This is a genomic window from Streptomyces sp. Q2 (genome assembly GCF_056820935.1).
Genome location: NZ_JBXEJE010000034.1, coordinates 1 through 56869 on the forward strand (window position 1 = coordinate 1; position 56869 = coordinate 56869).

The 56869-nt window shown below is 69.0% G+C and carries 49 protein-coding genes and 6 pseudogenes (1 of these 55 cut by a window edge); 22 read left to right on the forward strand and 33 right to left on the reverse strand.

Going from position 1 to position 56869, the window contains the following annotated elements; translation table 11 throughout:
* Positions 1-77 precede the first annotated feature (77 nt).
* From ACWBNA_RS32970 to ACWBNA_RS32980, 3 genes and pseudogenes are all read right to left on the reverse strand, one after another.
* A pseudogene (locus tag ACWBNA_RS32970) lies at positions 78-991 on the reverse strand (IS5 family transposase); the annotation flags it as partial.
* Positions 988-1572 carry a GtrA domain-containing protein gene (locus tag ACWBNA_RS32975; protein ID WP_482708171.1) on the reverse strand — a complete coding sequence of 195 codons (585 nt, stop codon included), beginning with the start codon at positions 1570-1572 and terminating at the stop codon, positions 988-990. The pseudogene ACWBNA_RS32970 and the gene ACWBNA_RS32975, both read right to left, overlap by 4 nt.
* A gap of 164 nt (positions 1573-1736) precedes the next feature.
* Positions 1737-2174: a hypothetical protein gene (locus ACWBNA_RS32980; protein ID WP_482708172.1), complete on the reverse strand. Its 438-nt coding sequence runs from the start codon at positions 2172-2174 to the stop codon at positions 1737-1739.
* A gap of 321 nt (positions 2175-2495) precedes the next feature.
* Between ACWBNA_RS32980 and ACWBNA_RS32985 the strand changes: the two genes are divergently transcribed.
* Positions 2496-3434, forward strand: coding sequence for a MerR family transcriptional regulator (locus ACWBNA_RS32985; protein WP_482708260.1), 939 nt, complete (start codon positions 2496-2498; stop codon positions 3432-3434).
* Between the two features lie 85 nt (positions 3435-3519).
* Positions 3520-4434, forward strand: a pseudogene (locus ACWBNA_RS32990) (IS982 family transposase).
* 45 nt (positions 4435-4479) lie between these two features.
* Here the strand turns inward: ACWBNA_RS32990 and ACWBNA_RS32995 are convergent.
* From ACWBNA_RS32995 to ACWBNA_RS33005, 3 genes and pseudogenes are all read right to left on the reverse strand, one after another.
* Positions 4480-5070 carry a TetR/AcrR family transcriptional regulator gene (locus ACWBNA_RS32995; protein WP_482708173.1) on the reverse strand — a complete coding sequence of 197 codons (591 nt, stop codon included), beginning with the start codon at positions 5068-5070 and terminating at the stop codon, positions 4480-4482.
* A 176-nt stretch (positions 5071-5246) separates the two neighbouring features.
* Positions 5247-5432: pseudogene (locus tag ACWBNA_RS33000) on the reverse strand (PaaI family thioesterase); the annotation flags it as partial.
* A gap of 940 nt (positions 5433-6372) precedes the next feature.
* Positions 6373-7188, reverse strand: a complete 816-nt coding sequence (locus ACWBNA_RS33005) for an oxidoreductase (RefSeq protein ID WP_482708261.1) — start codon at positions 7186-7188, stop codon at positions 6373-6375.
* 510 nt (positions 7189-7698) lie between these two features.
* On the opposite strand from ACWBNA_RS33005, the gene ACWBNA_RS33010 reads away from it, so the two are divergent.
* A complete protein-coding gene (locus tag ACWBNA_RS33010) occupies positions 7699-7923 on the forward strand; it encodes a hypothetical protein (RefSeq protein WP_482708174.1) in 225 nt (74 codons plus the stop codon).
* 272 nt (positions 7924-8195) lie between these two features.
* Here ACWBNA_RS33010 and ACWBNA_RS33015 read toward each other — a convergent pair whose 3' ends face one another.
* The 12 genes from ACWBNA_RS33015 to ACWBNA_RS33070 all read right to left on the reverse strand — a co-directional run bounded on the left by ACWBNA_RS33015 (position 8196) and on the right by ACWBNA_RS33070 (position 24476).
* Complete coding sequence (locus tag ACWBNA_RS33015) at positions 8196-9155, reverse strand: NADP-dependent oxidoreductase (RefSeq protein ID WP_482708262.1); 960 nt, start codon at positions 9153-9155, stop codon at positions 8196-8198.
* A gap of 560 nt (positions 9156-9715) precedes the next feature.
* Complete coding sequence (locus ACWBNA_RS33020; RefSeq protein WP_482708175.1) at positions 9716-11227, reverse strand: carboxylesterase/lipase family protein; 1512 nt, start codon at positions 11225-11227, stop codon at positions 9716-9718.
* 178 nt (positions 11228-11405) lie between these two features.
* Positions 11406-12842, reverse strand: a complete 1437-nt coding sequence (locus ACWBNA_RS33025) for an aldehyde dehydrogenase family protein (RefSeq protein ID WP_482708176.1) — start codon at positions 12840-12842, stop codon at positions 11406-11408.
* On the reverse strand, positions 12839-14371 hold the full coding sequence (locus tag ACWBNA_RS33030; RefSeq protein WP_482708177.1) for a GMC family oxidoreductase: 1533 nt from the start codon (positions 14369-14371) through the stop codon (positions 12839-12841). The genes ACWBNA_RS33025 and ACWBNA_RS33030 overlap by 4 nt, the downstream gene beginning before the upstream one ends.
* 272 nt (positions 14372-14643) lie before the next feature.
* Entirely contained in the window at positions 14644-15975 is a 1332-nt protein-coding gene (locus ACWBNA_RS33035; RefSeq protein ID WP_482708178.1) for an MFS transporter, read from the reverse strand.
* A gap of 461 nt (positions 15976-16436) precedes the next feature.
* The gene (locus ACWBNA_RS33040; protein WP_482708179.1) at positions 16437-17402 is read right to left on the reverse strand and encodes an AraC-like ligand-binding domain-containing protein; all 966 of its coding nucleotides are present in this window, start codon (positions 17400-17402) and stop codon (positions 16437-16439) included.
* 185 nt (positions 17403-17587) lie between these two features.
* Entirely contained in the window at positions 17588-18592 is a 1005-nt protein-coding gene (gene hpaD / locus ACWBNA_RS33045) for a 3,4-dihydroxyphenylacetate 2,3-dioxygenase (RefSeq protein ID WP_482708180.1), read from the reverse strand.
* The gene (hpaE, locus tag ACWBNA_RS33050) at positions 18589-20076 is read right to left on the reverse strand and encodes a 5-carboxymethyl-2-hydroxymuconate semialdehyde dehydrogenase (protein WP_482708181.1); all 1488 of its coding nucleotides are present in this window, start codon (positions 20074-20076) and stop codon (positions 18589-18591) included. Before hpaE ends, hpaD begins: the two co-directional genes overlap by 4 nt.
* On the reverse strand, positions 20073-21005 hold the full coding sequence (gene dapA / locus ACWBNA_RS33055) for a 4-hydroxy-tetrahydrodipicolinate synthase (protein WP_482708182.1): 933 nt from the start codon (positions 21003-21005) through the stop codon (positions 20073-20075). The genes hpaE and dapA overlap by 4 nt, the downstream gene beginning before the upstream one ends.
* Complete coding sequence (locus ACWBNA_RS33060) at positions 21002-22447, reverse strand: fumarylacetoacetate hydrolase family protein (protein WP_482708183.1); 1446 nt, start codon at positions 22445-22447, stop codon at positions 21002-21004. Before ACWBNA_RS33060 ends, dapA begins: the two co-directional genes overlap by 4 nt.
* Positions 22444-23913 (reverse strand): 4-hydroxyphenylacetate 3-monooxygenase, oxygenase component, encoded by a 1470-nt coding sequence (gene hpaB / locus ACWBNA_RS33065; RefSeq protein WP_482708184.1) that lies wholly within the window; start codon positions 23911-23913, stop codon positions 22444-22446. Before hpaB ends, ACWBNA_RS33060 begins: the two co-directional genes overlap by 4 nt.
* A 59-nt stretch (positions 23914-23972) precedes the next feature.
* The gene (locus ACWBNA_RS33070) at positions 23973-24476 is read right to left on the reverse strand and encodes a flavin reductase family protein (RefSeq protein WP_482708185.1); all 504 of its coding nucleotides are present in this window, start codon (positions 24474-24476) and stop codon (positions 23973-23975) included.
* A 322-nt stretch (positions 24477-24798) separates the two neighbouring features.
* Between ACWBNA_RS33070 and ACWBNA_RS33075 the strand changes: the two genes are divergently transcribed.
* Entirely contained in the window at positions 24799-25344 is a 546-nt protein-coding gene (locus ACWBNA_RS33075) for a MarR family winged helix-turn-helix transcriptional regulator (protein ID WP_482708186.1), read from the forward strand.
* Positions 25345-25479: 135 nt separating this feature from the next.
* Here the strand turns inward: ACWBNA_RS33075 and ACWBNA_RS33080 are convergent, their stop codons facing one another.
* Positions 25480-28251, reverse strand: coding sequence for a helix-turn-helix transcriptional regulator (locus ACWBNA_RS33080; protein WP_482708187.1), 2772 nt, complete (start codon positions 28249-28251; stop codon positions 25480-25482).
* Positions 28252-28777: 526 nt separating this feature from the next.
* On the opposite strand from ACWBNA_RS33080, the gene ACWBNA_RS33085 reads away from it, so the two are divergent.
* The 3 genes from ACWBNA_RS33085 to ACWBNA_RS33095 all read left to right on the forward strand — a co-directional run bounded on the left by ACWBNA_RS33085 (position 28778) and on the right by ACWBNA_RS33095 (position 31763).
* Positions 28778-29587: an enoyl-CoA hydratase/isomerase family protein gene (locus tag ACWBNA_RS33085; protein ID WP_482708188.1), complete on the forward strand. Its 810-nt coding sequence runs from the start codon at positions 28778-28780 to the stop codon at positions 29585-29587.
* Positions 29588-30265: 678 nt separating this feature from the next.
* Positions 30266-30646 carry a hypothetical protein gene (locus ACWBNA_RS33090; protein WP_482708189.1) on the forward strand — a complete coding sequence of 127 codons (381 nt, stop codon included), beginning with the start codon at positions 30266-30268 and terminating at the stop codon, positions 30644-30646.
* A 142-nt stretch (positions 30647-30788) separates the two neighbouring features.
* Complete coding sequence (locus ACWBNA_RS33095; RefSeq protein ID WP_482708190.1) at positions 30789-31763, forward strand: enoyl-CoA hydratase/isomerase family protein; 975 nt, start codon at positions 30789-30791, stop codon at positions 31761-31763.
* A 540-nt stretch (positions 31764-32303) separates the two neighbouring features.
* Here the strand turns inward: ACWBNA_RS33095 and ACWBNA_RS33100 are convergent.
* Positions 32304-32543 (reverse strand): hypothetical protein, encoded by a 240-nt coding sequence (locus ACWBNA_RS33100; protein WP_482708191.1) that lies wholly within the window; start codon positions 32541-32543, stop codon positions 32304-32306.
* A gap of 290 nt (positions 32544-32833) precedes the next feature.
* Between ACWBNA_RS33100 and ACWBNA_RS33105 the strand changes: the two genes are divergently transcribed.
* The 4 genes from ACWBNA_RS33105 (at position 32834) to ACWBNA_RS33120 (ending at position 36173) form a co-directional block, all read left to right on the forward strand.
* Positions 32834-33649, forward strand: a complete 816-nt coding sequence (locus tag ACWBNA_RS33105) for an oxidoreductase (RefSeq protein WP_482708192.1) — start codon at positions 32834-32836, stop codon at positions 33647-33649.
* 159 nt (positions 33650-33808) lie between these two features.
* Positions 33809-34891, forward strand: coding sequence for an SMP-30/gluconolactonase/LRE family protein (locus ACWBNA_RS33110; protein WP_482708193.1), 1083 nt, complete (start codon positions 33809-33811; stop codon positions 34889-34891).
* 52 nt (positions 34892-34943) lie between these two features.
* A complete protein-coding gene (locus tag ACWBNA_RS33115; RefSeq protein WP_482708263.1) occupies positions 34944-35534 on the forward strand; it encodes a TetR/AcrR family transcriptional regulator in 591 nt (196 codons plus the stop codon).
* 288 nt (positions 35535-35822) lie between these two features.
* Positions 35823-36173 carry a DoxX family protein gene (locus ACWBNA_RS33120; protein WP_482708194.1) on the forward strand — a complete coding sequence of 117 codons (351 nt, stop codon included), beginning with the start codon at positions 35823-35825 and terminating at the stop codon, positions 36171-36173.
* 507 nt (positions 36174-36680) lie between these two features.
* Here the strand turns inward: ACWBNA_RS33120 and ACWBNA_RS33125 are convergent.
* The 5 genes from ACWBNA_RS33125 to ACWBNA_RS33145 all read right to left on the reverse strand — a co-directional run bounded on the left by ACWBNA_RS33125 (position 36681) and on the right by ACWBNA_RS33145 (position 42259).
* The gene (locus ACWBNA_RS33125) at positions 36681-36890 is read right to left on the reverse strand and encodes a hypothetical protein (RefSeq protein ID WP_482708195.1); all 210 of its coding nucleotides are present in this window, start codon (positions 36888-36890) and stop codon (positions 36681-36683) included.
* 7 nt (positions 36891-36897) lie between these two features.
* Positions 36898-38463, reverse strand: a complete 1566-nt coding sequence (locus ACWBNA_RS33130; protein WP_482708196.1) for a long-chain-fatty-acid--CoA ligase — start codon at positions 38461-38463, stop codon at positions 36898-36900.
* Positions 38464-39104: 641 nt separating this feature from the next.
* Entirely contained in the window at positions 39105-40022 is a 918-nt protein-coding gene (locus ACWBNA_RS33135) for an alpha/beta hydrolase (RefSeq protein ID WP_482708197.1), read from the reverse strand.
* A 61-nt stretch (positions 40023-40083) separates the two neighbouring features.
* Positions 40084-41145 (reverse strand): alkene reductase, encoded by a 1062-nt coding sequence (locus tag ACWBNA_RS33140; protein WP_482708198.1) that lies wholly within the window; start codon positions 41143-41145, stop codon positions 40084-40086.
* Positions 41146-41467: 322 nt separating this feature from the next.
* Positions 41468-42259: an SDR family NAD(P)-dependent oxidoreductase gene (locus tag ACWBNA_RS33145; RefSeq protein ID WP_482708199.1), complete on the reverse strand. Its 792-nt coding sequence runs from the start codon at positions 42257-42259 to the stop codon at positions 41468-41470.
* A 626-nt stretch (positions 42260-42885) separates the two neighbouring features.
* Between ACWBNA_RS33145 and ACWBNA_RS33150 the strand changes: the two genes are divergently transcribed.
* Positions 42886-43464, forward strand: coding sequence for a TetR/AcrR family transcriptional regulator (locus tag ACWBNA_RS33150; RefSeq protein WP_482708200.1), 579 nt, complete (start codon positions 42886-42888; stop codon positions 43462-43464).
* A 40-nt stretch (positions 43465-43504) separates the two neighbouring features.
* Entirely contained in the window at positions 43505-43660 is a 156-nt protein-coding gene (locus ACWBNA_RS33155) for a CGNR zinc finger domain-containing protein (RefSeq protein ID WP_482708201.1), read from the forward strand.
* 35 nt (positions 43661-43695) lie between these two features.
* Here the strand turns inward: ACWBNA_RS33155 and ACWBNA_RS33160 are convergent, their stop codons facing one another.
* Complete coding sequence (locus ACWBNA_RS33160; protein ID WP_482708202.1) at positions 43696-43962, reverse strand: hypothetical protein; 267 nt, start codon at positions 43960-43962, stop codon at positions 43696-43698.
* A 170-nt stretch (positions 43963-44132) separates the two neighbouring features.
* Between ACWBNA_RS33160 and ACWBNA_RS33165 the strand changes: the two are divergent.
* A pseudogene (locus ACWBNA_RS33165) lies at positions 44133-44342 on the forward strand (ATP-binding protein); the annotation flags it as partial.
* 889 nt (positions 44343-45231) lie between these two features.
* Here the strand turns inward: ACWBNA_RS33165 and ACWBNA_RS33170 are convergent.
* Entirely contained in the window at positions 45232-46815 is a 1584-nt protein-coding gene (locus ACWBNA_RS33170; RefSeq protein WP_482708203.1) for an MFS transporter, read from the reverse strand.
* Between the two features lie 286 nt (positions 46816-47101).
* Here ACWBNA_RS33170 and ACWBNA_RS33175 point away from each other — a divergent pair, with 286 nt between their 5' ends.
* Positions 47102-47284, forward strand: coding sequence for a hypothetical protein (locus ACWBNA_RS33175; RefSeq protein ID WP_482708266.1), 183 nt, complete (start codon positions 47102-47104; stop codon positions 47282-47284).
* Between the two features lie 43 nt (positions 47285-47327).
* Here ACWBNA_RS33175 and ACWBNA_RS33180 read toward each other — a convergent pair.
* Positions 47328-47468, reverse strand: a pseudogene (locus ACWBNA_RS33180) (helix-turn-helix domain-containing protein); the annotation flags it as partial.
* Between the two features lie 548 nt (positions 47469-48016).
* Between ACWBNA_RS33180 and ACWBNA_RS33185 the strand changes: the two are divergent.
* The 3 genes and pseudogenes from ACWBNA_RS33185 (at position 48017) to ACWBNA_RS33195 (ending at position 48901) form a co-directional block, all read left to right on the forward strand.
* A complete protein-coding gene (locus tag ACWBNA_RS33185) occupies positions 48017-48502 on the forward strand; it encodes an integrase core domain-containing protein (protein ID WP_482708264.1) in 486 nt (161 codons plus the stop codon).
* A pseudogene (locus tag ACWBNA_RS33190) lies at positions 48499-48636 on the forward strand (undecaprenyl-diphosphatase); the annotation flags it as partial. The gene ACWBNA_RS33185 and the pseudogene ACWBNA_RS33190, both read left to right, overlap by 4 nt.
* Before the next feature lie 85 nt (positions 48637-48721).
* A complete protein-coding gene (locus tag ACWBNA_RS33195; RefSeq protein WP_482708204.1) occupies positions 48722-48901 on the forward strand; it encodes a hypothetical protein in 180 nt (59 codons plus the stop codon).
* 73 nt (positions 48902-48974) lie between these two features.
* Here ACWBNA_RS33195 and ACWBNA_RS33200 read toward each other — a convergent pair whose 3' ends face one another.
* Entirely contained in the window at positions 48975-50090 is a 1116-nt protein-coding gene (locus tag ACWBNA_RS33200; protein ID WP_482708205.1) for an AI-2E family transporter, read from the reverse strand.
* Positions 50091-50176: 86 nt separating this feature from the next.
* Between ACWBNA_RS33200 and ACWBNA_RS33205 the strand changes: the two genes are divergently transcribed.
* Positions 50177-50662, forward strand: coding sequence for a nuclear transport factor 2 family protein (locus tag ACWBNA_RS33205; RefSeq protein WP_482708206.1), 486 nt, complete (start codon positions 50177-50179; stop codon positions 50660-50662).
* Positions 50663-50733: 71 nt separating this feature from the next.
* Positions 50734-52299, forward strand: a complete 1566-nt coding sequence (lnt, locus tag ACWBNA_RS33210; RefSeq protein WP_482708207.1) for an apolipoprotein N-acyltransferase — start codon at positions 50734-50736, stop codon at positions 52297-52299.
* On the opposite strand, the gene ACWBNA_RS33215 is transcribed toward lnt, so the two are convergent.
* Complete coding sequence (locus tag ACWBNA_RS33215) at positions 52223-53128, reverse strand: Gfo/Idh/MocA family protein (RefSeq protein WP_482708208.1); 906 nt, start codon at positions 53126-53128, stop codon at positions 52223-52225. The two genes, lnt and ACWBNA_RS33215, sit on opposite strands and share 77 nt — an antisense overlap.
* 130 nt (positions 53129-53258) lie before the next feature.
* On the opposite strand from ACWBNA_RS33215, the gene ACWBNA_RS33220 reads away from it, so the two are divergent.
* Both ACWBNA_RS33220 and ACWBNA_RS33225 read left to right on the forward strand, forming a co-directional pair.
* Positions 53259-53771: a DinB family protein gene (locus tag ACWBNA_RS33220; protein WP_482708209.1), complete on the forward strand. Its 513-nt coding sequence runs from the start codon at positions 53259-53261 to the stop codon at positions 53769-53771.
* A 121-nt stretch (positions 53772-53892) separates the two neighbouring features.
* Complete coding sequence (locus ACWBNA_RS33225) at positions 53893-54369, forward strand: hypothetical protein (RefSeq protein ID WP_482708210.1); 477 nt, start codon at positions 53893-53895, stop codon at positions 54367-54369.
* Between the two features lie 31 nt (positions 54370-54400).
* Here ACWBNA_RS33225 and ACWBNA_RS33230 read toward each other — a convergent pair whose 3' ends face one another.
* From ACWBNA_RS33230 to ACWBNA_RS33240, 3 genes are all read right to left on the reverse strand, one after another.
* On the reverse strand, positions 54401-54892 hold the full coding sequence (locus tag ACWBNA_RS33230; RefSeq protein WP_482708211.1) for a hypothetical protein: 492 nt from the start codon (positions 54890-54892) through the stop codon (positions 54401-54403).
* A gap of 110 nt (positions 54893-55002) precedes the next feature.
* Complete coding sequence (gene ung / locus ACWBNA_RS33235; protein WP_482708212.1) at positions 55003-55686, reverse strand: uracil-DNA glycosylase; 684 nt, start codon at positions 55684-55686, stop codon at positions 55003-55005.
* 129 nt (positions 55687-55815) lie between these two features.
* Positions 55816-56869 carry the 3' portion of an ABC transporter substrate-binding protein gene (locus tag ACWBNA_RS33240; protein ID WP_482708213.1) on the reverse strand. Its footprint extends 527 nt past the window's final position, so only the last 1054 of its 1581 coding nucleotides appear in the window; the start codon falls outside the window, past its right edge — the gene reads right to left on this strand; the stop codon is at positions 55816-55818.

Below are 56869 nucleotides of genomic sequence, written 5' to 3' on the forward strand. Positions count from 1 at the left end.
GCGGGAGACCGACGTGGCCTAACGAGTGGTGCACATAACTTCGTACTCGGTGGTGCACTCACACGAGTACCTGGACAGTAGGTCTCGCGGTCGAAGGCGGGCGGCCTGCCGCCCCGGCTGCCCCGTCGAAGGCGGTGTGCCTGCTGATCGGCCGGAACAGGGATGACCGCACGAATTCCGCGCTTGCGCAGGTGCTTGCGGATGGCACGGGAGGAGTACGCCTTGTCGGCCAGGACGACGTCGGGGGTGGTGCGAGGCCGAGCACGCTGCCGGGGCACTCGCAGGCGGGCCATGACCTGCTCGAAGGCAGGCGCGTCACCGGCCTGCCCTGCGGTCAGGACGAACGCCAGAGGCCGGCAACGGCCGTCGGCCACCAGGTGGATCTTCGTGGTCAGTCCGCCGCGGGACCGGCCGATGGCGTGATCGTCCGGTTCGCCGAGCGGGGCCCCCTTTTACGAGCCCCGGCCGCGTGCTGGTGAGCGCGCACGATGGTGGAGTCCACCGAGACGGCCCAGTTGAGGTCTTCGTCGGCGTCGGCCTGAGCCATCAGCGCGGTGAACACTCGCTCCCAGGTGCCGTCGACTGCCCACATTCGCAGCCGGTTGTAGATGCCGCGCCAGTTGCCGTATTTCTCCGGCAGGTGGACCCATTGGGTTCCGGTCTGGAACTTGAAGGCGATCGCGTCGATCACCTCACGGTGGTCACGCCACCGACCACCCCGCCTCGGCGTTCGGTCCGGGAGCAACGGCTCGATCCGCGCCCACTGCGCGTCAGTCAACGGCACACCCGGACCAACGATCAGATGATCCAAACGAAACGGCCTAGCCGTCGCGCCCGACCGCCGCCTCAGTGCACAGGTGATGGACGCCCTGGTTTTCCGACTCGGTACCCACCTCGCCCTACGGCTGAGGACGTTCGGCTGCGGGACCTCCAGAGCTCCCACGGGAGTCGACCGCCACCGGCAAGGCAGACTGTCGGACGGTTTGCTCACAGTGCCGGTACCGGGAAGGGCAGGGACACCTTGGCACCCGTTTCCCGTGCCGGCGCCGGACTCGCGACCCGCACCACGGTCCGGGTCCGGCCACGGGCGAAGACGAAGACACGCAGCACCAGGAATCGCCCGATACCGGCGAGCCCGGCGGCGGTGAGGTAGACGACCTGCTCGTAGAGCGCTCCGGCCGACGGCTGCACGAGGTGCAGGACGAGCACCGCGGTGGAGGTCACCACATAGGCGGCTGTGGCCGACCCCGCGGACTGCCAGTGCTGGCGCCATCCGGCATGCCCCGCGCCGAAGGTGAAGCGTGCGTGGAGCTCTGTACTGAGGAGAGTCGAGGCGACGGTGATCAGAACATTCGCCACAGCCCAGGGCATCAGTCCGGCGAGCCCGGCCACGGCGGCGCTGGACGCGACCCCGACACCACCGCCGAACAGGACGAACCGGGCGAACGAGGCGAGGGGGCCAGAGGCGCCCGGGTTCCGTCGTGCCGCCGCCGTTTCGGCGTCCGCCCGTTCTGCATCCCACGCCTCGTCCGCTGCCCCTGGCGTCGCCTTTGGCAAGACCAGCGCCTTCATGGCGGTCCCTTTCGACTGAGAGTGCTGCTGGGCCTCTTGGCCAGCGGCTTCGCAGGCCGCTACGCTCGCACGCTCGTTGAACTTTGACATTACGACCGTACGACAATAAGCAGGGCGTGGGCGTGCGGACAAGGGTCTGACCAAACTTGGGATTATGACCGTACTCACATGTTTGGGTGAGTGAACAACCGCATGTCGACCAGCGACTCTGACACCTGCCGCTCGACCAGCACCCATACGGCACTCATGGCGGCGGCACCGGCGAAGCAGCCGATCGTGCAGTCAGGACCAGCCCCATCGGTGTCGGTGGCGATCGGCAGCAGAAGCAGCGCGAGAGTCGCGACGAGGATGAGGGTGCCAAGGATGTCGATTCGGCCACCGTTGGTGTGACGGGTGGCCAGCACAAGGGTCAGGACAGCGATGACGACGATGAGGGCGAGCCCGATGGCCAACCGGAACACGCTGCGGTAGTCGAGGGGAGCCCACTGTGAGCAGACCGGCGGCGACCAGGGGATGCCACTGCCGAAGGCGAACGCTCCACTGGCCATCGCCAGCGCCGCCGGAAGCCTCTGCGAGCGGGCCTCTTCGCTCAGGATGAACAAGGTGAGGGAGAAGATCGCGGGGCGGTGCCTTGCAACACCCGGCCGGTGATCAGCCACAGCAGGAAGCGCTTGGTGGCTGCCAGTACGGTGCCGACGATCAGCACTATGAGTCCAAGGGCTCGTAGCGGTAGGCCGCCAGCGAGTGGTGTCGCATGTCGTTGCCATCGCCCGCCCAGCACGTGCAAGGCGTGCCCGTTTCATTTTGGAGGTCAGCGGAGAGCACGCGACGCATGATTCAGCGACTCGGTGAACGTCTGGGTCGGGGCCCGGCTGGGGAATGGCCTTGAGTCTCCAGTGAGTGGAGACAGCAGAGTGGGGGACATGGACGTTACGACCCTCTACTCGATCGGGGAGCTTTCCCGGCGGACCGGCTTGTCTGTGAGGACCATCCGGTTCTACTCCGATTCGGGGGTGGTAGCGCCGACCACCCGTAGTCCCGCCGGTTATCGGCTCTACGACCTCGACGCACTGCTTCGTCTGGAGCTCCTGCGCACACTGCGCGAGCTGGGCATGGACCTGGCCACGATTCAACGGGTACTGGACCGCGAGCTGTCGGTTGCGGAGGTCGCCGCGGCGCACGCCGACGCCATGGACGTCCAGATCCGGGTGCTGCAATTGCGTCGGAGCGTTCTGCGAGTCGTGGCCAGACGCGGGTCCAGTCCCGAGGAGACCAAGCTCATGCACCGGCTCACGCAGTTGTCCGGCGAGGAACGCCGACGTTTGATCGACGATTTCGTGGACGGCACCTTCGGCACAGTGGATGCCGACCCGACCGCGGTGGCCATGGTTCGCGCTGCCACTCCCGACCTCCCCGATGATCCGACCAGCGAGCAGGTCGCCGCGTGGGTGGAGCTCGCCGAGCTGGTCGGCGACGAGGATTTCCGTGCCCGGATGCGCCGGACGGCCGTACGACAGGCCGCCGGGCGCCCGCTCGACATCGAATGCGATGCCGGCGAGGAACTGATGGAATTCACCCGTCAGAAGGTGGCCGAGGCCATGGAGTCGGGCATCGACCCGCTCAGCGACAGGGGCGCACCCGTCATCGATGACCTCGTGCACCGCTTCGCCGAGGTGCTCGCGCGCACCCCTGACACGGAATTCCGGGACTGGATGGCGCAACAGTTCGAAGAGGCGCACGATCCCAGGGTGGACCGGTACTGGCGGCTGGTGTGGATCGTCAACGGCTGGCAGGTAGTACCGAACCTGATCCCGGTGTACCCCTGGCTCATCCAGGCCCTGCGAAATGACCGTGACGCATAGTCACCGCAGTGGGCACGCCCCGGATCCCTGAATGAGTCCAGAGGATCGCCTGCGGACATGAGACGAGGGCGTCCAACGTCGATGTGTGACTAACGACCTGGACACCCTCGCAACGGCACTCCAGGCCCGGATTGACGACGAGTTGAAGGCTTTCACCGTGGCTGGCGCCGTGGCGGCCTGCCGTCGGAATCACGCCCACGCTCAGTGACGCCGAGCTGATCACGCTCGCGATCATGTCGGCGCTGCTCGGATACACCTCTGAGCGGCGCCGGCTTCGCCGCGTCGGGCGGGACTTCGGCCACCTGTTTCCCTACCTGCCCCAGCAGTCCGGCTACAACAAGCGGCTGCGCGCCGCGTTCTCACTGCTCACCAGCATGATCCGGATCGTGGCCCGCGAGACCTCACTGTGGAGCGACGATGTGTGGCTGGTCGACTCCACACCGGTCGGCTGCGTTGCTCCCGTGAGACGGCCAAACGCTCGGACCTGGCAGGCTGGGCCCAGTACGGCTACTGCGCATCACACTCGCGATACTTCTGGGGGCTGCGGCTGCACCTGGTGTGCACACTCGGCGGACTGCCGGTCCTGTTCGCACTCACCGGGGCCAAGGCGGACGAGCGCGAAACGCTGCGCGACATGCTCGATACCGCGCCAGACGTCCTCGCCGCTCACCCCGCGCAGACGATCATCGGGGACAAGAACTACTTCGGCCGCGAGTTCGAGCACGGCCTTGCCGAGCGTCACCTGAAGCTGCTGCGGCCAGCCCGCAAGGGGGAAGCCGAGCCGGCCGGGTCACACCTGTTCAAACCGCTGCGGCAGGTCATCGAGTCGATCAATCAGACCTTCAAGGGGCAGCTCAACCTGGAACGATACGGCGGCAAGAGCCCTGCAGGGGTGTCAGCCCGGGTCTTGTGCCGGATCCTCGCCCTCACAGCGGCGATCTGGCACAACGACCAAACTGGACAGCCCATCAAGCGATCACTCACGGCCTACGATCACTGACCGCAACAACACCTCTTGGACTCATTCATCTAGGGATGCGGTGCGTCAGACACACTGCCAGGTGTCCAGCAGGGCGAGAGCGTTGTTTATCCCCTGATCAAGCAGTTCATGGGCGAGTTGACTGTCGGTCAAGGCGCGCGAGAGCTGTAGTGTCCCGGCCATCAGGCCGAGGAGGCTGAGCGCCTTCACACGCGCTGAGGACGGGGCCTCGGGCGCCATGCGGGCGGCAATGCCGTCGATGAGGACCAGCACGCCGTCGGTGTACGCCTGCCTGGTTGTGTCGGTGCAGCGCCCGATCTCGTCGAGCAGAGCGGCGTTGGGGCAGCCGTCGCCAAGGCTGTCCCGGTGCAGGGGCGACAGGTATCCCCGCACAATCTGCTCGAGTCCGGCACGGCCAGGCGCGGCCCGCGCGACGACGCTCTCGGCCTGCGCCTTCAGCTGATCGGCGATTGCCGTGGTGACGAGGTCATCCTTGGATTCGAAGTGAGCGTAGAAGGCCCCATTGGTCAGCCCCGCGTCCTTCATGAGCGTCGAGACCCCCGAGCCGTCGATACCGTCTCGCTTGAACCGGCGGCCCGCCGTCTCGATGATCCGCCGCCTCGTCTCCGACTTGTGCTCTTTTCCGTACCGCACCACAGAACGCCCTCCATCGCCGATCGAAAGGACCGGTTGGCCTTCACTTACTTCACCATTCTATGGTATTGCGAACGTAATTCAAAGGGTCGACGGGGACGACGGCCGGCCACCTCGTCGCCAGTTGCCCCCTGCGGCAAGGGCGACGGGCGAGCGACGGGCCTTCATCGTGTGGGCAGTCGCAGGAACCTCACGGTCAGATGGAGCGAGGTGTACGCCATACCCTGCGGAAGGGTGGATTTGGACGGCGCAGCCCGCCGCCGAGTCGGACAGGGGGCGAGGATGCCGCCGTGGACGCTGCCGATCGGGTCGCAGTGCTCCTCGCCCGGTGTCAGCGAGAAAACCGCCCTGCCGGGCTCCACCTCCGAGGACAGCCCGGAGAAGGCTGTCCCCCGGGAAAGAGCATCGCGTTCGACAGACCGTGGGCGACGTGAAAGGAGCGCCGATCGGACGGCTCATGCCGTGCACGAGCACCAGCTGGAGTTGGAGAAGGCGATGCCGGCCCGGGTCGCGGCGAGCATCATCGCCTCGCGAGCCACGAGGTCTCCTGGCGGACGCGACTGACAACGAGAGTCGACAAGTCCTCTGACCTGCTCGTCGAAGCAGCTTGAGTTCACGGAGTTGAAAATGAGAGCGGGCCTGACCTGCTCTTGTCGAGTGACAGCGCGTTCGGCGCGACGGTTGGCACCCTGATCGCCCCTGCTGTTGGAGCTGACGGCGCTTCACGTCGATACAGGTGTAGGCGATGTGGAGGGCGCCCTCCGGTGTCTGCGCCATCGAGGGATTGGATTTGGTCCTCGCCGCACGAGAATGCGGTGCACGGTGGCTGGCGCGACCTTGACGCCATGCAGCCGCTTGAGGCCGACAGCGGAGCGAGCGGGTCCGTGCATGGTCTGCCGCCGCAACGCTTCTACCAGGTTCGCGATGTTCTCTCGGCTCCGGCCGGGGTTGCCGGCGGCCGGGAGGAGCGATCCAGCAGACTCTCTTCGCCGCGGGCTTGCCGGCGGGCTCACCACTCCGCCAGACAGCGGCCGGATATCCCGGCCTCAGCGGCGACGTGCGACGCGATCGGACGCCCAACGCCCACACGTTCGCATAATCGACGACGCCCTTGTGGTGTCAGCGAGGAATGGGGATGCCCGCGATATCGGCCCGCCGTAATCCCAGACGTAAGCACTCACCCGTTTCAGTCTGCACCTGGCCACGGACAATGACCCCGCGCCGAGGGCGCGCGACGTCAACGTGCAGCGTGATCGTTCCCAGGCGCGAGCCGATCGACCCAGACACTGGCACCCGGCCCGTGGCTCAGGCGGTCATCCGATTGAATTTGCGCACTTGCTTGTCGAAGGTCCCGGCGGGGACGATACGGCGCAGCACCTTGAGACGTGGGGCAAGCGAGCCGGCGGGATAGCTCAGCTTCGGCTTCTGGGCGGTAGCCGCCCGGACGACCACCTTGGCGATGGCGGCGGGATCGTCGCCGCCCCTGAGCTGCTCCTGCGTCACCTCGTCATAGATGGCCCGTTGGCGGGCGTATACCGGTACAGGAGTGTCAGCCTCCACCGAATTCGTGTCGAACGGGGTGTTGAGAGGGCCGGGCTGGACGCGCAGGACCCGAACGCCGTACTCGCGGACCTCGTGGTCCAGGGATTCGGAGTAGCCCTCGACCGCATGCTTGGTCGCGACGTAGACGGACATGAAGGGGTTGCCGACGAACCCACCCAAGGAGGAGATGTTGATGACGCGTCCGTGGCCTCGGCCGCGCATGTGCGGCAGGACGGCCTTGGTCATGCGCATGAGGCCGAAGACGTTCACATCGAACACGCGCTGCGCCTGAGCGACGGAGACTTCCTCGGCGGCGCCGTTGATGCCAAGCCCGGCATTGTTGACCAGAACATCGATCCGCCCGAACCGCTCGATCACCTGCTGGACGACGCTGTTCACCGAGTCGTCGCTGGTCACGTCGAGGGCGAGGAACGTCACACCGTTGCCAGGAGTACTCCCCGACGTCTTCCGGCTCGTCCCGACCACCTCGAACCCCGCCTTGGCGAGTGCTTGCGCTGTCGCCTTGCCGAGACCCGAGGACGCGCCCGTCACGAGTGCCACCGGCCGATTTGATGTCATCACTGCCTCCTGAAGCTGACTATCTTTGTAGTACGACCATACTGCCATGGGTTTCTGCTCAGCGCAATCCTGATCACGCTCTCCGGCATTCCGCACCTGCTCGGCCATGCACGTCCCTGGCCGCCGCGGACTCGAGCCCACGGCCGTCGGCCCCGCACTCGTCACCCACCGCACCTCTGCCGTCTACGAGGACACGCGAGAGAGGTGATCCGGACACCGTGCGAAATCGGTCGTCGCTGAACCTGCGCCCACAGTCCGCACAAACAGGGCGCCGGGCTTCGAGTGCCGCGGCTTCCTGTTCTTCGCGGCGCCGTACCCTTCCCCGGCGGCCTGTCGACGGTGGGCGAGAGGGGCGTCCCGGCGGGGTTGCCGATCGCGTCGGGCAGCCGCTTGCGGTGGTCGTGGCCGACGCCAGAACGAAGGCCCGGCCGGGCCCTGCTCCCCCAGCAACTCCGGCTCGGATAGCACCTCGCCGACAAGGCCCGCCGGGCCGGGGTGCCGTTCCTGGAAGTGGATCCGGCTTACACCTCGCAGCGCTGCCCGCGACGCGGGCACACCGAGCGGCCAACCGGCCCACCCGGGATCACTTCTGTTGTTGCCGGTGCGGCCTCGCTGGGCCCGCCGATGCCGTCGCCGGGGTCAACGTGCGCAACCGTGCACGCTCGGCGTGGGTGTTCGTCACCACACCGGTCCCCGCACCGGCCAGGCCGGACCGTGGGGAGATACGACCCGTGACCGTCAGGTCGCAGGGGGGAGTCGGGAGCGCGACAAGCGGTGAACGGCCGAATCCACAAACTCGGCCGTTCACCGCTGAGAAGGTGACAGGTGGCTCACCTGGGGAACGCAATCAGTGACACTGCTTACGAAGCGTCAACCGAGGTAGTCGGCCGAGTCGCCCCGGGCTCCGGCCGGGTGGAGGCCCCAGGACCGCACCTGTCCGCCGAGCAGGTCGACGCCCGCCAGAGGCGGGCGGAACATGGTCGTGTGTGGGACATGGCCGACCCCCTCTACGCCTTCCCAGCTCCCTCCACAGTCAGCACGATCTTGCCGGTGGTACGGCCGGTCTCCCCCAGGGCGTGGGCCCTGGCGGCCTCGGCGAGCGGGAAGGTGGCCTCGATGTGGACGCGCAGGGCGCCGGTCTCGACGAGGTCGGCGATGGCTTGCATGCCCGCGCGGTCCGCCTCGACGAGGAGACTCTCGAAGCGGACGCCCCGCTCGCCGAAGTCGGCCGTCTCGTCGGGGCCGACGGGTGCCACCGGAAGGATCGAGACGAGGGTGCCGCCCGGGCGCAGGACGGCGAGGGAGCGGGCGCGGCCGGCGGCGTCCAAGGAGACCGAGTCGAGGACCACGTCGACGTCCTTGACGGCCTCGGTGAAGTCGACCGTGTGGTAGTCGATGGCCTCGTCCACTCCCAGGGAACGCAGGAAGTCGTGCTTGGCGGCACTGGCGGTGCCGATGACGTAGGCGCCACGCGACTTGGCGATCTGGACGGCGAGATGGCCGACACCGCCGGCCGCCGCGTGGATGAAGACGCGCTGCCCGGGCTGGACATCGGCGGTGTCGACGAGTGCCTGGTAGGCGGTCAGGGCCGCGAGCGGCAGAGCGCCGGCCTGAACGTGGTCGATACCGGCGGGCTTGTGGACGAAGGCGCGGGCCGGGCCGGTCACGTACTCGGCGTGGGAGCCGACCCCGTGGGGGTAGGGCAGCATCCCGAAGACCTCGTCGCCCGGCTTGAACAGGGTGACACCGACGCCGACGGCCTCGACGACGCCGGAGACGTCCCAGCCCAGGATGAGGGGCAGGCCGTTGGCGGTCATGGGCTGGGCGCGGTTCCACCAGTCGGTCGGGTTGACGCCGGCCGCGCGAACGGCGATAAGGATCTCACTCAACCCCGGCTCGGGAAGGGGAAGTTCGACTTCCTTGAGTACCTCGGGGGAACCGTGGGTGTCCTGGCGGATGGCGCGCATGGTGGCGGTATCGGGATTCGTCATGCGTCCAGCGTCGCGGCCCGTCACTCCTCGACGCCATGGCATGAATGCCAACTTTCGACGGGATCACGCCATGGCGCCAGGGCGGAGGCAGGCGAAGGCGATCTACGAGTCACCGCCTGACGAGGCGGCGGCGCCTCAGGTGTGCTGCTCAGCGCCCGGCATGGCCTTCGCCGCTCAACGCGGACACGGCCCAGCCGGTCATGGTCGGCGGCGCCCCAGCTGCTGCCGGGTTGCCAGGCACCGGTGACCACGAGGCAGGCAGAGTGTCCACGTGCCGTGGCTCAGCTCTACAACGCCTGTGGTGCGGCCCGCTCCTGGCCGTAGCCGGACCTGTCGTCCGGCAAGTCTGCTCGTGCGAACCCGCCTCGTGAGACGACACGACATTCGGGTGCCGCCCGGGTCCCGGCGAGCCCCCATCCAGGCACTCGGCCACGGTCGGTCGGGGGCACACCTGGATCCGGAGACACGCAGGTTCCCGGCCATCCACGGTCGCCGCCACCCCTCGACCGACGGCAGGGAGGAGTCAGTCAGGCTTATCAGGTGATCAGCGGAAGCGCGTTGAACACGTGGTCTTGCCAGAGGCGGCGGGAGGCTTCCTCCGGGTAGGTGGTGGTCACCGGCTTCGTGTCGAGGATGCGCGTCGGGCGGTGCTCGGTGTCGTAGGCGGGCCAGCCCGGATCGCCGGTGGCCGCGAAGGAGGTCCAGGCGGCGCGGACCAGACCCGAAAGGGCGTCTGCCTCGTCGAGGTGCGCGGGGCCGATCAGTTCTCCGCCGAGGCCGCCGAACGTACCGAACACGAGCGGGATGCACAGCGCGTGACAGGCGCCCAGGGCACCGCCGTTCGCCGGTGCGGCCCAGGTGAGTTCGTAGAGGTGTGCCCGGCCGCCACCCGCCACCTGGGCTTCCGCGAGGTGCAGCGAGGGCATGCGGAAGAGCCAGTCGGACTGGACGAGCTCGAAGAGGCGCTCCGCCGGAGCATCGGGGAAGGCGGTGCGGTAGGCGTGCCCGGGGTCCGCGCCCGGCCCGAACGTGTGCAGCGCTGCGGCCGCCAGTTCCTCGCCGACCTGGCCGAGGAGCCCGCCCAGTGCCATGAAGAGGCGGTACTCGTCGCGGGTGTGCCCGATGATCAGCTCGACCTCGCGTGCGGCGCCGTCGGCGAGTGCCTGCCACGGTGCGGTCGGCAGGACTTCTCCGTCGACCACGGGCGAGTAGGCCGTCAGCGTGTGCGCGACCGGTCCCCAGCGGTCCGCGTACTGACTCATCCGGGCGCCGAGGGCAGCCCCCACCCCAGGGAGTTTGTGCGGATCCACCGCCGAGAGGTCGCTCACCGTGGGCCGCAGTCCGAGTTCGCCCGCCAGAGCGGTGGTGATGTCGGTGGCCAGCTCGTCGGAGAAGAAGGTGCCGGGCACGCTCTGTGCGATGGCCCGCCGGAACAGGCCTCGCGCACTCGGCATCGCCAGCAGCGCGGCGACGGACCCGGCGCCGGCTGATTCGCCGAACACGGTGACCTGACCGGGGTCGCCACCGAAGGCGGTGATGTTCTCCCGCACCCATGTCAGGGCCGCGACCTGGTCGAGCAGTCCGCGGTTCGCCGGCGCCCCCTCGATGCGGGCGAATCCCTCCATGCCGACTCGGTGGTTGAAGGTCACCACGACGAGATTCCCGTCACGGGCGAGCCGGCTGGGATCGTAGGCGGGGTCGTCGACGGAACCGAACTTGTAGGCCCCGCCGTAGATCCACACCATCACGGGGAGCTTCGCCGCCGGGTCCGGATCCGGTGTCCAGACATTGACGGTGAGCCAGTCCTCTCCTCCGGGCGTGGGAGTGGGTATGGCAGGGCTCAACGGCTCCTGCGGTGGCGGGGGACCGAACGCGAACGTCTCGCGCGTGCCCTCCCATCGCCGCACCGGGCGCGGCGCGGCGAAACGCAAGCTCCCCACGGGGGGTTCGGCGAACGGGATGCCCCGGAAGACCGCGAGACCGTCCTCGTGGCGGCCGCGCACGACGCCCCCCACGGTGGCGACGTCGGGAATCGGTTCTCTGGTCACGACACTCCTCACTGAGCTCTACCGACCGCCATGCGGTCGCGGTACGAGAACCAGGCGTCGGCTGCTGGTTCTGCGGGGTCGCGGACGACTGGACGGACAGGCGGAAAGGCCGCGCATCATCCTCCGGACCGTGCGGTCCGAAACCGCGGAAGCCGCCTGTCCGCGACGGGCGGGCACCTCAGGCGAGCGAGGTCCACACGCTCTTGACCTCCGTGTACGCGTCGATGGCTCCCGTGCCCATCTCCCGGCCCCAGCCGCTCGCCTTGAACCCACCCCAGGGGGCGGAGGCGTCCACGGGGTTGGGCATGTTGATGAACACCGTGCCCGCGCGGATGGAGCCCGCCACGCGGTGCGCCGCGCCCACGTCGCGGGTCCATACGGCCGCCGCCAAGCCGTACTCGGTGTCGTTGGCGCGGGCGACGGCCTCGTCCTCGTCGTCGTACGGCAGGACGGACAGCACCGGGCCGAAGATCTCCTCGCGGGCGATGCGCATGTCGTCCCGTACACCCGTGAACACGGTCGGCTGGTAGAAGAAGCCCGGCAGGTCGTCGACGGGGGACCCGCCGGCGAGCAGTTGGGCGCCTTCCTCGACCCCGCTGCGCACGAGTGCGTGGACGTGGTCACGGTGTTCGCCGGTGACCAGGGGGCCGAGTTCGGTGTCGGGCGCGCTGCCCGGGCCGAGTCGCATCCCGCTGACGGCCTTGGCACAGCGTTCGGCGAACTCGTCGGCGAGGGAGCGGTGGACGAGGAACCGGGTGTAGGCGGCGCACACCTGGCCGCTGTTGAGGAGCGCGCCCTGAAGACAGCCCGTCACGGCCGCGTCCAGGTCGGCGCCGGGCAGTACGAGGCTCGGTGCCTTGCCGCCGAGTTCGAGCGAGACGCGCTTGAGGTTGCCTGCGGAAGCCCGGACGATCTCCCTGCCGATCTCGGTCGAACCGGTGAAGGAGACCTTGTCCACGCCGGGGTGCTCCACGAGAGCCCGGCCGGCCTCGGGACCACCGGTCAGCAGGTTGACGACGCCGTCCGGCACACCGGCCGTACGGCACAACTCGACGAGCCGCACGGTGGTCATCGGGGTCTGTTCCGCGGGTTTGACGATCACGGTGTTCCCGCAGGCGAGGGCCGGCGCGATCTTCCAACTCGCGATCATGAGCGGGAAGTTCCACGGGGTGATCAGCGCGCACACTCCCACCGGCTCGCGCTTGGTGTACTGCAGCACGCCGGGGATGGACAGGGGCGCCGTCTCGCCGTAGATCTTGGTGACCCAGCCGGCGTAGTGGCGGAAGTGCTCGGCAGCGGTGGCGACGCTGACCGCCATGGAGACGCCGAGCGGCTGGCCCTGGTCGACCGTCTCCAACTCGGCCAGTTCCTCGGCGTGTTCTTCGATGAGGTCGCCTATGCGCCACAGGATCCGGGCGCGGGCGGCCGGGGTGAGTCCCGCCCACTCCGGGTTCTCGAAGGCGGCGCGGGCGGCCCGTACGGCCGCGTCGGCGTCCGCGGTCCCCGCCAGGGACACCTGGGCGTGGGGTTGCCCCGTCGCCGGGTCCAGGGTCTCGAACTCCGCGCCGGAGGCCGCGGCCTGCCACTCGCCACCGATGAAAAGGGTATTGGTCACAGCTGTGCTCCCAGGATGAGGTCGGCGCAGCGCTCGCCGATCATGACGGCAGGTGCGTGGGTGTTGCCGGAGGTGACGGAGGGCATGACGGAGGCGTCTGCGACGCGCAGCCCGGCCACGCCGTGTACCCGCAGCTGCGGATCGACGACCGCCGTCCGGTCGATGCCCATACGGCAGGTGCCCACCTGGTGGTGATAGCTGAGGAGGGTCCGCTTGATGTACGCGGCGACCTCCGCGTCCGTACGCACGTACGGTCCGGGTGCGACCTCGCGGGCCCGCCAGTCGCCCAGCGACTTCTCCTCGCCGATCTCCCGCACCTGCTGCACGGCCCGCACCATGGCCGCGAGGTCCGACGGCTCGGAGAAATAGCCAGGGTCCAGGGCGGGAGCCTGGGTGGGGTCGGCCGAGCGCAGCCGCAGGCGGCCCCGGCTGAGCGGACGGATCGTCCCGGCGAGGACGGAGAAGCCGTGGCCCTCTTCCGGGATGTTCATGTCGGGCACCGGCACTGGTACGTGAGACATCAGCGGCTGCAGGTCCGGCACGGACAGCGCCGGGTCGGACTTGGCGAAGTAGTGGGCCTCCAGTTTGTTGGCCGTGCCCTGCGGCACCGGCCTGGCCGACTCCCACACCACCGGAGCCAGGGTGTGGTCGTGCAGGTTCGCGCCCACTCCCGGCAGATCCGCGGTCATCCCGATCCCGAGGGTCCGCAGCTCGTCCGCGGGCCCGATCCCGCTGAGCAGGAGCAGCTGGGCCGATCCGATGGTGCCGCCGGACAGGATCACGTCGCCTTCGCAGCGGATCTCCGTCGTACGGCCCTCGCGCAGCAGCTCGACGCCCTGAGCCCGGCCGCCGTCCACCAGGACTCGCGTGACCGCCGTGCCGGTCATCACTGTCAGCAGCGCACTGTCGAGCACCGGCTCCACGAAGGCGGTCCACGCGCTGACGCGCTTGCCGTCGCGGATGTTGCGGTGCAGCAGGTTCACGCCGAGCTGGTCCTGGCCGTTGCAGTCGTCGTTGTACGCGATCCCGTAGTCCTGGCAGGCCTCCATGAAGGCGGTGGTCACCGGGTTCGGGGAGTGGTTCCGGCTGACGGGCAGCGGGCCGCCGGCCCCGTGGTAATACGACGCGCCGTCCTCGAAGTCCTCCGAGCGTTTGAAGTACGGCAGCACCTCGTCGTACGACCAGCCCGCAGCTCCCTGGTAGGCCCAGCTGTCGTAGTCGGCCCGGTTGCCTCGGACGTAGATCATGCCGTTCAGGGCGCTGGAGCCGCCGAGGACCTTGCCGCGCGGCCAGAAGACCTGGGTTCCGGAGGCGTGCAGTTGGCGTTCGGTGGTGTACGCGTGGTCCTGCGGGGAGTTCCACAGCTCCCACAGGCGCCCGGGGTCGTGGATGGCCGGGTTGTCGTCCCGGTCGCCCACCTCGATCAGCAGGACGGTCCGGCCGGCGTCCACGAGTCTGCGGGTGAGGGCACAGCCGCCGGAGCCGGCGCCCACCACGATGTGGTCGTAAACGGTGTGTGTTGCTCGCATGACGGGAGGGTCACAGGCCAACGGGTCGCCCGCTTGTGCCGTCGTGCACGGGCTGTTGCGGAGGCGGGCACAAACGGCTGTGTACGGGCGGACGCACCGGCCCTGTGGCCGGGCGCACGTTGCCCGTGCAGGCCTTGGGGGGCGACCTGGCAGCTTCGGTGGGCGGCCGGGCCGGACCGCGCGGGTGAACGGCTGGTCCGAGGCAGCACGCGACGGGCCAGGACCACCGAGGTGGTCCTGGCCCGTCGCGGGAGTCGCAGACAGGGGGCGAGTCAGGACACGGCGGCTTCGCTTGTGGTTCGCTCCGCAGCGTCGGCGCGAACCGCCGCCGCGTCCTTCCTGCGCAGGACGGCGGGAGCCGTCTCCTTCAGACCGAGCGCGAGCAGGACGACCAGCCCGGCACCCGCCGCCGAGATGTACATGGCCGTCTGAAGCCCCCAGTTGTCCGAGGCCCACCCGGCGATCACCGGAGCGAGGAAACCGCCGGCGAGCTCACCGATGCCCATCACCAGGCCCAGGGCGGTCGCCAGCGCGCCGCGGGGGACGGTCTCCGCGGGGATGGTCGCCATGAACAGGGTGAAGCAGCCGAGACCCGTGTACGTGAGCACGACCACCGCGCCGAGCACCACGGGGCTGCTCACATACACCACGGCCAGGGGGCAGAGCGCGGCCATCACCGTGAAGACGATCAGCGTGTTCTTGCGGCCGAACCGGTCCGAGACCCCCGGTGTGACGAAGCCCCACACGACCCACGCCACCCCGAGGCAGGTCACGACGCCGCTCATCGTCGCGGGTGAGAAGCCCTTGACCGAGGTCATGTAGACCGGCGCGAACGTGATGATGACGAAGAACCAGGTCATGTACGCGCAGGCGATCAGCACGCAGAGGATGATGTTGCGCTGCCGGAGGATGCTTCCGATGCTCGGCTTGGCCGCGGCATCCACGGGTTCCGCCACGGGTTCCGTCATCACAGGGCCACCCGGCGGTTCCTCGCGTACCGACCGCCAGATCCACAGGGCGAGCAGCAGGCCCGGGACGATGGTGATGCCGAACGCCAGTCGCCAGGTGTACTGCGTGGCGATCCACACCACCACGAGCGGGCAGAGGATGCCGCCCAGCAGTCCGGCCGAGGACCCCTGCAGCAGGCCCATGTTCAGCCCTCGCCGGTGTTCCTGTGACGCTTCCACCATCAGGGACTGCGACGCCGGCAGTACGGCGCCTTCCGCCAGCCCCATCAGTGCCCTGGCTCCCAGGAGCGCGGCGAATCCGGTGACCAGCCCGCTCGACGCCGAGAGGCAGGAGAAGAGCACCACCGCGATGATGATCACGGGCTTGCGACGGCCGAGCCGGTCGGACAGGCGTCCGGAGATCATTCCGGACAGGGCCCAGGTCAGCGCGAGGACTCCGGCGAGCGTGCCCAGGGCGGTGTTCGAGAGGGGGACGTCCTTGCTGATGAAGGGGACGAGGAAGAAGAGTGCCTGCCGGTCGAAGAAGACGAGGCCGAAGCCCAGGAAAAGGATGACGAGCAGCTTGTTCTCGTAGCGGCGGGCGTCGGGGCCGGCGCCGCTGAGCGGAGGGGACGCGGCGGATCGCTTTCTCAGCATGAGTGCCTCATTCGTCGGATGAGCGGGAGCCGGAGAGGCAGGAAGGGAGAGTGCCGTGGGGAGAAGAGACAGGGCGGGGCTGTCGATCAGCGCGGTGACGCTCTTCGGCCCTGGGGGAAGTCGGGACGTCAGCCCGTTCCTGTGTCTGTGGATGTTCCTGCGTAAGCCGCTCACTGGCGCCCGCAAGGCGGGCCCGTGAGGAGTGTGCGGCTCTCTCTCACGACCGGAGGGTGCACCTCGGGGACCCGCTCCGGCTTGCGTGATGGTGCACCGGCCCTTGCTGGGGCGGGCACGATCGGCAGATCCGGCCGCGTTCGGGACGTATGACGACAGGCAGCAAAAGAGCAGCGAGGCAAGACGCCGGAGAGCCCTGGCAGCGCGGACACCAGGGCTTTTCGGCAACGCGGTGCGCTGCGGTGCCAGGCCGCCGCGCGACCGGCCCGGGCATGATCCAAAGCCCCCTAAGCGCCCAGCGCCGTGCGCCCGGCTCCGCGTGCCTCCGACGGGCTCATGCCGTAGGCGCTCTTGAAGGCGTGGCTGAAGTGGGCGGGATCGGGAAAGCCCCAGCGGCTTCCGACGGTGGCGACGGGCATATGGGCGAGCGCGGGGTCCGCGAGGTCGCGCAGGCACTCGGCGAGGCGACGCTCCCGGAGCCAGCCCGAGACCGTGTATCCCCGCTCGGCCAGCAGCTTGTAGAGGAAGCGCCGCGAGATGTGGTGGGCGGCCGCGATGCGGTCGGGGCCGAGCCCCGGGTCGGAGAGCCGCTGCTCCATGTACGTGAGGATCCGCCGGGCCAGCAGCTCCCGCCCGTCGTCCTGCTGCGTCACGTGCACGGCGCACCGGTCCGAGAGCATCGCGCCGACCAGGTCGACCACGCTGTCCGCGAGCCGCTGCGTGCCGAGAGCGTCCAGTTGCCGCACCTGCCCGGCCAGTCCGCGCAGGAACGGATGCACCACGGGCCCCAGTCCGTCGCTGCACGACACGGTGGTGGCGATCATGCGGGTCAGGTCGCGCTCGGGCAGCCGGAGCATGACCCGCGGGAACATCAGCACGAGGGTGCGGTACGGCTGGTCGAAGTCGAGTGTGTACGGGTGCCGGGTGTCGTAGATGGCCAGCTCGCCCGGCTTGAGCAGGGCCTGGCGGTCCGCCTGGGTCAGCATGCACTGCCCGGCCAGCTGAAGACCCACCTTGACGAAATCGGCCGGGTCGGAGGTGATGTGCCTACGGGTGTGGGCGACGCCGTGCGGGTCCGCGGCCACGACAGACACCTGCACCGCGCCGAGCTGGGCGGTGTGCAGGGAGGCACGGAAGTCGGGAACCTCGCGCGGCAGCGCTTCCAGCGGCACGAAACTCTGGCCGACCACTTCTCGCCAGAACTCGAAGCGTCCTGCGGAGGTGTCGTCCGACGGGGTCGTCATCGAGGGCATGGGTCTCCTCTGCGGGCCCTTCGGCAAGCCGGCAGGTAGGCGTGCCGCCGGATACTAACTGTCGTATCCGCTTTTTACAAAGTGCGATGAATGGGGTGTATGAGAAGATCCCGAGTCCGTCGAGGGCGCGGCGAGGGGTCCCGAAGGGCGCGAAGCACCTACGGGTCCCCCCACCGCCGGGAGCATCAGCCGAGGCCGTCCGCACCCACCTGAACCGCGGACTCGTCGAGGACGGTGTCGGTCACGGGCTGCGGGCGTCCGTCCAGGTCGAGGACGGGGACGGCCTCCTTGTACCAGGACTCGATGACGGCGTTGCCCCAGAAGTCGCGGCGGCGGTCGTCGCGCACGTTCCAGCGGTACGTCTCGTGGTCCGGGTCACCGGTGTAGTAGTCCGAGGTGTAGATCTCCACGCGGTGGCCGTCGGGGTCGCGCAGGTAGAGGTAGAAGGCGTTGGAGACGCCGTGCCGGCCGGGGCCGCGTTCGATGTGGTGCTCTTTGTGCAGTGAGCCGAAGATGTCGGCCGCGCGCAGTACCTGGTGGGACTCGTGGGTGGCCACCCCGACGTGGTGCAGGCGCGGCCCGGCGCCGCCGGTGAAGGCGACGTCGTGGACGGTCTGTTTGCGGTACATCCAGGCCGCGTACAGCTCGTGCTCGTCACCCTCGATTGTTTCCGAGCAGCCGAAGCCGAGGGACTGGTAGTGGGCGTAGGCGGCCGGGATGTCGGGGGTGCAGATGTTGAAGTGGTCCAGGCGGGCGATCTCGGCGCCGTGGCGGATGTCGTAGCGCTGGATGAGGCGCCCGGCGCGCTCGATCTCGTGGAAGAACTCGACGGGGAAGCCGAGCGGGTCGATGACGCGGACCGCGTCGCCGACACCGTGCGTTCCCTCGCCCTTCTTCAACCGCTTGACCGGGCAGCCGAGTCCGACGAAGAACTTCTCCGCCTTGTCGACGTCCTCTGGGGTGCGGACGCGATAGGAGATGTGGTCGAGGGCCGCCAGATCGCCCTTGCGGAGCACGAGCGAGTGGTGGGTGAGTTCGTCCGTGCCGCGCAGGTACAGCGACCGGGCGTCCTCGTACTGGATGTGGAAGCCGAGCATGTCGACCCAGAACCAGCGGGCGGCACCGAGGTCGGTGACGGCGAGCTGGGCGTAGGCGGACCGGACGACGTCGGGGGCGTTCGAGGCGGTCATGAGGTGGCTCCGAAGCGGGGGGTGTGCACCTCGGCGAGGGCGACGTGGACGATCTTCGATTCGGTGTAGAAGTCGATGGAGTGTGCGCCGCCCTCGCGGCCGACGCCGGACGCCTTGACCCCGCCGAAGGGAGTGCGCAGGTCGCGGACGTTGTGGGAGTTGATCCAGACCATGCCGGATTCGACGGCGTGCGCGATGCGGTGGCCGCGCTTGATGTCCGAGGTCCAGACGTAGGCGGCCAGACCGAACTGCGTGGCGTTCGCGAGCTCCACGGCCGCGGTCTCGTCGTCGAAGGGAGCGACGGCCACGACCGGGCCGAAGATCTCCTCCTGGAAGATCCGGGCGTCGCGTTCGACGTCGGCGAAGACGGTGGGCTGGAGGTAGTTGCCCTCCGCGAGGTGCTCGGGGCGGCTGCCGCCGGCGACCAGACGGCCCTCCTTCCTGCCGATCTCCACGTAGTTCAGGACGCGCTCGTAGTGTTCGGGATGCACCAGCGCGCCCACCTCGGTGGCCGGGTCGGAAGGCAGCCCGACGCGTACGTTCGCGGCCCGCTCCCCCAGTCGCCGGGTGAACTCCTCGTACAGCGGGCGCTCGACGAGTACGCGTGAACCTGCCGTGCAGCGCTCGCCGTTGAGGGAGAACACCCCGAACACGACCGAGTCGAGGGCGGCTTCGAGGTCGGCGTCGGCGAAGACGATGACCGGGGACTTGCCGCCCAGCTCCATCGACACCGTCTTCAGGTGCTCGGCGGAGGACCGGATGATGTGCCGGCCCGTGTCGGAGGAGCCTGTGAAGGAGATCAGCGGCACGTCCGGGTGGTCGACGAGGGCCTGGCCGGCCTCCTCGCCGATGCCGTGGACGATGTTCACCACCCCGGCGGGCACGCCTGCCTCTTCGAAGATCTCCGGCCACAGCGACGCGGACAGCGGGGTCCACTCGGCCGGCTTGAGGATCAGCGTGCAGCCGGACGCCAGGGCCGGGGCCAGCTTCCAGCTCTCCAGCATGAACGGGGTGTTCCAGGGAGTGATCAGCCCGGCGACTCCCACCGGGGTGCGCACCACATAGCTGAACTGGTCGTCGCCCTGCCGGAACGCCTCCTCGCCGAGGGCCACGACGACATCCGCGAAGTAGCGGAAGTTCTCGGCGGCGCGCCGGGCCTGGCCGCGGGCCTGTGTGATCGGCAGCCCGGAGTCGTACGACTCGAAGGCGGCGAGCCGGTCATGACGGGCCTCGACGGCGTCGGCGATCCGGTACAGGACACTCGCGCGCGCCCGGTTGGACAGCCCGGACCACTCCGGGAACGCCACCCGGGCGGCCGTCACCGCCCGGTCCACGTCGGCCGCGGAGCCACGCGCGGCCTGTGCGTACGGAGTGTTGGACACCGGATCGGCCACCGGGAACGTCCGCCCGTCGACGCTGTCGAGGAGTTCTCCGCCGATCCAGTGCGGGATCACGGCGGGAAGGTGCTCAGGAGTGGTGCTCACTGCGCGGCTCCGATCTGCTGGGTGAGGTCTCCGCCCTCGGCGAGCAGCGCGCGGATCTTCGACAGGCCCGCGTCGGTGGGAGAGGTGAGCGGCGGGCGGACATGGGGCGACGCGATACGTCCCTGCTGGTGCAGCACCCACTTCGCCGGCGCCGGGTTCGTCTCGACGAACAGGAGATCGACGAGCGGATGCAGGCGGTAGTGGATATCGCGGGCACCCTCGAAGTCGCCCGCCTCCCACAGCTCGTACATCCGGGCCACCGCGCCGGGCGCGAGATTGGCGACGGCCGAGACGAACCCGGCACCGCCGAGCGCGAGCAGCGGCAGACACAGCAGCTCGATGCCCGACCACACCAGCAGTGAGCGCCCGCAGGCGTGCAGCACGCGCGAGAAGTGCTCGAAGTCCTTGGTGGTCTCCTTGACGCCCACGAAGTTCTCGAAGTCGGTGAACAGCCGCTTCACCGTCTCGGGCGCGATGTCGACGGCCGTGCGCGAGGGCACGTTGTAGGCGACGATCGGCAGGTCCGGGAACTCCCGGGCGACGGTCGCGTACCACTGGTACAGCCCCTCCTGCGTGGGGCGCGCATAGTACGGCGTGATGACCAGCGCCGCGTCCGCACCCAACTCCTGTGCAGCAGCGGTGAGTTCGAGGGTTTCGTCGAGCTTGTGGGATCCGGTCCCGGGCAGGAACGGGACGCGGTCGCCGATCTCCTCGACCGCCGTCCGCATCCCCGCGATCCGCTCGCTGACGCTCTGCGCGCTGGGCTCGCCGGTGGAGCCGCCCAGCGATATGCCGTGCGAACCGGACTCCAGCTGGAAGCGGATCAGCGCGCGCAGGCTGTCGTGGTCGACGGCTCCGTCCGCGGTGAAGGGGGTGATGGCGGGAGCGATGGATCCGCGGATGGCGGACGGGTCGCTGCGGAACTTCATGTGGGCTCTCCTTGCGTGCTGTGCTGCTTGCGCCACCGCTCGTACATCTCGTGCCAGTCGGGACCGAGGGGATACAGGCCGTCGATGTCGTGCCCGGCGCGCACCTGCTCGGTGATGAAGCGCTCCCGCTGTTCCTGCTCCCGGCAGTCGGTGATCAGGTCCTCGGCCAGCTCGGGCGGTACGACGACCACGCCGTCCGCGTCTCCCACCAGCAGGTCGCCGGGCTGCACGAGGGCTCCGCCGCAGGCGATGGGCACCCCGGTGTCCCACGGCACATGGCGGCGGCCGAGGACGGAGGGGTGGGCTCCGCCGTGGTAGACGGGCAGCCCCAGTTCGGTGACGGCGGCGCTGTCGCGCAGGCCTCCGTCGGTGACCACCCCGGCCGCGCCGCGCTGCTGGGCGCGCAGGGCGAGGATGTCGCCGATCGTGCCGGCGGAGGTGTCCCGGCGGGCGTCCATGACCAGCACATGGCCGGGTCGCAGCTGCTCGATGGCCCGCTTCTGAGCGTTCATGCCGTTGCCGTACCGCTTGAACAGGTCCTCACGCAGCGGCAGATAGCGCAGCGTGTGGGCGACGCCGACCATCTTCGTGTCCGGCCGGGTGGGACGTACCCCGTCGATGGACATGTGCGGCAGTCCGCGCCCCCGCAACTGTGCGCTGAGTGTGGCGACCGCGACCGAACGCAGTCCGTCCTCGATGCGTTCGTCGAGCAGTGGCTCGGGTGTGTACGCGGCTCCGTGGGCGGCCTCGCGTTCCGCCGCGTCCGTCCTCGGCATCGCCCCGTACGTCTCCAGGACGGGCCCGGAGGCGATGGGGTTGCGCAGCCGCCCGGTGGACTGCCCGCTGCCGGTGACCTCGACCTCCACCGTGTCGCCGGGGGAGACGACGGACGCGCCGGCCGGAGTGCCCGTCAGGATGACGTCCCCGGGCTCCAGCGTGACCAGTCTCGACAGGTCGGCGACGAGCTGTCCGAAGGGGAAGAGGAGCGTGTCGGTGGTGTCGTCCTGCACGAGTTCGCCGTTGACCCAGGTACGCAACCGGAGTGCGGACGGGTCGAGTTGGCGCGCGTCCAGCAGCCGCGGCCCGATCGGCGTGAAGCCGTCGGCGCCCTTGGAGCGGAGGTTGGAGCCGCGGTCGGCGTACCGCAGGTCGTAGACCCCGGCGTCGTTCGCGGCGGTCACCCACCGCACGTGGGACCAGCCGTCCTCCGGCCGCACCCGCTGGGCCCGGCTGCCGATGACCAGGGCGATCTCGCCTTCGAACCCGAGGAGTTCACACCCGTCCGGGCGGACGATGGCCTCCTTGGTGCCTGCCAGCGACGAGGGGGGCTTGAGGAAGTAGGAGGGCTGGGCCGGGATCCGGCCGCGCTCCTTGGCCCGGCTGGGGTAGTTGAGATGGACAGCGATGATCTTCGACGGGGGGTTCCCCAGGGGGTGCGTCATCGGGAGCGCTCCAGGCTGTGCTGGTCCAAGAAGTTCTGGACCTTCGCCTTGTACGGCTCGCGGTCGTACGACTTCACGTACGCGCCGGCCATGCGGACGGGGTCACCGAAGAAGTAGTACTCGTACAGCGCCTGGCGACTGGAGAACGCGGAGATGCAGGTGTCCCAGACCAGCCGGAACAGCTTCACCCGCTCGGCGCCGGTGAGGGTGGCAGACTGGAGGTAGGCCTCGATGTCGGCGGCCGCCGGGCCGTTGATGTCGAGTTCGGTCGGGGTGGCCATCAGGCCGGAGGCGCCGAGCTTGCGCAGGATCTGCGGGAAGCGCTGGTAGAGCTTGGGGTAGAGGTTGCGGGCGGCGTTGAGGGGGGCCCAGGCCGGGGTCAGCACCCCGTACTCGTTGACCTCGGCGTCGGCTTCCGCCGCGCGCAGGAAGGCGCGCAGCGTCTCCAGGGTGGTGATGATCTCGGCGATGTCCTCCTGGACGTGCTGGAACTGCTCGATGCCGATGGCCTCCGTGAGCAGGGTCACCAGTCCGAGGATGTACTCGGTCTTGGCGGTGGTGCGGGTGACTACCTGGTGGGTCATGTGCACCACGGAGGCGGTCTGGGAGTAGAAGCCGTTGCACAGCTCGGCGTCACCGAGCGCGAAGCAGCGCTCGAAGGGAACGTGCACGTCGTCGAAGACGACCACACAGTCCGATTCCTCGAAGCGGGAGGCGAGGGGGTGGTCGTGGCGCGGGCGGTCGTAGTCGAGGGGCTCGCGGGCGATGTAGCGCAGGCCGGGGGTGTCGTTGGGGATGGCGAAGGCGTACGAGTACGGCTTGTCCTCGGGCGTGCCACGCAGCACCGTGGACGGGAAGACGAGCATCTCGTCGGCGAAGGGGGCGATGGTCGCGAGCATCCGCGCCCCGCGGATCACCACGCCGTTGTCGTCCTCCTTCACGATGCGGGCCGCGAGCTTGCCGCCCGCCTGCTGGGTGCCGGCCACCGCCCGGTTGACCTGCGGCGGGATCAGCGTGTGCGTGCACAGCAGATCCTCTTCACGGGCCTTCTCGTAGTAGCGGCGGATGTTCTCGCCGAAGGCGGGGTTGGCCTGGGCGAACCAGTCGGCGGCCGAGGCGAGCGCCATCAGGGAGCTGTTCATGTAGTCGCCGGTGCGGCCGAGCATGCCGTTGCTGTGGTCGGCCCACACCTTGAACGCCTTACGGCGCTTGACGAGATCGTCGGGTGTGCGCGGAGTGAGGAAGGACGTGCCGACCGGCTCACCGGAGGTGGGTGAGGTGTAGGTGAGGGTGTCCTTGTGTTCGTCGCTGTGCTGGAGGTCGTACAGCTCGGCGTAGGTCTGCACCACGTTGCGGAAGGCGGGGTGTTCCTGGATTCCTCCGGTGAGCGTCTCGCCCTGGATGTGCACGGTGGGGCGGGACTGGGAGAGGCGCTCGAGGAATTCCTTGCCGGTGCGTGCGGCCATGGTGGTTCTCCTGGGGAGTGCGGTGGGGTTCGAGAGGGGGGTGGGCCGGGCGGAAAGCTTCAGAAGAGGTGCTCGATGCCGTCGGCCGACTCGGTCGTGGACGCGAAACGGCTCCAGGCGTAGGTCAGGGCGTCGCCGTCGCGGTGGCCGAGGTCGGTGACGCGGCCGAGGACCAGGGTGTGATCGCCGCCGTCGTACGTACGCCAGGGCTCGCACTCCACCCAGGCGAGCGGGTCGGCCAGCCGGGGGACGCGCGCGCCCTCCGCCCAGCGGGGCTCCGCGGTGCTCGGGGCCCCGGCGAACAGCCGGGCCAGCTGCTCCTGTTCGGCACCGAGGATGTTCACGCAGAAGGGCCCGTCGGCCAGCTGGTCGTGGCAGCGGGCCCGGCGGGCGACGCTGACCAGGACCAGCGGCGGTTCGGCGGACACGGACGTGAAGGAGTTCATGGTGGCGCCCCGCGGACCGCTGTCGGTCGCGTACGACACCACCGTGACGCCGGTGGCGAAACGGGACATGCAGGCACGCAGCGCGCCGGGACTGGGGGGAGCGAGTGCTTCGGGCATACGAGGTTCCTTCGGATCGATCGCCCGCCGGAACCGTCCCCGTCTGCGGAGAGGGAGGAACGGCCGGGGCTACCCGGCCGCGCATCGGGACGCACGGCCGGGAGGAGACCTGCCCCCTGACAGGCCCAGGGGACAAAGCAGAACAACTACTGCTCAGGGCATGTAATCAATGCTTTGATTAATTGGGGACCGTACCCCCGTCGGCATCTCGGGGGAAGCCCTCGGGCGAAGGTTTTTCACGCTCCGGAAACATGGACGGGGTGCACACGCGTGCCCGCTTCCCGAGTGCAGTCCGTGCTGCCGCCCGACCTAGACTCCGACTGTGACCCAGGAACCGGAACCGCTGGACGCCGACCACCTGCACTTCTGGTCGTTCATCGACCACGCCATCGACCGGGCCTCGCGGGAACTCCCCGGCATCGACCCACTCGCCATGCGGCTGGTGCTCACCCTCCACCGCGCGGCCAACATGCTCGTCTACGACCTCGAATCGGCCGTACACCGGCCTCGCGGCTGGTCATGGCCCGGCTTCCGAGTGCTGTTCGCCATCTGGCTGTCGGGCCCGGTCGAGGCGAAGAAGGTCGCGGAGCTGTCCGGCATGAGCCGAGCTGCCGTATCGGCGCTGGTGAACACGCTGGAACGGGACGGCCTGGTGAGCAAGGAGCGCGCCTCCTATGACGGGCGCGCGGTCCAGCTCGGCCTCACCGAGGCCGGTCTGCATGCGATCACCACTGCCTTCCAGGCGCACAACGCACGTGAACAGAAGTGGGCGGGCGCCCTCAGTGAGGACGAGCAGCGGACCCTCATCGAGTTGCTCGGCAAGCTGACCGCGCACTCCGCGCACTTCGACGTCCGGCATCGGACCTGAGGGCTTTCCCCGGGGCAAAGAGCCGATGGCGGGCGTCCTACCTGGCGGACGGCGACTGCTTCGCCGCCCAGGCCGCCTGCCCGAGCCGACCGAACTCAGCGCTGGGCGTCAGCGGGCCCGCCCGGTCGCAGCCGGTCAGCCGATCAGACGCAGCCCGTCCTCGAAGTCGACGCGCGCGAGGTCGGCGCGCGAGAGGATACCGAGCTTGGGGAACACGTTGGCCAGGTGATGCCCAACCGTACGAGGGCTGATCAGCAGCTGTGCCGCGATCTCCTTGTTGGTGAGCCCCTGCGCGGCCAACCGTGCGACTCTCGACTCCTGCGGCGTGAGGACAGCTGCGGTGTCCCGGGCCGGTGCGGAGTCGCGGCGCGGTTGCTGCCCCGTCAGCTCCTGTTCCGCCCGGGTGCGGGCAAGCAGCGGCGCCGCGTCCAGTCGCCGGAAGGTCTCCGCGGCTTCGGCCAGCTGTGTCCGGGCGTCGGTACGGCGGCGGGCACGCCGCAGCCACTCGCCGTACAGCAGGCGCGTCCGGGCATAGTTGAAGGGCCGCGACCGAGCTCCGGGAACATCCAGCGCGAGCCGGAACTGCTTCTCCGCATCCGCCCCCGACGCCAACAGGGCATGAACCAGATGCGTCGCGGAGAGCGCCCACGCCGCCCCCGTCCGTTCGGCCCACCGCCGCAGCAGCCACGCCTGATCCTCGGCCGTCGCCCGCTGTCCTGCCTGGAGGGCGGCCTCGGCGGTGTCCGCCGCGGCGAGCAGCGCGATGGTGGGATGCGCCGCGTGGTGCCCGTGCTCGCCCAGCCGGACCAGGCGGTCCAGCGCCTCCTCGACCCGCCCGGCGAAGAGCGCCGACAAGCCGAGGTTCCACTGCGCGCCGGCGACCAAGGCGCGCATCCCACGCGGCACCCATACCTCGATGGTCCGGGCGGCAAAGTTTGCGACGGTCTGCTCATCGCCTCGCGCGGCTGCCAGCCATCCGAGACTGGCGCGGCACTGCTCCGCCAAGAGGTCGTCGCCGGTCCCCTCAGCCACTTGGAGCCCCTCGAGGGCGTTCGCCGTGGCCGAGGTCCAGGAGCCTTGCGCGATGTCCAGCGTCACGGTCTGGGCCAGCGTCTGGGTCAGGGCGGTGACCTGTTCCGTGTGCCGCAGCGTGTCGGTCTCGCGGCGGAGCGCCTCCTGCAGGGCGGACTCGATGCCCCAGGCCACCGCCAGCGGTGCCGGTGGCATCAGGAGCCAGGATCTGCCACTGAGCCGGGTGAGGATTTCAGCGATGGGGGCCACGACCTGGTCGCGGTCATCGGCGCCGCCGTCCCGCTCCTCCGTCCACCATCGTCGCAGGAACGGCAGCAGATCGGCGTTCGGGAAGTCCCCTGGCGGGAGCCGCCGCGCGAGCCGCTGAAGCGCCTCGCGCTGAAGTCCGCTGTGACCAGTCGCCCACGCCGCCCGCAGCGCCATACTGCCGAGCCTGAACGCCTTCCCGGGATCGGCCACTTGCTCCATGTCCCGGGTCAGCTGACGGCAGGCGGTTTCCGGATCGCCGTGCGCGAACTCGATCAGCCCGCGCAACCCCTCACTGAGATTCGCGACCGTGGATGCGGAGGAGAACCCTTCGGCCTGCTCCAGCATTCCCCGCGCCACATCGACGTGACCGGCCTCCCAGGCCGCCCTGGCTCCGTGGGCCAGCCGTCTGGCCGCGTCGTCCATCGAGGGGGACAGCTTCGCCGCACGCCGCAAGGCACGGGCAGCCGTGGCACAGCCACCGTGCGCCCAGGACCGGTGGGCCGACTCTTCCAGCAGCCGGGCCACCTCCTCGTCGGGTCGGCCCACGGCTTCCGAGGCCGCGGCGAGATGCCAGGGGCGCAGCTCGTCGGCGTTCTCACCGGTCAGTACGGAGGCGAGCGCCTGATGAACGGCCTGGCGGTTGGTGGGCGGCGCCTCCTCGTAGACCACGGCCTGCATCAGCGGGTGGCGGAAACAGATCCGCCCGTCCGAGCGCCTGGTGAGCAGACCCGAGTGCAGCGCCTCGTCCCACGCGACCGCGTCAAGTCCGAGCAGAACACCGGCCTGCCACACGGTGTTGTGATCACTGCGGTCATCAGCGGCGGCGAGAAGGAGGGCGGTGCGGGCAGGAGCGGACAACCTCTCGATCCGGGCGCGGAAGGCACGGCGCAGGCGGGGCCCGACGGCGATCCGCTCGTCGGCAAGAGGGTGGGTCGAGAGGTCTCCGGCCGCGTCCGACGTGGTCAGTTCCTGGAGTGCGAGGGGATTTCCGGCCGCCGCGCGGACCGTGCGGCGGATCACTGACTCGTCCGCGTGCGGAGCGACGGCACGGGCGAGAAGCCGTGCGTTGTTGTCGTCCAGCTCCCGGACCTCCATGGCCGCCAGGTTCTCCCAGGGGCCGTCGACGGGGTCGTCGTGTCCGGTGAGGAGCACGACCACGGGCTCGTTGCGCAGTCGGCGCGCGACGAAGGCCAGGCACCGTGCGGAGGCCTCGTCGAGCCATTGGGCGTCGTCGGCGATGACGAGCACCGGTCGTTCCTTGGCCACCTCGCCGACGAGCGTCAGTACGGCCACGCCGATCAAAAACCGGTCCACCACGTCGCCGCTCATCCCGAGCGCCCCGCTCAGGGCCTTGGCCTGCGGCTGCGGGAGCGTACTGATCCGCTCCGTCACCGGCCACAGCAGTTCGTGCAGCGCAGCGAACGCCAGCCCCGACTCAAGACGAGTACCACGGCATCTCAGGACGGTGAAGTCCGCGGCGGCCGACTCGGCCGCGTATTCGAGCAGTGCGGTCTTACCGATGCCGGGTTCACCCCACAGCATCATGACCGCTCCGGATCCCTGACGGGCACCATCAAGGACCCGATCAAGGGCTGCCTGCTCCTGGCGCCGTCCGTACAGGTCCATTTGCTGGAAAGCCTAAAGGGCTGCAGGCGCCCGGAGCCACTCCGGCAACCCGAGTTCAACCACAGCAGGCCATGTCTTGACGGACACGATGACGGACACGGTGACGGATTCGCTTCCCTCGCTTCCTCCGTAGCGTCGGGCGTGATCCATTCACTCGCGCCCCACCGCAGGAGAAAGACATGGCGACGGCGATCCTGGGTCGGGAGCGTCGGCAGGACAGTGACTCCGCTCGTTGTGCCGGATGCCGCGTCGCCGCGGCGGCCACCGACCCGAAAACCGAGGCCGCGCTACACCGCCGTCCCAACCCGCGGCCGCGTCAGCACGTTACGCCTCGATGCCGCGCCAGGCCCTCGGTCAGGCAGCGCCGCGCACCCGGCCGGAAGAAGCACGACATGACCACGCGCCTGCCAGACGTGGTTCTGGGCGTCGCCCCTGCCCGTTCAGGGCGCCCCGACGAACACGCACCCCTGACGAACCGCCAGGATCACCCTTGGAGCGAACGATGACGCAACCCAGCACGATCAGCGTGGAGCGGCTGACACCAGGAATCCGCAAGATCACATTCTCGAATCCACCGGTGAATCTCATCGTCGGGGAGACCGTGTCCCGACTGGTTGAGGTCGTCACGGAGCTGAGCGAGGACCCGCAGGTACACGTAGCCGTCTTCACCAGCAGTACACCCGGCTACTTCTTCAACCACTTCGATCTCGACCGGGTTGCCGACTTCATGCCGTCCGACCCGGAGGCGACGCCGCCGTGGATCGATCTCGTGATACGGCTGTCCACAGCTCCGTTCATCAGCATCGCGTCCATCCGCGGACGGACCAGGGGCGGCGGGGACGAACTGGCCCTGGCCTGCGATCTGCGCTACGCCAGCCGCGAGCACGCGGTGTTCGGCCAGCCCGAGGTCGGCGGCGGGATCCTTCCCGGCGGCGGGGGCACAGAACGTTTGCCCCGACTCATCGGACGGGACCGGGCACTCGAAGCCATCCTCAGCAGCAATGACTACGACGCCGACACCGCAGAGCACTACGGATGGGTGACCCGCACTGTCGCCGACGCCGAGCTGGACGGCTTCGTGGACGGTGTGGCAACCCGGCTGGCTTCCTTCGACAAGGCGGCGCTGGCAGCCGCCAAGGCTCAGGTCAACCGGGCGACGCTCCCGCCCGATGCCGACCTGCGAGCGGCCTACACCCAATTCCTGAGCTCCCTGACCTGGCCAGGGGTCCAGGCATTCCTCCCTCAGTTCGAGAAGTTCGCTGCCGAAAAGGGTCTCGAAGAGCTGGAACTCCGCTTGGGCGACTACCTCGGCATCGCGCGTCAGGAGAGCCAGTGAACACCGAGTGCGAAGACCCGTTCGCGACCAGCGAGTGACTCCTCCCCGATCACCTCCAGCCCGTGATCACAACGACCTCCGGGCATGTCCTCTTCGCGGTGTAGCCGATCAGCCGTCCGTCGCCTTGGTGGTGTCGGGGAGCACGGGAGTGCTGTCGGAACTCTCGTCGGCGTGTATTTCGTCCATGCCGCCTTCGGGCAGGCAGCGGCAGCGGAAGGCGATCCATACGGTCGTGCTCCGCGTGCTGCCGGTTGCGGCTCGACGTGCTTGGCCACCCGGATTCCCTCGACGACTCGGCCGCCGGCGTCGTCTCCGTGACCGATACGGTGACAGATCCGCTTGCAGCTTGGTGTCCGTAACGTCGGACGCGGTCAGCGCACTCGCGCGCACCGCGGGAGACGGCAGGGCGACCGCGATCATCGGAACCGGAAGCAAGGACAGGATGTGGGCGGATCCGGTGGTGGTGCATGGCTCAAAGGCACCCGTGCATCAGCATTACTTGCATCCGCGACCGGTCCATGGCCTTCGTGAACGAGCAGGCGTCGACCTTCGATCAGCGCTGAGCCCGCCGCGAGCACGGAGCGTTCGGTCAGCCCGGTGGCCACTCTTGTGAGCCCGTTTCCTGCCGCTTCTTCTCTCCTCCCAAAACCTCTGACCGCTACGAAACGGAGCCCTCGCATGAGTCGGCCCAGCACGTCCGGCGGCGCCGGCACCATCGCCATGCAGCCGACGAAGCATCTCGGTGCGAGCCTGGCCACGACCGCGAGCGCGACGAAGACCGACCTGGTGAACAACCTCGGCGCGGACGTCGTCATCGACACGGTCGGGGGCGAAATCCCTCGACAAGTCACTGCGGGTGCTGCTGCGGGCGGGACCGTCCTCAGCATCACCGGGCCACCCGACCCCGGCTTCGCCCGGGAGGTCGGTGCCCATCCCGTCGTCCGGCTGACCGTGGCCGCCCTGAGCCACCGACGTGCCCGACGACACCAGGTGACGTACTCGCAACCTGTTCATGAAGGCCAGGGGCGACCAGCTCCGCGCAGACCTGTGAAGCCATGACACATCTCGAGCAGGGACGCGGCAAGGCCGACGAGATCGGCATGCGCGTGACATGAGCGCGCCCGACCTGCCCCCTCGGTCGCCCGGTCGGCACACCGAGCGCCGAAGACCATCGACCACAGCCAACCCACCGGAGGACCACATGGACACGTCGCGAAGTAGCTCGCAGCCCGCAGGACACATTGCCGTGGAGGGCCAGTCAGGGGTGCTTGTCGCTCGTATCGACGGAGGCCCGCATGCGTTGTTCGATCCCGAGATCACCAAGCAGCTGAAGGAGTTGGTCGATCGTGCAGACCGCGATCCGGACATCCGTGCGGTCGTCTTCACCGGTACGCATCCTGACCGCTTCTTGAGTCATTCCGATGTGCGCTGGCTGCAGGAAGGCGGCACCGGATTCCCGCCGATCAACACGCGCATCGCCAAGCTCGTAGCGCGCACGGCGAGACTTATCAACCGCGTGCCGGTTGTCAGGACGCTCGCGGGGATGACCCGGCTCAAGACACTTCTGCAACTCGACACCTTCCATGCCACCTTCCTGAAGATGAATGCAAGCGGCACCATCTTCGTCGCGGCACTCAACGGTTCGGCACTTGCCGTCGGCGCGGAACTGGCGTTTGCCTGTGATCTGCGCATCATGGCGGACGGGGAGTACGTCATCGGCCTGACAGAAGTCCTGCTCGCGCTGACACCGGGTGGCGGTGGCTCTCAGCGACTGCCTCGTCTGATCGGTAGGCAGCAGACGTTGGTCGCCGTTCTCGAAGGCAGGCCTTTCACGCCTGCGGAGGCCCTCTCGCTCGGTGCGGTCGACGAAGTGGTGCCAAAGGAAAAGGTCCTCGCACGGTCGATCGAGCGCGCGGAGTATCTGAGCCTGCGCTCGAAGAAGTCACTCGGAGCCATCAAGCGATCCATCTACTTCGGCAGCACCCTGCCGCTCGAGGACGGCTTGCAGTTCGAGCACGCCGAGTTCCTGGTCAGGGATCAATCGAAGGAAGCTCAGAGGCGGATGCTCGAGTACATCGCCGCCACGGACGCCACTGGCGAGCTCCCTCTGTTGAATCGTGAGACGTACGCGCGAGCACTCGCCGCCGGGCGAATCGGAGGTAGCCCCAACGAGTAGATCGGGTCGGTGTGGCGACCTCGTCCTGATCGGCGGTTCATCGCCTCGAGGCCGTTGCTGAAGCCAGCCAGAAGTGGTTGGTCACATGGCTGTTGGCATCTCCGCCCATTGTTGTGGCCCTTGGGGAAACGTCGGTTGCGGCCCCGGATCGTGTCGGATGAACTGTGGTCGCTGATCGAGCCGTTGCTGCCCGAGCCGGGGCCGAAGCTGGTCGAGGGCCAGCCGCGGAGCCGGACCGGCCGGCCTCGTGCGGGGTCTTGTTCGTGCTGCACGAGGTCGTCCATACGCCAAGGGGTTCGGCAGACCGCTGGACCGGCTCGTCATCATCCATGCGCACACGGACCACTTCCAGACGCATCCCACTTCGACGCGCCGGCTGTCACAGGTGATCAGATCGCGGCGCGAGGCGGCCTCAAGGACCCGACCGGCACCCCGGTCCCCGCAGCAGAGGTGGCTCTCAGCCCTCACCTGCGCTCACGAACGCGTACGAGCCGACAGCCCTCAATACCTCCGACCTTTTTACGGCGACGGCGCAGCCGGCTACACCGACCACGCCACCCAATCCGCCTGACGGAAAACCCAGGCGCGCGAGAAGCCACCGCCCTCCTCAGCCACCCGTATGCGGACCGGTGCGACCTCGCCAAGATCGCAGCCAACCTGCGGATTGCGGTAGCGGGCCGGTATCCACTGCCCATCGAGGTCCTCACCAAGTTCGACAACTTCCTCGATGTCCCGGCCCTGGAGGGTTTCCGCATGTCGGAGGGCAGTGGAGGTGGCCACCTTCAGCTACCGGGACCGTCCCCCGTAAACCGGGCTCGGGTCGACCCTGCCCCTGCGGGTGTCCACGTCCGAGGCCGTCGTCGACGACATGCGCGGGTGATGCGATGACCGGCGGTTGCGGTCTCGGTCACCCGCTCGCGGTCCGCTCGTGGACTTTCCCGTACCGCGCCCGACGTTTCCGGATCCTTCTCTGGATCGCCGGACGTGACCACTTGCCATCGACCGGCGACCCCCGTATGGTCGTACGAACGTAAGACATACGAACGTAAGACGAATTCAGGGAGTACGTGATGGCGGCAACTCGGCCGGTGGCGCTCGTGACAGGGGCCTCATCAGGGATCGGCAAGGAGACGGCCCGCGCCCTCGTCGCAGCGGGTTACGAAGTAATCGGAACCGGCCGGAAAACCTCGGGACTCACCCCGCCCGCCGGGGTGAAGTACCTCGACCTCGACGTGGCGAGCGATGAATCCGCCGCCGCCGTGGTCGAGCAGGCAATCGACCGGTTCGGGCGCATCGACGTCCTGGTCAACAACGCCGGTATCGGCTCAGCCGGTGCCGTCGAGGAGAACTCCGTCGCCCAGGCCCAGAGCGTCTTCGACATCAACGTCTTCGGTGTCATGCGTATGACGAAGGCGGTCCTGCCGCACATGCGCGCCCAGGGAGGGGGACGCATCATCAACGTCTCGTCCGTCCTCGGGCTCATCCCCCAGCCCTTCATGGCCCTCTACGTCTCGGCGAAGCACGCGATCGAGGGCTACTCAGAGTCCCTGGACCACGAGGTCCGCGAGCACGGCGTCCGGGTCCTCCTCATCGAGCCCGGCTACACCAAGACCAGCTTCGACACCAACGCCGCGCAGCCCGACACCCCGCTGCCGCTGTACGCGGAGCGACGGCGCGTCTTCGACGAAATGATCGTGGATGCGATGAAGGAGGGCGATGACCCCGCCGTCGTCGCCAAGGTGATCGTCACAGCAGCCACCGACAAGAAGCCGAAGCTGCGCTACACCGCCGGCCCCCTCGCCTCACGCGTCAGCGCGGCGCGCCGCCTCGTCCCCAACGGGACGTTCGACAAGCAGGTCCGCAAGACCAACCGGATGCCCGCCTGACACCCCCATCCGGATCAAGAGGTGCCGACGCCGTCCCGGTCCGGCTCCAAGGGCGGCGGTTCCGCCCCGAATTTCTCCGGTGTGCCAGACATCACCGGCTTCCCTGATGTTCCCGACAGCCCAAACACCAGTCACTCGTAATCTTTGCCAAGGAGAGTCATGCAGCAGCAAAGCCAGCAAACGGCCCGGCGCAGTGCATCGAGCGCACGGCGTTTTCTGAAGAGGAACGTCGGCATCGCGCTGGCAGTCACCGCGACGGCGGCCGTCCTGGTCTCGGCGCCGTCCGCGTCCGCATGGACTGGGCACCCGTACAGCGGATCCGCCGTCACCGACGTACGGACCGCGGCGAGTTTCGACTACGCCGCCGGCGAGATCCCCGAGAACATCACCGCCAACCCCGACGGCTCGGTGACCCTCTCCCTGCTCGGCAGCTGCGCGGTGTGCCAGCGTACCCACGGTCCGGAGCTGATGCGCATCTCCGCCTCCGGAGAGCGCACGGTGCTTGCCACCGGCCAGGTGGGTGAGGCGATCAGCGGCAACGCCCGTGGCATTGACGGCACCGTCTACTACGCGCTGTGGGCCCCGGGCAACGCCGCCAGGAACGGCGTGTACAAGCTGCTGGCGGACGGTTCCTCTCAGCGCGTCGCCGCTCTGCCCGCCGACTCGGGCCCCAATGGGCTGGCCGTCGACTCGGCCGGACGCACCCTCTACATCGCGGACAGCCTCAAGGGCATCGTCTGGTCCGTTCCGGTCTCGGGCGGATCGGCGACCCCGTGGCTGACCGACGCCGCTCTCGCGCCGGTACCGACCGAAGCCCTGCCGATCGGCGCCAACGGGCTCAGGTTCCACAACGGCGCCCTGTGGATCACCAACTTCAACAAGGGCACCCTGCTGCGGGTACCGATCACCGGCACCGGCACGGCCGGTCCCATCCGCGTTGTCGCGGGCGGCCTGCCCAACATCGACGATCTCAGCTTCCTGACCCCCCGCTCCGATGTGGTCTTCGCGGCGCAGAACGGCTCCTCCTCGAACAACGGCCCGGACAGGGTCGTGGTCGTCTACCCCAACGGCACCTACAAGCCCGTCCTGACCAGCGCGGACGGTCTCGCCTCGCCCTCCGCCACCGCCGTTCGGGGCGACCGCCTGTACATCACCGACGGCGGCGTCCCCGAGCCCCACGACCCGAAACTGCAGACTGCCAGGATCAACTTCCCTGCTCTCCTCGCAGGCGCGGCACACTGACCTGACCAGGGTGGCAGCCGGGGCTTGCGCCCCGGCTGCCAGGGAGGAACGCATCGTGCGGTACACGAAAGAACACAAACAGCAGACAAGGCAGCGGATTATCACTACGGCCGGCCGCCGACTCAAGCGCAACGGCATCGACGGCTCCGGAGTCGCCACGCTCATGAAGGACGCGGGCCTGACCAACGGCACCTTCTACGCCTACTTCTCCTCCAAGGAAGAACTCGTCGCCACCGCGGTCGCCGACCAGATGCGCGCACAGCACGAGAACATCGTCGCTCAGGCGGCGCCCGGCCGTGCCGGACTCGAGCAGATCGTGCGCTGGTACTTCTCCGCCGAGCAGCGCGACAGCATCGAGGACGGCTGCCCCAACGCCGCCCTGCTCGACGAGATCTCACGCTCTGCGGATCTCACCAAACAGGCTTACACCGACGGCGCACTGACCCTCATCGACGGCTTCGCCGCCCGGCTGGCACCCCACGATCCAGCGTCGGCGCGTCTGAAGTCACTCAGCCTCCTCGGCATGATGGCCGGGACGCTGCAGCTCTCCCGTGCCCTGACCGACCGGCAGCTCGCCGACGAACTCCTCGAACAGGGCATCCGCAACGCCCTGGCAATGCTGGATGCCGAGCATCACGACTGATCGCTTCACCCGACGACCTGTTTTCCACGTCGGGGATGTGGAAACCGATGATCCCCGCCCGGCGTGAATACGGTGGGGATCACACCCCCGTCGGGATCTGACCACGCCGATGCGCCGATGTGCCGACCCGCCACGGTGATCTTCCCTTCCCCGCCCCCGGTGCGCTCGGGCATGCCCGGCACGCAACAGTGCGGCGGACGCGAGGCAGTCACATGACCGCGGCTCATCGCTTGCCGCTCCCTGTTCCTGGACCGATCAACGGTCCCGCCAATCCCTCCGGAGTTCTCCGTGTACATCGCCTATGTCGTCATCGCTGTCGTGCTGTCCCTGGTGCTGGTCCTCTCTGCCGTGCCCGACATCACCCGCGACCCGAAGATCACAGAGGGAATCAAGGCGCTCGGGGTGCCCGACAGCTGGTTCCTGCCACTCGGCCTGCTCAAGATCGCGGGTGCTCTGGGGCTGCTCGCCGGCATCGTCTACCGACCGTTGGGCATCGCGGCGGCGATCGGTGTCGTCCTGTACTTTTTGGGCGCCGTGATCACGCACGTCCGTGGAGGCGACACGAAGTCGATCGGCCTCCCGGCCACCATCATGCTCGTTGCCGTAGCGCCGCTGGTGCTGGGTTTCGCGACCGTCTGATCGTGCTCCACGACCGCGATCAGACCAGCTCACGATCACGCGGAGCACCACTGCCAGACGCTTGCCTCCAGCGCCCGGGCTGGAGGCAAGTCGCTGCGGGAGGGCCGGCGCCCTCCATGTCTGGGACGGCCCACGCCAGCCACCCCGGACAGCACCGGACTTGCGGGCGGCTACAGTGCGGTCCGCGTCAGGGGCCAGCAGTGCCGATCAGGTGACCGACCATCAGCTTTGGGGAACTGATCGGCACAAGCGTCGGAAGCGTCGGCGGCCCAGCCGAACACCTGGCGCCCTCTGTCGCTCTCCTCCGGTTGTGCTCCCGGTCGCTCAACACCGCTGGGCTGTTTCGCCCTTCAGAATCAGCATCGTCGACAGTCCCTGCTGCCGGATCGCGCTGATACCACCGACCTGAGTCCCGCGTACTCCGCCTCTCTCGGATCGCTCAGGCCGCGCGGGACCGGACATGATCCGGGGCCGGGTTGCGACCGGCCGCGACGGTATCGGCTCGAGTCAGATCGTCTGCCCGGATGGGCCAACGTCCAGGGCCCCGATCCGGTCCCCGGCGCCGGAGAACACCTCCAGGTCGTAGCCCTGGAGGTCCATTTTCAGAAACGGCCGCGGCTCAGCGATGCCGTCCGCGCCCAGCAGTGCCGTCCAGCCGGTCTCGTTGGCCGTGCGGTCCCGGACGCCGAGGCCCGCCGTCTGGTGTGAGGACGGCATGTCGTGCTCAGGTGAGTCCGCGTTTGAGGATCTTGCCGGTGGACGTCAGGGGCAGCTCGTCGACGAACTGGACGATGCGCGGGTACTTGTACGCTGCGAGCCGCTCCTTCCCCCAGGCGGCGAGTTCCTCCTCGGTCGTGCCACTCTCGGCCTTCTTCACCACGACGGCCTTGACCTCCTGGCCGTGGGATTCGTGCGGTACGCCGATGACGGCGACCAGTGAGACGGCGGGGTGCTCCATGAGCACTTCCTCGATCTCGCGCGGGTAGACGTTGAAGCCACCCCGGATGATCATGTCTTTGGACCGGTCGACGATGTAGTAGAAGCCGTCCTCGTCCTTGCGGGCGAGGTCGCCGGAGCGGAACCAGCCCTCCTGGATCACCTCGGCCGTCGCCTCGGGCCGTTTGTAGTAGCCCCTCATGACGTTGTGCCCCTTGATCGCGATCTCCCCGATCTCGTCGGGACCGCCCTCGACGTCGGACCAGTCGTCGCGGATCAGCTTCATCTCCACGCCCGGGATCGGCACGCCGATCGAGCCGACGCGGGGCTCCTCCCCGAAGCGGGAGAAGGAGGCGATCGGAGAGGTCTCGGACAGTCCATATCCCTCGAGGATCGTGACGCCGAAGCGGTCCTTGAACTGCTTGTGGATCTCGCCGGGCAGCGCTGAGCCACCGGCCGCCGCAACGCGAAGATTCGCGGCCAGGCGGGCGACATCGATCGTTTCGTCGAGTGCGGCGAGAAGTCCCCAGTACATCGTCGGGACGCCGGCGAAGAACGTCACGTCTTGGTCGCGCATGAGACGCAGCGCTGACCGCGCCTCGAACCTCGGCTGCATCACGATCGTGCCGCCGAAGGCGAGGGCGCCGTTCTGGATCACGGTCTGACCGAAGGCATGGAACAGCGGCAACGCGCACAGGTAGGTGTCGGGGCGCTCGGGGTCCGCGGCGAACAGGTCGATGCCGGCAAGCGCGTTGTCGTACACGTTGCGATGACGCAGCTCGGCGCCCTTGGGCCGGCCGGTCGTGCCGGAGGTGTAGAGGACCACCGCGGTGTCGTCCTCGTCGCGCTCGACCGTCTGGAACGTCACCGGCTGCTCGGCGACGACCGAGGCGTACGACTCCGGCGTGCCGTCCCCGGCCCACGGCGCGCCGCCGCCCTCGATCAGGAAGAACTCGTCACAGCCTTCGGCCGCCTGGAATCCCTCCCATGCCGCCTGTCCGACCGGCAGCTCCGCCGTGCCCTCGAACGCGAAGTACGCCTTCGCGTCGGAGTCGGTGAGGTGATAGGCGACCTCGCGGGCCTTCAACAGCACGTTCAGCGGCACGACCGCCGCCCCGGCCTTGAGGATGCCGAAGTAGACGCTGGTGAAGTAGGGCAGGTTGGGGCAGGACAGTGCGACCTTGTCACCCGGCTGGATGCCGCGCGAGACGAGCAGGTTCGCGACCCGGTTGGCCGCGGCGTCGAGAGCTCTGTACGTGATGCGGTCGTCACCGAAGACGATGGCGGCGCGCTCCGGGTACCGGGACGCGGAATCGGTCAGTACGCGTGACACGTGGCGGGTCGGTCTGTGCATCGTCGTTCTCCTGGTTCACGAGGTTGCAGTCACGTCTGGACGAAGTCCCGAGCGGGTACGAAGCCGTGGGTTTCCCGGCCCAGCAACGTGGCGAACTCGATGGTGGTGAGATCACCTCCGCTCGGGCGCAAGCCTGCAGACCGATAGGCAGTCCGCTCCTGCCTCTGCGCACCGGGATGCCCGTCGCCGGACCCCGGGGACATTGACGACGGTGTGGGAGGGAGGAGCAGGACCGGTGCGGTCGCAGCTGAACACACCGTGGACGAGGGGCGAGGAGGCGGCTGTGCGGTTGGTCGCGATGTCGTCGGGGAGGCATGCCCGCCGGACTGCGGCCTTGGCGTCGGCCGCCCGCAGCACGGTGAGTACGTCGTCGACGGCGGCGGCCACCTCGCCGTCGACCGGAGGCGACGGATCCTCGGCCCGGACGGCGACCCGAAAGTCGGCGGGCTTGGTCGCACACGGCGGTGCGCGCGTAGCTGAAGCCGCTGTCGTGGCCGTCCGTCCGGCCGTGGCCTGCCGTATCGGGACGCGGTCGCGGGCGTCGCCGACCTACGCGCCGCCGCGGGCCATGCCGGCGTCCGTCCACCGTCCCGGTCCGGCAGGCGCGCGGACCTTGCAACCGCCGCGCCCGGACCGCTCGGTCAGATCTTCGCCTTCTCCCGGACCCACGCGCCGATCTTCGCGATGGCGGCGTCGGTCTCCGGAATACGGCCGGCACCGTAGACGTAGGAGTGCTGGCCGCCGGGGACCACCACGGTCGCCGTGTCGATTCCTGCGTCCTTGACGCGGGCGGCGAACTCCTCGTCCTCCCCGGCCAGGACCTCGTACGTGCCCCAGGAGACGAGGGTCGGGGGCAGACCGCTCAGGTCCGCCCGGTTCAGATTGATCCGGGTGTCCGTGACCTCGATGCCGGTGCCGCCGATCCAGGACTCCCGGAAGAACTCCAGCAGTTCCTTGCTGAGGATCTTGTCCGTCCCGGCGTTGGTCGTGATGGTCTCGTTGGCGATCTCGAGGTCGCACCAGGGAGAGATCGACACGATGGCGCCGGGCAGAGGCTGCTTCTTGTCGCGGAGGCGAAGCGCCAGGGCGACGGCGATGAACCCGCCGATCGAGTGGCCGATCGTGATGATGTTTCCGGGCTCATACCCTTCGGAGAGCAGCCAGTTGAAGGCCGCCTCCGCGTCGTCCACCTGAGCCGGGTACTTGTGCTCCGGTGCGCGCCGGAAGTCCAGCACCAGTACGGGTGCCCCGGCGGCCTTGGCGATATGGCCGGCGAGCTTTCGGTCGGCGGCTGCCGACGCCAGAACGGAACCCCCGGCATGACTGTGCAGGAGGACGTAGTCGGTGTTGGCGTCGAGGGGTTCGCACCAGATTCCCGGCACGCCACCCGCGTCCACCTCCCGATACGTGATGCCTTCCGGCTCCCGGGCCGCGAGATGAACCTGCTCCGCCTGGATGCGCGCCGCATCCAACTCGGACGGGGGATTCTGCCCTGTGGCCAGCCATTCCGCGAATGCGATCGCTTCCGGGCTCAGTTCAACAGCAGCGTGCTTGGACATTCGGACCTCCGTGGGGCCAATGGCGCTACCGGCCCGCCAGGACCGGTAGCGCCGGGGATTGTCAGGCGGCGTGGGTGGGGTAATCGGTGTAGCCGGCCTCGCCGCCGCCGTAGAACGTGGCGGGGTCGGGGGTGTTGAGGGGTGCGTCGGCGCGTACGCGCTCGGCCAAGTCGGGGTTGGCGAGTGCCATCACGCCGACGGTGACGACGTCGGCCAGGCCGTCTTCGATGTCCTTGGCGCGGGTAGCGATGTCCGTGCCGGCCCGGTTGAGGACCAGCGCGGCCGGCCACAACTTGCGCAGGGTGTGCAGGAGTTCGTCGTCGCCACCGTGACCGATGTGCAGGTAGGCCAGGTTGAGCGGCACGAGGGCGCGCACGAGTGCCGGGTACAGCTCGTGCGTGTCGCTCTCAGCGATGTCGTTGAACGGGTTGCCGGGAGAGATCCGGAAGCCGGTGCGGCCGGCGCCGATCTCCTCGGCCACAGCGGTGGCGACCTCGACGGCGAAGCGGATGCGGTTGTCGATGGAGCCGCCGTACTGGTCGGTGCGCTGGTTGGTGTTGTCGGCGAGGAACTGGTGCACGAGGTAGCCGTTGGCACCGTGGATCTCGACGCCGTCGGCGCCGGCCGCGATGGCGGCTGCGGCGGCTCGCCGGAAGTCGTCGACCGTCGCGGCGACCTCCTCGGTGGACAACTCGCGCGGCACCGGCATCTCCTGGAGCCCCGAGGCGGTGAACATGGTGCCCGCCGGCTGGACCGGCGAGGGAGCGACCGGCTGCCGGCGGTGAGGGGTGTTGTCCGAGTGGGACATCCGTCCGGCGTGCATGAGCTGGATGACGATGCGTCCGTCGGCCTTGTGTACGGCGTCGGTGACCTTGCGCCAGCCGGCGATGTGATCCTCGGTGTAGATGCCCGGGGTCACCGGGTAGCCCTGGCCGTCGGCGGAGGGCTGGGTGCCCTCGGTGATGATGAGCGCGTGCGAAGCGCGCTGGGCGTAGTACTCGGCGTTCAGCTCGGTCGGCACGCCTTCCGGCGTGGACCGGTTCCGCGTCATCGGGGCCATCGCCAGCCGGTGCGGCAGGGGGATCTCGCCGACGACGATCGGGTTCCACAGGGCGTTCGACATGGATGTTCCTCGCAATAAAGGGTTGGAGAGAGCTGCGGGGTGGTGGGCTGCCGCGAGTGGCGCGTACACGGTGACCGGCCGGATGGGCCTGGTGACTTCCACCGCGGAAGGCAGACCGCGCGGAGGGGGGTCGACGGTGCGGGGGAGCTTGCCGCGCTCATGACCGCCGCCGATGGCGGGGCTGAGCCCCGGCTGTTTATTCAGGAGGGACGACGCCCGGTGCGTCGGTCTTCACCCACGCCCCAGGACGCATCGGTCGTGTGAGCGGCAGCGGCTGTGCCGTTGGCACAAAAGGGCTCCCCCACCGGAGTCGGAGCGGCGGTCAGCCGCGGTAGCGATCGGCCGGGACACTCAGCGACAGGTTCGGGACGAGTGTCTGACGCGCCTTCTCGAACGACTCCCAGTCGCTGATCTGGGGCAGTGACGGGATGGTGACGGGCTCCCCGGCGTCGAGGCCGGCGAGCGCCGCGTCGACGACGTCGTCCGCGCTCATGATCCACTCGTCGGGAAACGCTCCGAGGTCGGCGCCGGAGCCGTCCCAGAACTCCGTGCGGACAGCGCCTGGCAGCACGGCCTGCACCACGACGGGGCTGTCAGCAAGCTCCTGCTGCAGGGCCTGGGTGAACGTCAGCACATAGCTCTTGGTGCCGCTGTAGACGGCGCTGACGGGCAGGATGTTGAGAGCCAGCGCAGAGGAGACGTTCACCACGGTGCCGTGCCCGCGGGCCGTCAGACCCGGCAGGACCGCGGTGGTCAGCCTGGTCAGCGAGGTCACGTTGAGGCTGATCAGCGCCTCGGAGGCCGCGGCGTCGGAGGTCGCCAGCGGGGTGAACAGCCCTCCCCCGGCGTTGTTGATCAGTACCTCGATGCTCTCGTCGGTCCGCAGACGCTCCTCGACCACGGAGACCTGCGCCGCATCGGTGAGGTCGGCGGTGACGACGTCCACTACGCGGCCCGTGCGGCTGCGGATGTCCGACGCCAGCGTTTCCAGCCGCTCAGTGTTCCGGGCCACCAGGATCAGGTCGTGGCCCCGGTCGGCAAGCCGATGCGCGTAGGCGGTGCCCAGGCCCGCGGACGCCCCGGTGACGACGGCGGTCTTGTTCTGCGTGGTCATGGGGTGGATCTCATTTCTGGTCTGGCGGATGGCGGATCCGTAGGGGCCAATGCGTCGGCCTCGCTTTAGATTACGATAGATATCTAAAGCGATCCAGTCAACAGCCCCGACGCCGTCAGCCACCGCACGCGGTCGGAGACCGCTCGGCGTACGCGGGGCCACAGGGCCGGCGAAGCGGGTTCGGATGGCGACCCCTCGGGCACATGGCCGCCATGGACGGTTGCGCGTACGGCCCTCAGGGCGAGCGCGCCGGTGCAACGAACGACACCCCCGGCGGAGACCTGCACACCGAGCACGACGCCGACCGCCACGCGAGCCGCCTCCAGCCGGACCCGAACCCCACCCCCCAGCCACTGCGGGGCGAGCAGCGCGGGCTCAAGATGTCGAAGGCTCCGCCATTCGCTGCGCATGCGCTCCACGCGCTTTCGCATCGGCGCCTTCTCCCCACCGCACCCGGAAACGAAGGCATCGCACGGTCGGAGTCGCCGACGGTTCGGATGCGGGCCCACGGACTCCTCGCCTTGCGACAACGAGAGAGAGCCGTACGGAAACCGGGGCTCCGACTGGCGGCCCGAGACTTCGCATACGATAGATGCACCTTACTATCTATCTTGGGCAGGTGACAGATGAGTCGCGTTTCGCAAGCACAAGCGCTCGAAAACCGCAGGCGCGCGGTCGCCGCGGCCTCCCAGCTCTTCCGGGAGCGCGGCGTGAACGGCATCAGCGTCGCCGATCTGATGAAGTCCATCGGGCTGACGACGGGCGGCTTCTACAAGCAGTTCGCCTCCAAGGAGGCCCTGGTGGCGGAGGCGGCTCAAGCCGCCTTCGGGGACCTGGACGCACTCCTGGCGGAGTTCGAGACGACCTACGGCGATCGCGACGCCGCGCGCGGCGCCCTCGTCGACTTCTACCTGTCGGCCGAGCACCGTGACCAGCCCGGCACCGGTTGCCCCACCGCGGGATTCGCCGGGGACATGGCCCGCGAGCCCATCGCCGGGGAGGTGCGCGAGACGTACGCGGGCGGAGTCCAGGAATTCGCCGCGTGGCTGTCTGCCGACGCCGACGAGGGACTTCCCATGGTGGCCACTCTGGTCGGCGCGATCCTGCTTGCCCGGGCCACGGCGGGCACTGGCCTGTCGGAGAAGATCCTGGAATCGACCCACAAGGCCCTGACCGCATCACAGGGCCTTGACCTGGAATCCTGACACGGGCCATCAACTGCGCCAACGCCATGAGTGAGTGGGCATGTGCGCCCTGCGCTTCCTGGACCGCTCCCCGCCCACATCCCGTCGCCGGAACTCCATGCCCCGCTGCGACAACCGCACGCAAGTCCGCCCCCATCAAGCCCGCGGCGAGGACGAGCGGCCTCACCCCGACGGCCTGAACCCACCGGCTGACTGAGCCCACCACGAGCTCCTGGCGCAAGCGCGCTCAGCTCACACGGCGGGCCTCATGCGCAATGCGGGGCCGGGAACACTCTCGATGTCCTCCGCCTGCACGGCGTGGCCGCGTTCGCAGCGGATCTGGGCATCGACGTGCGCGCCGCATCCGCGGTGTCGCGTCAGTACGGCCGGGCCCTCCGGGTCGGCGCGGTAGCGGTCGCCCCACTGCAGGAGTCCCACGGCCGGGACCAGATCCATGCCCTTGGGCGTGATCACGTACTTCGGCCGGCTCCACGAGCCCGGTTCCTTGTCGGTGGCCACGATCCCTTCCTCCACGACATCCGGCCGCACGTTCGGCAGATGGGATCGTCCACTTCTCGCCGACGACCTCAAGCGTCCGCGCAATCGAGCGGTTCAACATGTCCCGGTCGAGACCTGGGCGCATGACGTCCTGAAGAGCTTCGGTCCACGCACTCATGAGGGCGACCCCATCCGCCCTGACGTGCGAAGTCTCCGACGCCAGCAGCACCGCCCCGCACCTACGCCGCGCCCGGGTCTTCGACGAGGGCGGTCGCGGCCTGCTCCTCGTCGCCCAAGTCACCGAACACTGGGGCACACGGCACAACGGCGAAGGCAAGGTCATCTGGGCGGAGCAGCTGATTCCAGCCCCTCTTACCGGCGTTTCCCCCGCTCTGGCATGAGGCTCTGCACCTCTTGCACGCTCCTCCACCCTCAACCTCGCCTACCTTCACATCAGCCACGGCGACGAACTCCTGCACGCCCTCCGCAAGCGCTGGCGTCCGCACCCACCTGGCGATGTGCTGTGCGAGCAACTCGCCGCTGACGCGCACCCTGTTGTCAGCCTCCGTCCCCGCCGAACGGCGCGGCACGGCCCTGGGTTTCTGGGGCGCGGCCACCGCACAGCCGTCGCCACCGGACCGCTCAGGGACGGCACGAGTCGGTAGCGTGCCGTCCGCCCTCGTGGTCAGAGTGGAGCAGTAGTCGGGTCAGCTCGTCGACGGTGTCGTCGGCGCGGGCAACATGGCAGGCGATGGCCGCCGCGGTCCGGTGCCCGTGCTCGGCCGCGCCCTGACGGTCCGCGCGCAGGACCAGGGTCCGGCCGTCGGAGGCGAGCTTGCTGTAACTACCCCTCGCGTCGCGGCCGGTGAGGTCCCCGAACAGGGCGTCAGAAATCCAGGCCGCTGCGTGGCCGCCGTGGAGGCGGGAAAATGGGCAGCACCGGCGGGGTACGCCATGCGCACTGGGCCTACCCCGCGCAGATGGCAGACGCGTCACGCATGACCGGCTGTTCGCAGGGTTCGAACGGTTCGACAACCGGGAGTGGTGAACCGGTGCGGCAACGGGCCTCCCGGGCTGGGGAGTTGGTCTCGACAACCTCGCTCCTACCAACAGGCCCATTTGTCTACGCCTGCCCACCGGCCAGCGTGAACGTTCGAGGCGTGCCGGCTCGGCCCCACCGAACTCCATCCGGTTCACCACCACGCTCTGAACTCCAGGGAACTGCATGCAGGCCGGTCAGGTCCGGCATGTCGCGCGGCCCTGGGTGGCACCGCGGGCGGCTGCCAGTTGTCAGACGGGGACGACCTCCGGCAGCTCGGAGATCTCGTTCTTCCTGACGTTGATCAATGCGATGGCCGCGACCACCGATACCACGCCGAAGATCGCTGCGATGAGAAAGCCGTGGCTCGCGCCGTGAGCCTGCACGGCGTGAAGCGCATCCAGCGCAGTGCGGTCGGTATATGCAGCGGACGGCGCCGGCTTGCCGCTCTGCGCACTGGCGAGAAGCTGCTGCAGGTGCTGCCGGGATGCGTCACCCAGCCGACTGGCCTGCGACGTGCCCTCGCTCTTCGATGCGCTGGTGAACGCGGTGGCGAGCACGGCCAGACCGATCGAGCCGCCGACCTGCTGGCCGACGTTCAGCAGTGCGGACGCGAGACCGGTGTCCGTGTTCGTGACCTTGGTGACGGCCACGACGGTCAGCGTCACGAACAGCATCGCGATGCCGGCGGCCATCAGGACCATCGCCGGCAGAACGCCCGTCCAGTACGTGCTGGCGGCGTCGACGCGAGCGAACAAGAACAGGCCGACGGTCATCACCGCTGAACCGGCGGTGATCAGGAGCTTCGGGCCGACCCGTGGCAGAACCTGGCTCACGATGCCCGAACCCACGATGATGATCGCGCTGAACGGGAGGTACGCCACACCCGACTTGAGCGAGCTGAAGCCCAACACGCCTTGGATGAAGAACGTCAGGAAGTAGAACATGCCGAACAACGCGGCGCCAACGATCAGCGTGATCAGGTAGGCGCCGGCGCGGGAGCGGTTGGCGAAGATCCGCATCGGCATGACCGCGATCGCGGAGCGGGACTCGTACAGCACGAACGCACCGAGGAGCGTTACTCCCGCGGTGAGCGAGGCCACGGTCACGCCTTGACTCCAGCTGTGGTTCGCCGCGTTGATGAAGCCGTAGACCAGGGCCACCATGCCGGTCACCGACAGCAGCGAGCCGAGGATGTCGAACGTGCCGGACAGTCGCTCGGACGTGTGGATGTAGAAGAAACCGCCGGCCATCAACGCCACCCCGATCGGCACGTTGACGTACAGCACCCATCGCCAGTCGAGGTATTCGGTCAGAACACCTCCGAGCAGCAGCCCGATGGCCGCGCCGCCGCCGGAGACGCCGGCGTAGACGGCGAACGCCCGGTTACGCTCCCGGCCTTCGGCGAACAGCGTGGTGATGAGCGACAGCGCGGTCGGAGCGGCGATCGCCGCTCCGATGCCCTGTACCACCCGGCCGGCCAGCAGCAGCTCGAAGCTGGTCGACAGGCCACCGAGCAGGCTGCCCAGCGAGAACAGCCCCAGTCCGATGATGAACATCTTCCGCCGGCCCAGGATGTCGGCGGCTCGTCCACCGAGCAGCAGCAGGCCGCCGAACGCGAGGGTGTAGGCGTTGATCGCCCAGGTCATGTCCGTTTGGCTCTTGCCGAAATAGCGCCCCATCGAGGGCAGGGCGATGTTCACGATCGTCGAATCCAGCACCACCATCAGCTGGGCGCCCGCGATGAGGAACAACAGCAGTGTCGGGTGGGTGCTGCGGCGTGCGGTTGCGGGCGGCCGCGCAATCGCGACCCCGTCTCGTGGTGTCTCGGCCATGGGTAGCTCCGTGTATGTCTCGGGGGATGAGTGCGTGCCGCGGCGCTGCGGGCGTCAGCAAGATTGGTGTCACGCGTTGGTTCGCAGTGCGCGGCTACTGCACGTGCCCATGTCGCAGGGCCGAATGAAGGGGGTGCAGGGTGCTCGCTTCTGCTTTTGAATTACGACCATACGACAATAAGCGAGAGGGCGGCCTGTACGCAAGGGTTCGCCAGCGATGGAATTATTTTCGTAATCTCATACCTGTGGCCAGGGGTGACCCGGCTGACGTCCACAGCAGCTCCGCATGCACGCCGACTTCTCGATCACCGTTGAGCACGGCCCGGAGGTGTCGCGCACCGCCGATGTCCGTCGTCCGGACGTGGTGATCTTGCGCAACGGATCTGATCCGCCCGGCAAGCTTGGCCCCGCAGCGACCGGCACCTCGCGGATCCGGGGCCGAAGGCTCGTGGGGCGCTGGGAGGGGTGAGATGGCAGCCGCATCGTTCGGTCAGTGGTTTGGGCCGCACGTCTCGGAAGGTGCGTCGGTAGGCGAGTGGTGAGACGCCGATGGCAGCGTGCAGGTGTTCGCGCGGCGTGGCGCCGCCGGCGAATCCGACCTGGCTGGCGATCTCGTCGACCGCGAGGTCAGTGGATTCCAGCAGGCCCAGGGCGCCCGAGATGCTGCGTCGGATGCGGCTGCTGGTGCGGCCCGACACCGTGCTGCGTTGGCACCGCGACATAGTCGCCCGCCGCCACGCGGCCCGTTCCCGGCCGGGGCGTGCGGGTCGGCCGCGTACCGTGCGCTCGATCCGCGTTCTCGTGCTGCGTCTGGCGCGGGAGAATCCCGGCTGGGGCTACCTGCGCATCCACGGCGAGCTGCACCTGGACGGACTTTCTGCGCTCCCAGGCCGATGCCCCGCTGGCATGTGACTTCTTCGAGACCATCACTCTGTCCGGGACGCGGCTGTACGTGTTCGCGGTGATCGGGCACGCCGGCCGGCGCATCCGCGTCCTGGGCGCGACGGCGCACCCGACCGCCTCCTGGGTGGCGCAGACCGTCAGGAATCTCGTCATGGATCTCCAGGACGCCGGCTGCCAGGACCGCTACGTGATCCGGGACCGGGACGGGAAGTTCCCCGAACTGTTCGACACGATCCTCGCCGACGCGGGAATCGAGGTCGTGCTCAGTGACATCCGGATCCCCGGCATGAACTCCATCATGGAGAGGTGGGTGCAGACCTGCCGCCGTGAACTGCTGGACCGCACCCTGATCTGGAACCAGCGGTATCTCCTCCACGCACTGCGGGAGTTCGAGCAGTTCTACAACGCGCACCGGCCGCACCAAGGCATCGCGAACGCCTGCCCGCCGCAACCGCTCCCCGAACCGATCACCGATCACCGATCCGGACGAAATCGCCCGCCTCGACATACATCGAACCGACCGACTCTGCGGCCTCCTTCACGAGTACCAGCACGCTGCGCGACCAGACCGGATGAGGTTTCCGGCAAGGGCAAGGTCTCTACTCGCAAGTTACCCCGACCATGGAGCAGGAGATTGCCCATTCGCTGCAAAGCAGGTGGCTGCGCCGTTCGTGGTCGGCGAGGGAGGACACTGGAAAGGGCCCATCTCCCACTGCTCTACCATTCGATCTTGAAAAGTGGTGGAAACCAGCAGGTCAAAGCCGCTCAGGACACGTCGACATAGTTTCGTTCATGAAGTTCATCTCGACCAAGAGCTTCATGCCGTTCGTGTACTACCGCATCGCGCTCGGCATCCTGATCGTCGTCCTGGTCACGATGGGCGTGCTCAGCCCGCACGCGGCGGAGTCGGCGGGCTGACGGCCGGTCACCCGTGACCCATCACATAGGAGTTGCGTAGCCGTTCGGTAGCGCACTGTCAGTGCTTGCGCCTAGGCTTGTGCGCATGTCCCCCGATTCCATGGCTCCTGCTTCCGTGCGGTCCGCCGCCGAGGTGAACGAGCAGATCCGCGCACTGTGGCTGCGCGCGGGCGGCACCCTCTCGACCCAGGAGCGCGCGGAGTACGAGCTGTTGGTGGTCGAGTGGGCGGCCGCGATCCGCGGCGCCGTCGTCGAGGCGGCCTGAACACCCGCGCTCCGCTGTGAGTTGGACGGCGCAGCCCGCGCCCAACACCCTCGTGCGGCTGCCCGCCCGGCCGCTACGCAGGGGCGACGCCGCCCGTGGGTGACTCGTCGGTCCCCGGCTCCGGCGGCACGTCGCTGAGCTGCTCGCGCACGTAGTTCCAGACCACCGCGATCAGCGCGGCGATCGGTACGGCGAGCAGACTTCCCACGATGCCGGACAGACTGCCGCCCAGCGTGACCGCCAGGAGGATCACCGCTGCGTGCAGGCCGAGCCCCCGACTCTGGATCATCGGCTGGAACACGTTGCCCTCGAGTTGCTGCACCACGACGATGATGGCCAGCACGATCAGCGCGTCCGTCAGACCGTTGGAGACCAGCGCGATGAGGACGGCGACGAAACCGGCGAACAGGGCGCCCACGATCGGCACGAACGCGGAGACAAAGGTCAGCACCGCCAGCGGCAGCACCAGCGGCACTCCCACGATCCACAGGCCGAGACCGATCAGAACCGCGTCGAGCAGGCCGACGGCGGCCTGAGAACGCACGAACGCGCCCAGGGTGTCCCAGCTGCGCGCGGCCACGGTCGGGATGTCGGTGGCGAGCCGGCCGGGCAGCTGACGGGCGAGCCACGGCAGGAAACGCGGCCCGTCCTTGAGGAAGAAGAACATCAAGAAGAGCGCCAGGACGGCGGTGACCACGCCGTTGACCACCGTGCTCACTCCCGTGACGACCGTGGAGACCATGTTGCCGAGGCCGTCCTGGGCGCGGGCGACCGCGGTGTCGATGGCCTTGGTGACCTGGGCGTCACCGATGTTCAACGGCGGCCCGGCGGCCCAGTCGCGCAGCTTCTGGACACCTTCGACCACGCCGTCGGTCAGCTCGCCGGACTGGGACGCCACGGGTACCGCGATCAGCGCCACCACACCGAGGGCGACCAGGAGGAACAGCACGGTCACCACCGCCGCTGCCAAGGCGGCCGGCCACCCACGACGACGCAGGAAGCGAGCCATCGGCCAGGTCAGCGTCGTCATGAGCAGGCCGACTATGAGAGGCCAGACGACGGACCACATGCGGCCCAAGGTCCAGAGGGTCACCGCGAGCATCACGAGCACCAGTAGCAGATCGACGGAGACACGAGCCGATGTGCGGAGCGCGGCGCGGGTTCTCGGGGAACTCAACGTGGCAGACATGGGGTCACTCTATTGGCGATCAAGTCACAACCGAATATCACCGTGCCCCCCTTGGCGGCGCCCGTGCCATGCCCAACACTGAGCCGATGACGCAGCGTGTGGAGCTCGCGACCGTAATGGACCGACTGGCCGTCGACGAACTGATCACCGACTACGCGACGGCGGTGGACGACGGTGACTGGGAGGCGTACCGAGGGCTGTTCACACCCGACGGGCGGGCGGACTACCGCTCGGCCGGCGGCATCGAGGGGGACGCCAAGAAGGTCGCCGCGTGGCTCGAGGAGAGCATGCGGCTGTTCGCGGTGCGGCAGCATCTGATCGTCAACCGCCGGGTCCGCTTCGACCTCCTGGAGCAGGACACCGGTGACACGGCCCAGGTGCAGGCCGACTATGTCAATCCGATGCGCCTGGCCGACGCCGACGGCGTACCGGCCGCCCCCGACTTCGTGTGCGGCGGCCGGTACGTCTTCCGGCTGCTGCGCACGTACGACGGCTGGCGGCTGAGCGAGGTACTGGTCCAGGAGAAGTGGCGCCGCCGACCCGACCCGCGTCCGGCACCTGTGATCGACTGAACCGACGTCCTCTGTCCCGGGGGCGGCCGCGGCACGCACACTGGAGACACCGACGGGGTAGGAGGTGCCGTATGAAGTCGTTCGGCCACTGGCTCGCCTCCCCGTGGCGGCGCTCGACCGTCGCCGCGGCGGCGGGCGCCCTGCCCGTACTCGCCTTTCCCGCCCCGTCGCTGTGGTGGTGCGCGTACGTCGCCCTCGTTCCCTGGATCGTGCTGGCCCGCTCGGCTCCGACCGGGAAACGGGCGGCCTACGACGGCTGGTGGGGCGGGTTCGGGTTCATGCTGGCGATGCACCACTGGCTGCTGCCGAGCCTGCACGTGTTCACGTTCGTCCTCGCGGCGCTGCTGGGCGCGTTGTGGGCCCCGTGGGCCTGGCTGGTGCGCCGCTGTCTCGCCGCCACGCCCTCCCGTGCCCGGATCGGGGCCGCCCTCCTCGTCCTGCCGTCGGGCTGGCTGGCGGTCGAACTCGTGCGTTCCTGGCAGGGGCTCGGCGGCCCGTGGGGCGTGCTGGGCGCCAGCCAGTGGCAGGTGGAACCGGCCCTGCGGCTCGCCTCGGTGGGCGGGGTGTGGCTGCTCAGCTTCCTGGTGGTGGCCGTCAACGTGGCCGTCGCCGTGCTGGTCGCGGTCCGTGAGTCCCGGGTGCCGGCCGTGGCCGGACTGGTCGCCACGGCGGCGGCCACCTCGGCGGCCTGGGCGTGGTCGCCGCGCCCCGATGTCGACGGGCGGGCCAGGATCGCGGTCGTCCAGCCGGGTGTCGTCGACGGCGCCGACAGGCGCTTCGCACGTGAGGAACAGCTCACCCGCGCACTGGCCGGCCAGGACGTCGACCTGATCGTCTGGGGTGAGAGCAGTGTCGGCCACGACCTCGGCGCCCGGCCCGACCTCGCGGCCAGGATCGCCGCGCTGTCGCGCGCCACCGACGCCGACATACTGGTCAACGTGGACGCCCGGCGCTCCGACAAGCCCGGCATCTACAAGAGTTCGGTCCTGGTCGGGCCCGGCGGCCTCACCGGCGACCGTTACGACAAGATGCGGCTCGTCCCCTTCGGCGAGTACATCCCGGCCCGCTCCCTGCTCGGCTGGGCGACCTCCGTCGGCAAGGCGGCGGGCGAGAACCGCAGGCAGGGCTCCGGGCAGGTGGTGATGGACGCCGGGAACGGGCTCACGATCGGTCCGATGGTGTGCTTCGAGACCGCCTTCCCCGACATGACCCGCCATCTCACCGAGGACGGCGCCGACGTCCTGGTCGGCCAGTCCTCCACGTCGACGTTCCAGCACAGCTGGGCCCCCGAACAGCACGCCTCACTGGCCGCGCTGCGCGCCGCGGAGACCGGCCGCCCGATGGTCCACGCGACGCTGACGGGCGTGTCGGCGGTCTACGGCCCGAGCGGGCAGCGCATCGGAGCGTGGCTCGGCACGAGCGCGAGCACGAGCGCGGTGTACGAGGTGCCGCTGGCCGACGGCGTCACGCCGTACGTCCGCTTCGGCGACTGGCCGGTGCGGGCGGCCCTGTTGATCCTCGGGCTGTGGGGCGTCACCGAGGGCGTACGGACGCTGCGGGTCAGGCGGCCTTCTCCTGAACCGCGCGTACCACCCGCTCGCACAGTTCGTGAGTCGCCAGCGCGTCCCGGGCGCTGAGCACCTTGCCCGCCCGCACGGCGTCGAGGAAGGCGAGCACGACCTGCTCGATGCCGCGCTGCCGGGCCACCGGAACCCAGTCACCGCGCCGCCGCACGGTCGGCTGGCCCTTGTGGTCGATCACCTCGGAGAGGTTGACCACCTGACGCTTGGTGTCCTGCCCGGACACCTCCAGGATCTCCTCGGCCGAGCCGCTGAGCCGGTTCATCACGCCGAGCGCGGTGAAGCCGTCCCCCGCGAGTTGCAGCACGACATGGTGCAGCAGGCCGTCCTCCACGCGGGCGCGCACGGTCACGTCGTCGACCGGGCCGGGCACGAGGAAGCGCAGGGTGTCCACGACGTGGATGAAGTCGTCGAGGATCATCGCGCGGGGCTCCTCCGGGAGTCCGATCCGGTTCTTCTGCATCAGGATCAGCTCGCGCGGGTGGTCGGCGCACTGGGCGTACCCGGGGGCGTAGCGCCGGTTGAAGCCGACGGCCAGGCTCACGTTGCGCTGTTCGGCGAGCTCCACCAGCCGTGCGGAGTCGGCGAGTTCGTACGCCAGCGGCTTGTCGACGTACGTCGGTACACCCGCCTCGAGGAGCCGCGTCACGATCTCGGGGTGCACGGCGGTCGGCGCGTGCAAGAAGGCGGCGTCGAGGTTCTGCCCGAGGAGGGAGTCCAGGTCGGTGTGGCGCCGCTCCTCGGGGAGGTGGAGGCCGTCGGCGACCCGGGCGAGGGTCGCCGGGGTGCGGGTCTGGAGGTGGAGTTCGACCCCGGGGCGGCCGCCGAGCACCGGCAGATAGGCCTTCTGCGCGATGTCACCGAGTCCGATGCAGCCGACCTTCACGGGGTCTCCTTCAGCGGTTGTTGCCTGCCGGGGTCATGCCGGAAGCATACGGCCGCCGTGGCGGCCCCCGGCCGGTGAAGGCGTGGAAAAACGCATGGTGGGGACGGGCACGGTGGGCGACGATGCGTGCATGACGACGCAGCGCACCGAACCGGCCCAGAACGCCGACGAACGCACCATGCTGGAGGGCTGGCTGGAGTACCACCGGCAGACCCTGGCGTGGAAGTGCGAGGGCCTGACCGACGCCCAGCTCAGGACCGCCTCGGCACAACCGTCCGAGCTGTCCCTGATGGGCCTGGTGCGGCACATGGCGGAGGTCGAGCGGGGCTGGTTCCGCAAGGTGCTGGTGGGCGACGATCCGGGGCCGGTCTACTGCACCGAGGAGGACCGGGACGGCGAGTTCCACCTCACCGAGGCGGACACCTGGGAGGAGGCGTACGGCACCTGGCAGGCCGAGATCGAGATCGCCCGGCGCCATGCCGCGGAGTTCGGCCTGGACGAACTCTCGCGCGGCAAGAGCCGGTTCACCGACGAGCCGTTCAACCTGCGGTGGATCTACACGCACATGATCGAGGAGTACGCCCGCCACAACGGCCACGCCGACCTGATCCGCGAACGCATCGACGGCGCGACGGGAGACTGAGACCGGCCGGCGTCAGCCGCCGCGGACACGCCCCCTCCGTACGGGGCCGGAGATCACCCGTGCGGGGCATCCCCCGCTTGTCCGCTGTCCAAAGGCCGTCCGACCCAGCAGAGTTGCGCGGGTGCATCGAACGACAACCACCGCAACGCTCCTGGTCACCGTGGCTGTCTCGGCCCTCTCCGGCTGTGTGACGGTCCAGCACCCAGCCGTGCCCGGACCGCCGGCGGCACCCTCCCAGCCGTCGGCGCCCCGGCCGGACGGACGGGCGGAGCAGCAGATCGTGCAGGCGCCGGCCCGCGAGGCCCTGGAAATGATCGGCCCGTCCCGCCGCCCGGACCCGGCACCGCCCGCGTCACACCGTGCCGCCCCCGCTGCCCCGCCGCGGGCCGAGGTACCGCCTCCGCGTTACCGCCCGGCGCATCCGAAGCCCCACCACCCCGAGGTCGGACACCGCGCGAAGCCGCGCGTCGAGATCCCCGACATGGCCAGGTCTGTCCCCAAGGACGCCAAGGACGTCTGCGCGCTCGGCAGGCAGTACGGCGGCTGGGAGGCGGGCAGCCCGGAGTCGATGATCTGCGACCAGACGTACGGGCGGTGAGCCAGGAGGCGGACGTACGGGCGGTCCCCGCTCACCCGCGGGAGGCGTCCCCTTCGCCGAGCCGCAGCTCCAGCCGGTTGATCGCGCCGCGCACCCCGTCGCCGTAACCGTCGTCGCCCAGCGCGCCGGACGCTTCCCGCGCCCGGCGCAGATGGGTGCGGGCGGCCTCCGTACGGCCGAGCTTCACATAGTCGGCGGCCAGGTTCAGATGCAGGGACGGGTACAGGGCCCGCACGGCGAGCGCTCCCTCGTGCTCGTGGAGCCGGTCCTCGGTCAGCTCCTCCGCGGCCGTCAGCGCTCTCAGGTCCCAGGCGAGTTCGTCGAAGGGGTCGTCCTGGGTGTCGGCCATGTAGTGGGCCAGCGTGCAGCGGTGCAGGGGGTCGCCGCCCTCACCGATCTCCGCCCACAGGCCGAGGAACCGCTGCCGGGCCTCCTCACGGTCGCCGGCGTGATGCAGCATCACGACCTGCCCGATCCGCGTCATCACGGCATTCACGGCCGCCTGCCCCTGTCGCTCCGCCACCGCGTCCTCCGCACCCTCGCCGGCTGTCCCTGCCGACGCTAGCCGCCGCCACCGACAATCCGGGTCAGGCGGCACCGGGCCGGTTCGGCGGGGAACCGGCCCGACGGCGGTCAGCCCAGGTTCGGGATGGTCCAGTCGACGGGCTGGTGGCCCTGGCGGGCGACGGCCTCGTTGATCTGCGTGAACGGGCGGGAGCCGAAGAACTTCTTGGCCGACAGCGGGGAGGGATGGGCGCCCTTGACCACCGCGTGCCGGGTCTCGTCGATCAGAGGGAGTTTCTTCTGCGCGTAGTTGCCCCACAGCACGAAGACCGCCGGGTCGGGCCGGTCGGCCACCGCGCGGATCACCGCGTCGGTGAACCTCTCCCAGCCCCGGCCCTTGTGCGAGTTGGCCTCGCCGCCCCGGACCGTGAGCACCGCGTTGAGCAGCAGGACGCCCTGCTGGGCCCACGGCATCAGATAGCCGTTGTCCGGGACCTCGAGCCCGAGCTCCTCCTTCATCTCCTTGTAGATGTTGCGCAGCGAAGGCGGCGTCTTCACGCCGGGACGGACCGAGAAGCACAGGCCGTGGCCCTGGCCCTCGCCGTGATACGGGTCCTGACCTAGGACGAGGACCTTGACCTGCTCGAACGGCGTGGCGTCCAGCGCGGCGAAGACCTCCTCGCGCGGAGGGTGGACGGGACCCCTCGCTCGCTCCTCCTCGACGAACTCCGTCAGCTCCTTGAAGTAGGGCTGCTGCAGTTCGTCCCCCAGGACCCCGCGCCAGGACTCGGGCAGCATGGCGATGTCGGTCACGTCAACTTCCTTACGGTGTGTGGTCACTTCGGTGCGACCACCCCGGTGTACGGTCCGCGGTCGCCTCCAGGCCACAGAACCTACAGGCGACCACTGACAGCGGGCCCCGCGGACCGCGGCGACGGTCCCCTACCAGCTGGTCTTCCAGGACAGTTCCCACATGACCATCATGGTCGCCGGGTCGATGACCTTCTCCAGACCGGAGATCTCCTCGTTCGCGACCACGTACTGCTTGCCCTGCCACAGGGGCAGCAGGCGCGCGTCGTCCACGAGGATCCGCTGGGCCGCCTCGATCTGCTTGGCGACGGCGCCGCGGTCGCTCTCGGCGCGCGACTCCGGGAGCAGCTTGCCGGTGATCTCGGGTTCCTCGTACGGGGTACCGAGCGCGTTCTGCTTGCCCACGAAGGGCGCGATGAAGTTGTCGGCGTCGTTGAAGTCAGGGAACCAGCCGCGCCCGAACACCGGGTACTCGCCCTTCTGGTATCCCTCCACGTAGCTCTTCCAGGGACGGCTCTTGAGGGTCACCTTGAACAGGTCGGAGGCCTCGAGCTGCCGCTTCAGCTCCTCGAAGGCGGGCTTGGTCGTCGAGCCGTAACGGTCGCTCGTGTACCAGAGCGTCAGCGGGACGCGCTCGGTGATGCCCGCGTCCGTGAGGATCTGCTCGGCCTTGGGGACGCTGGGGGAGCCGTAGTCGTCGAAGAAGCCCGTGGTGTGGCCCACCAGACCTCTGGGGACCATGGAGTACAGCGGCTCGACGGTGTCCTTGTAGACGTTGTGGGCGAGCGCCGGGCGGTCGATGATCTGGGCGACCGCCTTGCGGACCGCGGGCTTCGCGGCCCACGGGTCGCTGGGGTTGAAGACCAGGTAACTGATCTCGCTGGTGGGGTTCGCGATGAGCTGGAGCTTCTCCGCCTTCTGGTTGGCGTCGAGGTCCACGGTGTCCGAGGCGCCGAGACCGCGGTAGATGACCGCGATCTGCTTGTCCTTGAGAGCCTTGACCATCTCGTCCGACTGCTGGAAGTAGCGGATGGTGACGGCGCTGTTCTTGCGGTCCGCTATGCCCTTGTAGTTGTCGTTGCGGACGAGCTCGGCCTCCTTGCCCTCCTCGAAGGAAGCCAGGCTGTAGGGCCCGGAGCCGCTGATCTTTCCGTCCTTGCGGAGCGCGTCCGCGGGGTACTCCTCG

Bases quoted from the DNA above. Each gene is read 5' to 3' on its own strand.
- ACWBNA_RS32975 (WP_482708171.1), bottom strand. From the start codon at position 1,572: ATGAAGGCGCTGGTCTTGCCAAAGGCGACGCCAGGGGCAGCGGACGAG.
- ACWBNA_RS32985 (WP_482708260.1), top strand. From the start codon at position 2,496: ATGGACGTTACGACCCTCTACTCGATCGGGGAGCTTTCCCGGCGGACC.
- ACWBNA_RS33005 (WP_482708261.1), bottom strand. From the start codon at position 7,188: ATGACATCAAATCGGCCGGTGGCACTCGTGACGGGCGCGTCCTCGGGT.
- ACWBNA_RS33015 (WP_482708262.1), bottom strand. From the start codon at position 9,155: ATGCGCGCCATCCGCCAGGACACCCACGGTTCCCCCGAGGTACTCAAG.
- ACWBNA_RS33030 (WP_482708177.1), bottom strand. From the start codon at position 14,371: ATGCGAGCAACACACACCGTTTACGACCACATCGTGGTGGGCGCCGGC.
- ACWBNA_RS33035 (WP_482708178.1), bottom strand. From the start codon at position 15,975: ATGCTGAGAAAGCGATCCGCCGCGTCCCCTCCGCTCAGCGGCGCCGGC.
- ACWBNA_RS33040 (WP_482708179.1), bottom strand. From the start codon at position 17,402: ATGCCCTCGATGACGACCCCGTCGGACGACACCTCCGCAGGACGCTTC.
- hpaD (WP_482708180.1), bottom strand. From the start codon at position 18,592: ATGACCGCCTCGAACGCCCCCGACGTCGTCCGGTCCGCCTACGCCCAG.
- dapA (WP_482708182.1), bottom strand. From the start codon at position 21,005: ATGAAGTTCCGCAGCGACCCGTCCGCCATCCGCGGATCCATCGCTCCC.
- ACWBNA_RS33060 (WP_482708183.1), bottom strand. From the start codon at position 22,447: ATGACGCACCCCCTGGGGAACCCCCCGTCGAAGATCATCGCTGTCCAT.
- hpaB (WP_482708184.1), bottom strand. From the start codon at position 23,913: ATGGCCGCACGCACCGGCAAGGAATTCCTCGAGCGCCTCTCCCAGTCC.
- ACWBNA_RS33070 (WP_482708185.1), bottom strand. From the start codon at position 24,476: ATGCCCGAAGCACTCGCTCCCCCCAGTCCCGGCGCGCTGCGTGCCTGC.
- ACWBNA_RS33080 (WP_482708187.1), bottom strand. From the start codon at position 28,251: ATGGACCTGTACGGACGGCGCCAGGAGCAGGCAGCCCTTGATCGGGTC.
- ACWBNA_RS33090 (WP_482708189.1), top strand. From the start codon at position 30,266: ATGAGTCGGCCCAGCACGTCCGGCGGCGCCGGCACCATCGCCATGCAG.
- ACWBNA_RS33095 (WP_482708190.1), top strand. From the start codon at position 30,789: ATGGACACGTCGCGAAGTAGCTCGCAGCCCGCAGGACACATTGCCGTG.
- ACWBNA_RS33105 (WP_482708192.1), top strand. From the start codon at position 32,834: ATGGCGGCAACTCGGCCGGTGGCGCTCGTGACAGGGGCCTCATCAGGG.
- ACWBNA_RS33110 (WP_482708193.1), top strand. From the start codon at position 33,809: ATGCAGCAGCAAAGCCAGCAAACGGCCCGGCGCAGTGCATCGAGCGCA.
- ACWBNA_RS33125 (WP_482708195.1), bottom strand. From the start codon at position 36,890: ATGCCGTCCTCACACCAGACGGCGGGCCTCGGCGTCCGGGACCGCACG.
- ACWBNA_RS33130 (WP_482708196.1), bottom strand. From the start codon at position 38,463: ATGCACAGACCGACCCGCCACGTGTCACGCGTACTGACCGATTCCGCG.
- ACWBNA_RS33135 (WP_482708197.1), bottom strand. From the start codon at position 40,022: ATGTCCAAGCACGCTGCTGTTGAACTGAGCCCGGAAGCGATCGCATTC.
- ACWBNA_RS33140 (WP_482708198.1), bottom strand. From the start codon at position 41,145: ATGTCGAACGCCCTGTGGAACCCGATCGTCGTCGGCGAGATCCCCCTG.
- ACWBNA_RS33145 (WP_482708199.1), bottom strand. From the start codon at position 42,259: ATGACCACGCAGAACAAGACCGCCGTCGTCACCGGGGCGTCCGCGGGC.
- ACWBNA_RS33150 (WP_482708200.1), top strand. From the start codon at position 42,886: ATGAGTCGCGTTTCGCAAGCACAAGCGCTCGAAAACCGCAGGCGCGCG.
- ACWBNA_RS33155 (WP_482708201.1), top strand. From the start codon at position 43,505: ATGTGCGCCCTGCGCTTCCTGGACCGCTCCCCGCCCACATCCCGTCGC.
- ACWBNA_RS33170 (WP_482708203.1), bottom strand. From the start codon at position 46,815: ATGGCCGAGACACCACGAGACGGGGTCGCGATTGCGCGGCCGCCCGCA.
- ACWBNA_RS33175 (WP_482708266.1), top strand. From the start codon at position 47,102: ATGCACGCCGACTTCTCGATCACCGTTGAGCACGGCCCGGAGGTGTCG.
- ACWBNA_RS33185 (WP_482708264.1), top strand. From the start codon at position 48,017: ATGGAGAGGTGGGTGCAGACCTGCCGCCGTGAACTGCTGGACCGCACC.
- ACWBNA_RS33195 (WP_482708204.1), top strand. From the start codon at position 48,722: ATGTCCCCCGATTCCATGGCTCCTGCTTCCGTGCGGTCCGCCGCCGAG.
- ACWBNA_RS33200 (WP_482708205.1), bottom strand. From the start codon at position 50,090: ATGTCTGCCACGTTGAGTTCCCCGAGAACCCGCGCCGCGCTCCGCACA.
- ACWBNA_RS33205 (WP_482708206.1), top strand. From the start codon at position 50,177: ATGACGCAGCGTGTGGAGCTCGCGACCGTAATGGACCGACTGGCCGTC.
- lnt (WP_482708207.1), top strand. From the start codon at position 50,734: ATGAAGTCGTTCGGCCACTGGCTCGCCTCCCCGTGGCGGCGCTCGACC.
- ACWBNA_RS33220 (WP_482708209.1), top strand. From the start codon at position 53,259: ATGACGACGCAGCGCACCGAACCGGCCCAGAACGCCGACGAACGCACC.